The sequence below is a fragment of the Pseudomonas sp. CFII64 genome, from assembly GCF_000416235.1.
Taxonomy (GTDB): Bacteria; Pseudomonadota; Gammaproteobacteria; order Pseudomonadales; family Pseudomonadaceae; genus Aquipseudomonas.
Genome location: NZ_ATLO01000044.1, coordinates 1 through 57,671, shown reverse-complemented (window position 1 = coordinate 57,671; position 57,671 = coordinate 1). Strand labels below are relative to the sequence as shown.

50 protein-coding genes and 1 other RNA gene (1 of these 51 running past the window's edge) are annotated in these 57,671 nt (G+C 59.0%); 33 read left to right on the top strand and 18 right to left on the bottom strand.

Going from position 1 to position 57,671, the window contains the following annotated elements; genetic code table 11:
- Positions 1–341 carry the 3' portion of a cytochrome-c oxidase, cbb3-type subunit III gene (gene ccoP / locus CFII64_RS20835; protein WP_020292820.1) on the top strand. The gene continues 637 nt to the left of window position 1, outside the view, so 341 of the gene's 978 nt are visible here — the last part of the coding sequence; the start codon falls outside the window, past its left edge; the stop codon is at positions 339–341.
- Between the two features lie 79 nt (positions 342–420).
- Here the strand turns inward: ccoP and CFII64_RS20830 are convergent, their stop codons facing one another.
- Positions 421–1,425: a metallophosphoesterase gene (locus CFII64_RS20830; RefSeq protein WP_020292819.1), complete on the bottom strand. Its 1,005-nt coding sequence runs from the start codon at positions 1,423–1,425 to the stop codon at positions 421–423.
- 443 nt (positions 1,426–1,868) lie between these two features.
- On the opposite strand from CFII64_RS20830, the gene ccoG reads away from it, so the two are divergent.
- The 6 genes from ccoG to hemN all read left to right on the top strand — a co-directional run bounded on the left by ccoG (position 1,869) and on the right by hemN (position 8,849).
- Positions 1,869–3,284, top strand: coding sequence for a cytochrome c oxidase accessory protein CcoG (ccoG, locus tag CFII64_RS20825; RefSeq protein WP_020292818.1), 1,416 nt, complete (start codon positions 1,869–1,871; stop codon positions 3,282–3,284).
- Between the two features lie 37 nt (positions 3,285–3,321).
- On the top strand, positions 3,322–3,861 hold the full coding sequence (locus CFII64_RS20820; RefSeq protein ID WP_020292817.1) for a FixH family protein: 540 nt from the start codon (positions 3,322–3,324) through the stop codon (positions 3,859–3,861).
- Positions 3,862–3,894: 33 nt separating this feature from the next.
- A complete protein-coding gene (locus CFII64_RS20815; RefSeq protein ID WP_044901593.1) occupies positions 3,895–6,342 on the top strand; it encodes a heavy metal translocating P-type ATPase in 2,448 nt (815 codons plus the stop codon).
- A 25-nt stretch (positions 6,343–6,367) separates the two neighbouring features.
- The gene (ccoS, locus tag CFII64_RS20810) at positions 6,368–6,583 is read left to right on the top strand and encodes a cbb3-type cytochrome oxidase assembly protein CcoS (protein WP_020292815.1); all 216 of its coding nucleotides are present in this window, start codon (positions 6,368–6,370) and stop codon (positions 6,581–6,583) included.
- Positions 6,584–6,709: 126 nt separating this feature from the next.
- A complete protein-coding gene (locus tag CFII64_RS20805) occupies positions 6,710–7,393 on the top strand; it encodes a sulfite exporter TauE/SafE family protein (RefSeq protein ID WP_020292814.1) in 684 nt (227 codons plus the stop codon).
- A gap of 73 nt (positions 7,394–7,466) precedes the next feature.
- A complete protein-coding gene (gene hemN / locus CFII64_RS20800) occupies positions 7,467–8,849 on the top strand; it encodes an oxygen-independent coproporphyrinogen III oxidase (protein WP_020292813.1) in 1,383 nt (460 codons plus the stop codon).
- A 37-nt stretch (positions 8,850–8,886) separates the two neighbouring features.
- Here the strand turns inward: hemN and CFII64_RS20795 are convergent, their stop codons facing one another.
- On the bottom strand, positions 8,887–9,354 hold the full coding sequence (locus CFII64_RS20795) for a hypothetical protein (protein ID WP_020292812.1): 468 nt from the start codon (positions 9,352–9,354) through the stop codon (positions 8,887–8,889).
- 154 nt (positions 9,355–9,508) lie between these two features.
- Between CFII64_RS20795 and fnr the strand changes: the two genes are divergently transcribed.
- Together fnr and CFII64_RS20785 are read left to right on the top strand one after the other, a co-directional pair.
- The gene (gene fnr / locus CFII64_RS20790; RefSeq protein WP_020292811.1) at positions 9,509–10,243 is read left to right on the top strand and encodes a fumarate/nitrate reduction transcriptional regulator Fnr; all 735 of its coding nucleotides are present in this window, start codon (positions 9,509–9,511) and stop codon (positions 10,241–10,243) included.
- A 78-nt stretch (positions 10,244–10,321) separates the two neighbouring features.
- Positions 10,322–10,867, top strand: coding sequence for an adenine phosphoribosyltransferase (locus tag CFII64_RS20785; RefSeq protein ID WP_020292810.1), 546 nt, complete (start codon positions 10,322–10,324; stop codon positions 10,865–10,867).
- 80 nt (positions 10,868–10,947) lie between these two features.
- Here the strand turns inward: CFII64_RS20785 and recR are convergent, their stop codons facing one another.
- The 4 genes from recR to dnaX all read right to left on the bottom strand — a co-directional run bounded on the left by recR (position 10,948) and on the right by dnaX (position 15,311).
- Positions 10,948–11,550 carry a recombination mediator RecR gene (gene recR / locus CFII64_RS20780; RefSeq protein WP_020292809.1) on the bottom strand — a complete coding sequence of 201 codons (603 nt, stop codon included), beginning with the start codon at positions 11,548–11,550 and terminating at the stop codon, positions 10,948–10,950.
- A 63-nt stretch (positions 11,551–11,613) separates the two neighbouring features.
- Positions 11,614–12,648, bottom strand: coding sequence for an NADP-dependent oxidoreductase (locus CFII64_RS20775; RefSeq protein ID WP_020292808.1), 1,035 nt, complete (start codon positions 12,646–12,648; stop codon positions 11,614–11,616).
- Positions 12,649–12,805: 157 nt separating this feature from the next.
- On the bottom strand, positions 12,806–13,132 hold the full coding sequence (locus CFII64_RS20770) for a YbaB/EbfC family nucleoid-associated protein (RefSeq protein WP_020292807.1): 327 nt from the start codon (positions 13,130–13,132) through the stop codon (positions 12,806–12,808).
- 64 nt (positions 13,133–13,196) lie between these two features.
- Complete coding sequence (gene dnaX / locus CFII64_RS20765; RefSeq protein ID WP_020292806.1) at positions 13,197–15,311, bottom strand: DNA polymerase III subunit gamma/tau; 2,115 nt, start codon at positions 15,309–15,311, stop codon at positions 13,197–13,199.
- Between the two features lie 164 nt (positions 15,312–15,475).
- On the opposite strand from dnaX, the gene CFII64_RS20760 reads away from it, so the two are divergent.
- The 3 genes from CFII64_RS20760 (at position 15,476) to CFII64_RS20750 (ending at position 18,589) form a co-directional block, all read left to right on the top strand.
- The gene (locus CFII64_RS20760) at positions 15,476–16,246 is read left to right on the top strand and encodes an ABC transporter substrate-binding protein (protein WP_020292805.1); all 771 of its coding nucleotides are present in this window, start codon (positions 15,476–15,478) and stop codon (positions 16,244–16,246) included.
- 67 nt (positions 16,247–16,313) lie between these two features.
- Entirely contained in the window at positions 16,314–17,990 is a 1,677-nt protein-coding gene (gene acpA / locus CFII64_RS20755; protein ID WP_020292804.1) for an acid phosphatase, read from the top strand.
- Positions 17,991–18,094: 104 nt separating this feature from the next.
- A complete protein-coding gene (locus CFII64_RS20750; RefSeq protein ID WP_020292803.1) occupies positions 18,095–18,589 on the top strand; it encodes an N-acetylmuramoyl-L-alanine amidase in 495 nt (164 codons plus the stop codon).
- A 145-nt stretch (positions 18,590–18,734) separates the two neighbouring features.
- On the opposite strand, the gene CFII64_RS20745 is transcribed toward CFII64_RS20750, so the two are convergent.
- Positions 18,735–19,274, bottom strand: a complete 540-nt coding sequence (locus CFII64_RS20745; RefSeq protein ID WP_020292802.1) for a DinB family protein — start codon at positions 19,272–19,274, stop codon at positions 18,735–18,737.
- Positions 19,275–19,417: 143 nt separating this feature from the next.
- Positions 19,418–19,514: signal recognition particle sRNA small type (ffs, locus tag CFII64_RS29445), an RNA gene on the bottom strand.
- Positions 19,515–19,809: 295 nt separating this feature from the next.
- Between ffs and CFII64_RS20740 the strand changes: the two genes are divergently transcribed.
- Positions 19,810–20,295, top strand: coding sequence for a GNAT family N-acetyltransferase (locus CFII64_RS20740; RefSeq protein WP_044901596.1), 486 nt, complete (start codon positions 19,810–19,812; stop codon positions 20,293–20,295).
- Positions 20,296–20,441: 146 nt separating this feature from the next.
- Here CFII64_RS20740 and CFII64_RS20735 read toward each other — a convergent pair whose 3' ends face one another.
- The 5 genes from CFII64_RS20735 to CFII64_RS20715 all read right to left on the bottom strand — a co-directional run bounded on the left by CFII64_RS20735 (position 20,442) and on the right by CFII64_RS20715 (position 29,534).
- A complete protein-coding gene (locus CFII64_RS20735; RefSeq protein ID WP_020292800.1) occupies positions 20,442–21,608 on the bottom strand; it encodes a putative zinc-binding metallopeptidase in 1,167 nt (388 codons plus the stop codon).
- A gap of 165 nt (positions 21,609–21,773) precedes the next feature.
- Positions 21,774–24,137, bottom strand: a complete 2,364-nt coding sequence (ligA, locus tag CFII64_RS20730) for an NAD-dependent DNA ligase LigA (protein ID WP_020292799.1) — start codon at positions 24,135–24,137, stop codon at positions 21,774–21,776.
- Positions 24,138–24,290: 153 nt separating this feature from the next.
- Positions 24,291–25,130 carry a cell division protein ZipA gene (gene zipA / locus CFII64_RS20725; RefSeq protein ID WP_020292798.1) on the bottom strand — a complete coding sequence of 280 codons (840 nt, stop codon included), beginning with the start codon at positions 25,128–25,130 and terminating at the stop codon, positions 24,291–24,293.
- Positions 25,131–25,381: 251 nt separating this feature from the next.
- On the bottom strand, positions 25,382–28,870 hold the full coding sequence (gene smc / locus CFII64_RS20720) for a chromosome segregation protein SMC (RefSeq protein ID WP_020292797.1): 3,489 nt from the start codon (positions 28,868–28,870) through the stop codon (positions 25,382–25,384).
- A gap of 4 nt (positions 28,871–28,874) precedes the next feature.
- On the bottom strand, positions 28,875–29,534 hold the full coding sequence (locus tag CFII64_RS20715) for a GntR family transcriptional regulator (protein WP_020292796.1): 660 nt from the start codon (positions 29,532–29,534) through the stop codon (positions 28,875–28,877).
- Between the two features lie 274 nt (positions 29,535–29,808).
- Here CFII64_RS20715 and xdhA point away from each other — a divergent pair, with 274 nt between their 5' ends.
- The 4 genes from xdhA to guaD are packed head-to-tail and all read left to right on the top strand — an operon-like array spanning position 29,809 to position 35,878.
- Positions 29,809–31,263, top strand: a complete 1,455-nt coding sequence (gene xdhA, locus CFII64_RS20710; RefSeq protein WP_020292795.1) for a xanthine dehydrogenase small subunit — start codon at positions 29,809–29,811, stop codon at positions 31,261–31,263.
- Positions 31,256–33,727, top strand: a complete 2,472-nt coding sequence (gene xdhB, locus CFII64_RS20705) for a xanthine dehydrogenase molybdopterin binding subunit (protein ID WP_044901592.1) — start codon at positions 31,256–31,258, stop codon at positions 33,725–33,727. Before xdhA ends, xdhB begins: the two co-directional genes overlap by 8 nt.
- Positions 33,724–34,563 (top strand): xanthine dehydrogenase accessory protein XdhC, encoded by an 840-nt coding sequence (xdhC, locus tag CFII64_RS20700; RefSeq protein WP_020292793.1) that lies wholly within the window; start codon positions 33,724–33,726, stop codon positions 34,561–34,563. The genes xdhB and xdhC overlap by 4 nt, the downstream gene beginning before the upstream one ends.
- Before the next feature lie 7 nt (positions 34,564–34,570).
- Entirely contained in the window at positions 34,571–35,878 is a 1,308-nt protein-coding gene (gene guaD / locus CFII64_RS20695; protein ID WP_020292792.1) for a guanine deaminase, read from the top strand.
- 106 nt (positions 35,879–35,984) lie between these two features.
- Here guaD and CFII64_RS20690 read toward each other — a convergent pair whose 3' ends face one another.
- Positions 35,985–36,743 carry a GntR family transcriptional regulator gene (locus tag CFII64_RS20690; RefSeq protein WP_020292791.1) on the bottom strand — a complete coding sequence of 253 codons (759 nt, stop codon included), beginning with the start codon at positions 36,741–36,743 and terminating at the stop codon, positions 35,985–35,987.
- 387 nt (positions 36,744–37,130) lie between these two features.
- Between CFII64_RS20690 and CFII64_RS20685 the strand changes: the two genes are divergently transcribed.
- Together CFII64_RS20685 and CFII64_RS20680 are read left to right on the top strand one after the other, a co-directional pair.
- Complete coding sequence (locus CFII64_RS20685; protein ID WP_020292790.1) at positions 37,131–38,477, top strand: NCS2 family permease; 1,347 nt, start codon at positions 37,131–37,133, stop codon at positions 38,475–38,477.
- 27 nt (positions 38,478–38,504) lie between these two features.
- Positions 38,505–39,131, top strand: coding sequence for a LysE family translocator (locus CFII64_RS20680; protein ID WP_020292789.1), 627 nt, complete (start codon positions 38,505–38,507; stop codon positions 39,129–39,131).
- A gap of 206 nt (positions 39,132–39,337) precedes the next feature.
- On the opposite strand, the gene uraH is transcribed toward CFII64_RS20680, so the two are convergent.
- The gene (gene uraH / locus CFII64_RS20675) at positions 39,338–39,691 is read right to left on the bottom strand and encodes a hydroxyisourate hydrolase (protein ID WP_020292788.1); all 354 of its coding nucleotides are present in this window, start codon (positions 39,689–39,691) and stop codon (positions 39,338–39,340) included.
- 385 nt (positions 39,692–40,076) lie between these two features.
- Here uraH and puuE point away from each other — a divergent pair, with 385 nt between their 5' ends.
- From puuE to CFII64_RS20625, 10 genes are all read left to right on the top strand, one after another.
- A complete protein-coding gene (puuE, locus tag CFII64_RS20670) occupies positions 40,077–41,012 on the top strand; it encodes an allantoinase PuuE (RefSeq protein WP_020292787.1) in 936 nt (311 codons plus the stop codon).
- Positions 41,009–41,524, top strand: coding sequence for a 2-oxo-4-hydroxy-4-carboxy-5-ureidoimidazoline decarboxylase (gene uraD, locus CFII64_RS20665; protein WP_020292786.1), 516 nt, complete (start codon positions 41,009–41,011; stop codon positions 41,522–41,524). Before puuE ends, uraD begins: the two co-directional genes overlap by 4 nt.
- 63 nt (positions 41,525–41,587) lie before the next feature.
- Positions 41,588–42,583: an allantoicase gene (gene alc / locus CFII64_RS20660; protein ID WP_020292785.1), complete on the top strand. Its 996-nt coding sequence runs from the start codon at positions 41,588–41,590 to the stop codon at positions 42,581–42,583.
- Between the two features lie 145 nt (positions 42,584–42,728).
- Positions 42,729–43,232, top strand: a complete 504-nt coding sequence (locus tag CFII64_RS20655; RefSeq protein WP_020292784.1) for an ureidoglycolate lyase — start codon at positions 42,729–42,731, stop codon at positions 43,230–43,232.
- A gap of 49 nt (positions 43,233–43,281) precedes the next feature.
- Positions 43,282–44,571, top strand: a complete 1,290-nt coding sequence (locus tag CFII64_RS20650; RefSeq protein WP_020292783.1) for a urate hydroxylase PuuD — start codon at positions 43,282–43,284, stop codon at positions 44,569–44,571.
- Between the two features lie 74 nt (positions 44,572–44,645).
- The gene (locus CFII64_RS20645; protein ID WP_020292782.1) at positions 44,646–46,001 is read left to right on the top strand and encodes a nucleobase:cation symporter-2 family protein; all 1,356 of its coding nucleotides are present in this window, start codon (positions 44,646–44,648) and stop codon (positions 45,999–46,001) included.
- Positions 46,002–46,377: 376 nt separating this feature from the next.
- Positions 46,378–47,163 (top strand): outer membrane protein OmpK, encoded by a 786-nt coding sequence (locus CFII64_RS20640; RefSeq protein WP_020292781.1) that lies wholly within the window; start codon positions 46,378–46,380, stop codon positions 47,161–47,163.
- A gap of 232 nt (positions 47,164–47,395) precedes the next feature.
- Positions 47,396–48,091 carry a histidine phosphatase family protein gene (locus tag CFII64_RS20635; protein WP_020292780.1) on the top strand — a complete coding sequence of 232 codons (696 nt, stop codon included), beginning with the start codon at positions 47,396–47,398 and terminating at the stop codon, positions 48,089–48,091.
- Positions 48,092–48,125: 34 nt separating this feature from the next.
- The gene (locus tag CFII64_RS20630) at positions 48,126–48,962 is read left to right on the top strand and encodes a phosphatase PAP2 family protein (RefSeq protein WP_020292779.1); all 837 of its coding nucleotides are present in this window, start codon (positions 48,126–48,128) and stop codon (positions 48,960–48,962) included.
- A gap of 147 nt (positions 48,963–49,109) precedes the next feature.
- Positions 49,110–49,883 carry a hypothetical protein gene (locus tag CFII64_RS20625; RefSeq protein WP_020292778.1) on the top strand — a complete coding sequence of 258 codons (774 nt, stop codon included), beginning with the start codon at positions 49,110–49,112 and terminating at the stop codon, positions 49,881–49,883.
- 18 nt (positions 49,884–49,901) lie between these two features.
- On the opposite strand, the gene CFII64_RS20620 is transcribed toward CFII64_RS20625, so the two are convergent.
- Complete coding sequence (locus CFII64_RS20620) at positions 49,902–50,138, bottom strand: hypothetical protein (RefSeq protein WP_156883238.1); 237 nt, start codon at positions 50,136–50,138, stop codon at positions 49,902–49,904.
- Positions 50,139–50,156: 18 nt separating this feature from the next.
- Positions 50,157–51,065 carry a DUF808 domain-containing protein gene (locus CFII64_RS20615; protein WP_020292776.1) on the bottom strand — a complete coding sequence of 303 codons (909 nt, stop codon included), beginning with the start codon at positions 51,063–51,065 and terminating at the stop codon, positions 50,157–50,159.
- Between the two features lie 144 nt (positions 51,066–51,209).
- Between CFII64_RS20615 and CFII64_RS20610 the strand changes: the two genes are divergently transcribed.
- The 4 genes from CFII64_RS20610 to CFII64_RS20595 all read left to right on the top strand — a co-directional run bounded on the left by CFII64_RS20610 (position 51,210) and on the right by CFII64_RS20595 (position 55,937).
- Positions 51,210–51,815 (top strand): TetR/AcrR family transcriptional regulator, encoded by a 606-nt coding sequence (locus CFII64_RS20610; protein ID WP_020292775.1) that lies wholly within the window; start codon positions 51,210–51,212, stop codon positions 51,813–51,815.
- Positions 51,816–52,209: 394 nt separating this feature from the next.
- Entirely contained in the window at positions 52,210–53,841 is a 1,632-nt protein-coding gene (locus CFII64_RS20605) for a methyl-accepting chemotaxis protein (protein ID WP_020292773.1), read from the top strand.
- A 159-nt stretch (positions 53,842–54,000) separates the two neighbouring features.
- Entirely contained in the window at positions 54,001–54,834 is an 834-nt protein-coding gene (locus CFII64_RS20600; protein ID WP_020292772.1) for an ion transporter, read from the top strand.
- A gap of 104 nt (positions 54,835–54,938) precedes the next feature.
- Complete coding sequence (locus tag CFII64_RS20595; RefSeq protein WP_020292771.1) at positions 54,939–55,937, top strand: sulfate ABC transporter substrate-binding protein; 999 nt, start codon at positions 54,939–54,941, stop codon at positions 55,935–55,937.
- A 94-nt stretch (positions 55,938–56,031) separates the two neighbouring features.
- Here CFII64_RS20595 and CFII64_RS20590 read toward each other — a convergent pair whose 3' ends face one another.
- Positions 56,032–57,216, bottom strand: coding sequence for a delta-60 repeat domain-containing protein (locus CFII64_RS20590; protein ID WP_020292770.1), 1,185 nt, complete (start codon positions 57,214–57,216; stop codon positions 56,032–56,034).
- Positions 57,217–57,671 lie beyond the last annotated feature (455 nt).

Sequence of the window (57,671 nt, the reverse complement as noted above, 5' to 3'; positions counted from 1 at the left end):
GTGATGTTTCAGCCTATGTGCTGACGCAACTGGATGGCCGAAAATTGCCGGAAGACGCGAAAGCCGATTCGGCAGCCGGACAGAAAATTTTCGCCGCCAACTGCGTGGCTTGCCACGGCCCGGCGGGTAAAGGCACGCCGGCAATGGGCGCGCCAGACCTGACGCACCCGGGGGCATTCATCTACGGTTCGAGCTTCGCGCAACTGCAGCAGACCATCCGTTACGGTCGCCAGGGCCAGATGCCTGCTCAGGAAGCGATGCAGGGCAATGACAAGGTTCACCTGCTGGCCGCTTACGTTTACAGCCTTTCCCACGGGGAAAAAACCGAAGAAGCCAAGTAGCCTTTCACGGTCGATTCGGCGATTTGAAACAGCCCCATCAAGCAATTAGATGGGGCTGTTTCATTTCAGCCATCCTGGCCTATCGTTGAATATCGATGACCGCTTCGACCGCTCTGCTGCGCCAGTCATTGCCCGTGACCGTGCTGACGGTAAGTGACCGCAAATCAGCTGAAAACTCGGCGGTGAGGTAGGTCTGCTGCGAGGCCGAGCCACTGAGGAATACCGGAACAGTGCCGAAGGTTGCCCTGGCCAGGTGAGCGCCCAACGACTCGTGAAGGTGGCCGGCAAAAACGGCGGTCACACGGTAGCGCTCGATCAATGCCCTGAAGCGGTCACGCTCGTAAAAGTCGCCCTTCCAGTCATGGGTGTTGTGCATATTCACAATGATCACCTTGCCTTGGGCCCGCGCGGCTGCAAGATCTTTTTCCAGCCACTCAAAGGCATCATTGATTCTGAAACCCAGCCGATTGAACGTCAGCAAAGAGCCCGAGGTGAAGTCAACCGAGTAACTCGGTTCATTGTTCAGTTGCACCACATGAACATCGCCGAATGCTTTGGAATAGGCAAGGCTGCCGAAATAGGTCAGAACGCCGTCGACGTCCCGCGCCGCAAGATCCATTTCGGTTTTGGTCCAATACCGGTCTATCAACGCCTGCACACTGCCAGCGGCGCAATTGTTCAACAAACAGTCATTCACATTGTTGGCGTAGTCATGATTGCCCAGGCCAAAATCGTAAACACCTTCGAGTCTGCTTGAGATAAGTGGGAATACCACATCCCGTTCAGAGGCATGACCGTAGGCCGTCATGTCGCCGTTGATCATTACAGGCACCGCAGCCGAACCACCGTGGGCTTTTCGGTAGTCGGCCACGTTGGCGTATTGCGCTTCGATCAGCTGTCTTGAGCGAGCGTTTCTTGTTGCGCTGCTTTCGTCTTCCCCGCTGTCGCTTTTTTCGGTCCACGGGTACTGCGGGTCCGACGTAAATACCCAGTTCAGCGGCGTGGGTCCGTTAGCCTGGGCCAGCGGCACAAAGGACGCGAGCACAGCGGCCACAGCCACCCAGTTGATAATTGAGCTGTTCATTGAAATCCCTTTCTTAACGTTTGGAGGTTACGAAATCATCCATTGATTTCGTGTTTAAGCTTAATCGACAGCATCGGGAATACCATTGAGGCCAACCCGAAACGCTCTACAAATGGTGTAGGAAGTCAGATGTTAATTGGCGGACTAATGGTCAATAGCCGTAAGTTTTTTACAAACGGGTACAACCGCACTGTCGCGTCGGCAAGACCACTCCGACAATGCCGTGATCGGCACGAAGAATGGCCACAAATCGGCCAATTCCTTGATCTGAATCAACACCGATCAAAATTGCCTACACTAAGAATCGTCGCCACCCAACGCGGCCAAAGGTCGCACCCTTCCAGCGAGTCTGAAGGCGTATCATTGACGCCATAACAGCACTCTTCTGACCACAGTCGGCATGTACTGACTGAGGCATTTTTCCACTGCCGTGGGATGCACCGATGAGCAATCAGATTCCCGTACACAATGTCACGCCGCCACCGAAAAACGATAACAACACGGTGGACCTCTATGCTGCGCGCGAAAAAATCTATACCCGTGCCTTCACCGGCCTGTTCCGCAATCTGCGCATGGTCGGCGGCGGTCTGCTGTTCCTGATTTATTTCGGAACGGTGTGGCTGAACTGGGGCGGGCATCAGGCGGTGTGGTGGAACCTGCCGGAGCGCAAGTTTTACATTTTCGGCGCAACGTTCTGGCCGCAGGATTTCATCCTGCTGTCGGGCATTCTGATCATCAGCGCCTTCGGCCTGTTCTTCATTACCGTCTACGCCGGACGCGTCTGGTGCGGCTATACCTGCCCGCAAAGCGTCTGGACCTGGATTTTCATGTGGTGCGAGAAAGTCACCGAAGGTGATCGCAACCAGCGTATCAAGCTCGACAAGGCACCGATGAGTGCCAACAAATTCGCGCGCAAACTGGCCAAGCACACGCTGTGGTTGCTGATCGGTCTGGTGACCGGCCTGACCTTCGTCGGCTACTTCGCGCCGATCCGCGACCTGACCGCCGAATTGCTCACCGGCCAGGCCGATGGCTGGGCCTATTTCTGGATTGGTTTCTTCACCCTCGCCACCTACGGCAACGCCGGATGGCTGCGCGAGCAAGTGTGCATTTACATGTGCCCTTACGCGCGTTTTCAGAGCGTGATGTTCGACAAGGACACGCTGATCGTCTCCTACGACCCACGTCGCGGCGAGAAACGTGGCACGCGCAAAAAAGAAGCGGACTACAAAGCTCAGGGCCTCGGCGATTGCATTGACTGCACGATGTGCGTGCAGGTCTGCCCGACCGGGATCGACATTCGCGACGGCCTGCAGGTGGAGTGCATTGGTTGCGCGGCCTGTATCGACGCCTGCGACACCATCATGGACAAGATGAACTACCCGCGCGGCTTGATCAGCTACACCACCGAGCACAACCTGTCCGGCCAGGTCACCAACAAGCTGCGGCCCCGCCTGATTGGCTATGCGCTGGTATTGCTGGTGATGATCGGCCTGCTGGCATCAGCCTTCTTCATGCGTTCGCTGGTGGGCTTCGATGTCAGCAAGGACCGCGTGTTGTACCGGGAAAACGCTGAAGGTCGGATCGAGAACGTCTACAGCCTTAAAGTCATGAACAAGGATCAGGTCGACCACACCTACATTCTCGATGCCACCGGCCTGCCGGATCTGAAGCTGCAAGGGCGTCGTGAATTCAAGGTCGCGGCAGGTGACATCTTCACCATGCCGGTGGAATTGTCGAGCGCCCCCGAGAAGCTGCCGTCGAGCACCAACGAGGTCACCTTCATCCTTCAGGACGCCGATAACGGCGGCACCCACGCTGAAACCAAGAGCCGCTTCATTGGCCCGCAAGTACGTTAAAACCAGTTAATAGCGAAGTATCAATAGAGAGTCAGCCATGTCTGTCGCAACTGCTTCAAGCCCCTGGTACAAGCACATCTGGCCATGGATCATCATTGCGATCCTGGCGTGCTCGGTGACTTTGACCTTGTCCATGGTGACCATTGCCGTGAACAACCCGGACAATCTGGTCAACGACAACTACTACGAGGCCGGCAAAGGCATCAATCGCTCCCTCAACCGCGAGTTGCTGGCCCAGACCCTCAAGCTGCGCGCCAGCGTGCACCTGGATGAACTGACCGGCGAAGCCGAGTTGCGCCTGAGCGGCGACAGCCAGCCGCAAACCGTCGAACTGAACCTGATTTCACCGACCCAGCCGGAAAAGGATCGCAAGATCATCCTGACCCGCAGCCCTTCGGATGCCGGACGCTACATCGGCCAGTTGAGCGACAAGGTCGAAGGCCGTCGCTTCGTGGAACTGCTGGGTGTGCAGGACGGCCAGACCTGGCGCCTGTTCGAAGAGGAACAAGTCAGCCACGACAAGGACCTGGCCTTGGGCGACGAGCCGATTCAAGGCGCTGAAGATTTGAAGAATTGACTTGAGAGTGGCGAGAACCCGCTGGAGCGAGGGATGACTCAACCAACCCCCTGCTACCACTGCGCCCTGCCCGTCCCGGCCGGTAGCCGTTTTACCGCTGTCGTGCTCGGGCAATCGCGGGAGATGTGCTGTCCTGGCTGTCAGGCCGTGGCCGAAGCCATTGTCGCGGGCGGTCTGGAAAGTTATTACAGCCACCGCAGTGAAGCCTCGGCCAACCCCGAAACCTTGCCGGTGCAGCTGGTCGACGAACTGGCGCTGTATGACCGTCCCGACGTGCAGGCGCCCTTCGTTCGCCATGACGGCGAGCTGTCGGAAACCACGTTATTGATGGAAGGCATCAGCTGCGCGGCATGCGGCTGGTTGATCGAAAAACACCTGCGCAGCCTGCCGGCGGTGGCCGAGGCGCGTCTGAACCTGTCCAATCATCGCTTGCATGTGCGCTGGGCCGACAGCCAGTTGCCTTTGAGCCAGGTACTCAGTGAACTGCGGCATATCGGCTACGTCGCTCATCCGTATCAGGCTGATCGCGCGGCCGAGCAACTGGCCAGCGAGAATCGCCTGGCCTTGCGCCAACTGGGGGTCGCCGGCCTGCTGTGGTTCCAGGCGATGATGGCAACCATGGCCACCTGGCCGGAATTCAACATCGATCTCAGCCCCGAGATGCACACCATCCTGCGCTGGGTCGCGCTGTTCCTGACCACGCCGATTGTGTTCTACAGCTGTGCACCGTTTTTTCGCGGCGCCATGCGTGACCTGCGCACCCGGCATCTGACCATGGACGTCTCGGTATCGCTGGCCATTGGCAGTGCTTACATCGCCGGCATCTGGACCGCGATCACCGGCAATGGCGAATTGTATTTCGACGCGGTTGGCATGTTTGCGCTGTTCCTGCTGACGGGTCGCTATCTGGAACGCCGGGCGCGGGAACGCACCGCCGCCGCGACGGCGCAACTGGTCAACCTGCTGCCCGCCTCGTGCCTGCGTCTGACGGCTGACGGCCAAAGCGAACGCATCCTGCTCAGTGAATTGCGCTTGGGTGATCACGTGCTGGTGCATCCCGGTTCGGTGCTGCCGGCAGATGGCCGCATTGTCGAAGGACAGTCCAGCGTCGATGAGTCATTGCTGACCGGCGAATACCTGCCGCAGCCTCGGCAATCCGGCGATGCGGTCACTGCCGGCACGCTGAACGTTGAAGGTGCCTTGACCGTTGAAGTGTTGGCGCTGGGGCATGACACGCGCCTGTCAGCCATCGTCCGCCTGCTGGAACGAGCCCAGGCAGACAAACCGCGCCTGGCGGAAATCGCTGACCGCGCGGCGCAATGGTTCCTGTTGATTTCGCTGATTCTGGCGGCAGCCATCGGCTTGCTCTGGTGGCAAATCGATCCGTCCCGGGCGTTCTGGATCGTCCTCGCCATGTTGGTCGCCACGTGCCCGTGCGCCCTGTCACTGGCGACCCCGACGGCGCTGACCGCAGCCACTGGCACGCTGCATAAACTCGGTCTGTTGCTGACCCGTGGCCATGTGCTGGAAGGCTTGAATCAGATTGATACGGTCATTTTCGACAAGACCGGAACCCTCACCGAAGGCCGCCTGGTATTACGCAGCATCAAAACCCTGGCCAAGCTGGATGCGGACACATGCCTGAGCCTGGCCGCAGCCCTGGAAAATCGCTCCGAACATCCCATCGCCCGAGCATTCGGGCGCGCACCGGTCGCGGCGGAAGAGGTGCATAGCCAGCCGGGATTGGGGCTCGAAGGTGTGGTTGGCGGACAGCGGCTGCGCATTGGTCAGCCCGAATTTGTCTGCACCCTCAGCACCAGCGCAATTCCACTGATGCCCGATGATGCAGGCCAGCATTTGTTGCTGGGCGACAGTAACGGGCCGCTGGCCTGGTTCATCCTTGATGACCGCTTGCGCGACGATGCTTTCGAATTGTTGCAGGCCTGCAAGGCCCGTGGCTGGAAGACGCTGTTGTTGTCGGGGGACAGCTCGCCGATGGTCGCCAGGGTCGCAGCGGAACTGGGCATCGACGAAGCGCAGGGCGGCTTACGTCCGGACGACAAACTGGCGGTGTTGCAGCAGTTGCACAGCCAGGGCCGCAAGGTGTTGATGCTGGGCGATGGCGTCAACGACGTACCGGTGCTGGCTGCCGCCGATATCAGTGTCGCCATGGGTTCGGCCACCGATCTGGCAAAAACCAGCGCCGATGCGGTGTTGCTGTCCAATCGTTTGCAGGCGCTGGTCCACGCCTTTAGTCTGGCGCGCCGTACCCGCCGGGTAATCATCGAGAATCTGTTGTGGGCCGGGTTGTACAATGGCCTCATGTTGCCGTTCGCGGCGCTGGGCTGGATCACGCCAGTCTGGGCGGCTATCGGCATGTCGGTCAGTTCGTTGACCGTGGTGCTCAATGCCTTGCGCCTCACGCGAATGCCAGGCGTTCAGACGCCAGCGGTTGCCATTACCCGTCCGTTGCCGACATGAACCGGCGACCGGCTTCGGAGGCTTTATGCCAGCGCTCTACATCATGATCCCGGCGGCACTGCTCATCGTCGCCATCGCCATCTACATTTTCTTCTGGGCCGTGGACAGCGGCCAGTACGACGACCTCGACAGCCCGGCCCACAGCATCCTGTTCGACGACCAGGATCCGAATCATCAGGCGGCGGTGGACGAGGCGGCGCATAAGGGACAGCAGCAGGCCAAGGATCAACCGCATGTTTGATATGAGTCCTGTTGGAGCGAGGCTTGCCCGCGAAGGCGATAGTGCGACCCACGTATATGCATTGAATGAACCGGCCTCTTCGCGGGCAAGCCTCGCTCCAACGGGTTTAACCGGCTTTGCCCGCGCATGACTGACCTCGCCCCGCTCCTCGTTTCGGCGGTCATCCTCGGCCTGCTGGGCGGCGGGCATTGTCTGGGCATGTGTGGCGGCTTGATGGGCGCGCTGACCCTGGCGATTCCCAAAGAGCAACGCAGCCGACGCTTCCAGTTGCTGTTGGCCTATAACCTGGGCCGCATCCTGAGTTACGCCACTGCCGGGCTGCTGATCGGCATGGCCGGCTGGGCGGTGGCCAACAGTCCCGCTGCCATGGTGCTGCGTGTCATCGCCGCGCTGCTGTTGATTGCCATGGGTTTGTACCTCGCCGGCTGGTGGAGTGGCCTGACGCGCATTGAAAGCCTCGGTCGCGGCCTGTGGCGACACATTCAGCCGGTTGCGAGCAAACTGCTGCCCGTGTCGAGCCTGCCCAGGGCAATGTTGCTGGGCGCGCTCTGGGGCTGGTTGCCGTGCGGATTGGTCTACAGCACGTTGTTATGGTCAGCCAGCCAGGGCAATGCGCTGGACAGTGCGCTGTTGATGCTGGCATTCGGCTTGGGAACCTGGCCGGTGCTGCTGGCGACAGGCCTGGCTGCCGAACGAATGACGGCCTTGCTGCGCAAGCGCGGGGTGCGCATGGCCGGTGGTGTGTTGGTCATTCTGTTCGGTATCTGGACTTTGCCTGGCCCACACCAACATTGGCTAATGGGGCATTGACCCACATCAACACCAAAATGAGTTGCCTTCCCTAGACTGACCGGCACTGCCAGTCTATTCGGGGAACGCCCGCATGCTCGACGCAATTCAATGGGATTCTGATCTGATTCGCCGCTACGACCTGGCGGGGCCGCGCTACACGTCCTACCCCACAGCCGTGCAATTTCAAACACAAGTGGGAGCGTTCGACCTGCTCCACGCCCTGCGCGACAGCCGCAAGGCCATGCGCCCCTTGTCGCTCTACGTCCACATCCCGTTCTGCGCCAACATCTGTTATTACTGCGCCTGCAACAAAGTCATCACCAAGGATCGCGGCCGGGCTCAGGCCTACATGCAGCGCCTTGAGCACGAGATCCAGATGATCGCCTGCCACCTGGATCCGGGTCAGGTGGTGGAGCAACTGCATTTGGGTGGCGGCACGCCGACGTTCCTCAGCCATGACGAGCTGCGCCAGTTGATGGCCCAGCTGCGCAAGCATTTCAATCTGCTGGACGACGACTCGGGCGACTACGGCATCGAAATCGACCCGCGCGAGGCCGACTGGTCGACCATGGGCCTGTTGCGCGAGCTCGGCTTCAATCGGGTCAGCCTTGGCCTGCAAGACCTTGATCCGCAGGTTCAGCGCGCCGTCAATCGCATGCAAACCCTGGAAGAAACCCAGGCCATCATCGAAGCGGCGCGCACCCTGCAATTTCGTTCGGTGAATATCGACCTGATCTACGGCCTGCCCAAGCAAACCCCTGATGCCTTCGCCCACACCGTCGACGAAGTCATCGGCCTGCTGCCGGACAGGCTATCGGTATTCAACTACGCGCACCTGCCGGAACGCTTCATGCCGCAGCGCCGTATCGAAGCCGCCGACCTGCCGTCACCGGAAAACAAGTTGCGGATGCTTGAGCAAACCATCGGGCAGCTGACCAAGGCTGGTTACCGGTATATCGGCATGGACCACTTTGCCCTGCCCGATGACGAGCTCGCGGTGGCCCAGGAAGAATTGACCCTGCAACGCAACTTTCAGGGTTACACCACCCATGGCCATTGCGACTTGATTGGCCTGGGCGTATCCGCCATCAGCCAGATCGGTGATCTGTACAGCCAGAACAGCAGCGACCTCAGCGATTATCAGAACCTGTTGGCCAGCGATCAACTGGCCACCAAACGCGGGCTGATCTGCACAGAAGACGATCGCGTGCGCCGGGCGGTGATTCAGCAGTTGATCTGCCATTTCAGCCTGGACTTCGCCGATATCGAAACCGAATTCGCGATTGATTTCCGCGCTTACTTCAGCGAGCTGTGGCCCGAGTTGGCGACCATGGCCACCGACGGCTTGATCGAGCTGAACGCCGAAGGCATTCGGGTCATGCCTGCCGGGCGCCTGTTGGTGCGGTCGGTGTGCATGGTGTTTGACGCGCATCTTTCGCAGCAGAATCGCCAGCGCTTTTCACGGGTGATCTGAGCGGATGCCTGCACGATTGCCAGCGACAGGCAGGGAGCTACATCTTGGCCAGGACCAGCATGCTGGCTTTCATTTTGTCAGCCGAACCGAGCTTGAGCTTGCTCATGACCGCCGACAAATCCGACGTGGTGTTGCTGATCTGCCGCTGGTAAATCGCCGACACCGTTTGCAGGGCCGAGACTTTGGCCTGACGCATGTCCGGAGTCAGGTACTTGTCCTTCATGGCGGCCTGCAACTCTTTCTCCAGCCGGTCCATGCCTTTCTGGGATTCGCGCACGGCGGTAAGGATTTTCTGCACTGAATCCGGCAGACCGCTTTCGGCGATGTCGGGATTGGCGGAACGCGTCAGAGCCGCTCGGGCCTGACCCGCTGCGGACAAGGTGACTTGCACGCTATCGCTGGTTTTGGTCGGGGTGTCGGCAGCCGGTTCGCTGGCGCTGGTTTTCGCAGGCTTATTGGCGCTGATAAACGCGTTGCTGATGGCGGTAAGTGTTGGTGACCACATGAGTGTAAACCCCTGATCGGAATGCCAATGATCCCAGAACTATCGGCCCGATCAGCCAAAGCTTGATGCCAGGCCTTGTAATGGCGCTGGCCGGATGCGCTGCCACTGAGTTACCCTTATAACTTATGTGTGTTTTCCCACAAGGATTAAACCAATGTCCGAGCCAGTCAAGTTGCGTGCTCATACCCAGGCTCACTGCAAGGATTGTAGCCTGGCGCCCCTTTGCCTGCCACTTTCCTTGAACCTCGAAGACATGGACGCGCTTGACCAAATCGTCAAGCGTGGCCGCCCGTTGAAAAAAGGTGAGTTCCTGTTCCGTCAGGGCGACACCTTTGTCTCGGTATACGCCGTACGCTCCGGCGCGCTGAAGACGTTCAGTATCAGCGACGGCGGTGAAGAACAACTGACCGGCTTCCATCTGCCCAGCGAACTGGTGGGCATGTCGGGCATGGATTCAGAGGCTTACCCGGTATCGGCACAAGCGCTGGAAACCACATCCGTCTGTGAAATTCCGTTCGAACGCCTGGATGAACTGTCGGTGCAGTTGCCGCAGCTGCGTCGCCAGTTGATGCGGGTCATGAGCCGGGAGATTCGCGACGATCAGCAAATGATGCTGCTGTTGTCGAAGAAAACCGCCGATGAACGCATCGCGACGTTCCTCGTCAACCTGTCCGCCCGCTTCCGCGCACGGGGTTTCTCGGCCAACCAGTTCCGCCTGAGCATGTCGCGTAACGAAATCGGCAATCACCTGGGCCTGGCGGTGGAAACCGTGTCCCGGGTGTTCACGCGCTTCCAGCAGAACGAACTGATTGCGGCCGAAGGCAAGGAAATCCGGATTCTCGATCCGATCCAGCTGTGCGCGCTGGCTGGCGGCGCTATCGAAAGCTGAACAGGTTGCAAGAGTGCGATCCAGAGCGCGCGGCGATAGACTAGACGCGCTATTCACCCCTGCCCTGGATCACCTTTTATGACTGTCGACGAATTCAACTTCAAATCCCTGATCCGCCCGGTTGTGGACTTTCCCAAGCCAGGCGTCATCTTTCGGGACATTACCCCGCTGTTCCAGTCGCCCAAGGCCACGCGCCTGATCATGGACAGCTTCGTCCAGCGCTACATCGACGCCGACTTCACGCACATCGGCGCGATGGATGCCCGGGGCTTTCTGATCGGCTCGATCATCGCCTACGAGCTCAACAAACCGTTGATCCTGTTCCGCAAGCAAGGCAAGCTGCCTGCCGACGTCTTGTCCGAGGCGTACCAGACCGAATACGGCCAGGCGTACCTGGAAGTTCACGCAGACAGCCTGTGTGAAGGCGATTCAGTGGTGATGTTCGATGACCTGATCGCGACTGGCGGCACCTTGATAGCGGCAGCCAACCTGATCCGCCGCATGGGTGCCGAAATCCATGAAGCCGCAGCGATTATCGACCTGCCTGAACTGGGCGGCTCACAACGCCTGCAAGCCATGCAGATCCCGACGTTCTGCCTGACCGAGTTTGGTTTGGCCGAGTAACGAGGTCATACCATTGGAGCGAGGCTTGCCCGCGAACACGCCTTCGCGGGCAAGCCTCGCTCCAACGGATACCAGGCGAACTACAACGCTATCGGCTTACGCCCCGCAAACGAATGCGCCAACGTGCCGCCGTCCACCAGCTCCAGCTCGCCACCCAGCGGTACGCCATGGGCGATGCGGGAGGTGATCAGGCCCTTGTTGGCAAGCAGCTGCGCGATGTAATGCGCCGTGGCTTCACCTTCCACTGTGGGGTTGGTGGCCAGGATGACTTCGGTGAAGGTGCCTTGCTCGGTGATGCGCGTCAGCAATTGCGGAATGCCGATGGCTTCCGGCCCCAGGCCGTCGAGCGGCGAAAGGTGGCCCTTGAGCACGAAATAGCGTCCGCGAAAGCCCGTCTGCTCCACCGCATACACGTCCATCGGGCCTTCGACCACGCACAGCAGCGTATCGTCGCGACGCACGTCGGCGCATTGCGGGCAGAGGTCGTCTTCGGTGAGCGTACGGCACAACCGGCAATGGCCGACGCCTTCCATCGCCTGGCTCAATGCCAGCGCCAGACGCGAGCCTCCGCTGCGGTCGCGCTCAAGCAGTTGCAGCGCCATACGTTGCGCGGTCTTCTGGCCGACACCCGGCAAGGTGCGCAAGGCGTCGATCAACTGGCGAATCAGTGGGCTGAAGCTCATGAGGAAAGGTCCGACAAAAACACAAGACGCGGTTTATACCCGCGCCCTGTAGGCAGCGTCAATTCACGCGTTGGAAACCTTGATCACCAACTTGCCGAAGTTGCGCCCTTCGAGCAAACCGATGAAGGCCTCCGGAGCCTGCTCCAGACCTTCCACCACATCCTCGCGAAACTTCACCTTGCCGTCAGTCACCAGCGGCAGCATTTCGGTGATGAACTCGTCACGGCGATGGCCATAGGCTTCATAGACGATAAAGCCCTGCATCAGCGCGCGCTTGGTCAGCAGCGTGCGCATCAGCAACGGAAGCTTATTCTCACCTTCCGAAACGCCTTGCGCGTTGTACTGGGCAATCACGCCGCACAGAGGAATGCGCGCTCGCGGATTGAGCAGCGGCAATACCGCATCAAAGACTTTGCCGCCGACCAGTTCGAAGTAAATATCGATACCGTTGCCGCAGGCTTGCTTGAGTTCTTCGGCAAAATGCTCGCTCTTGTGATCGATACAGGCGTCGAAACCCAGCTCATCGACGACATAGCGGCACTTCTCGGCACCGCCTGCGACCCCCACGACCCGCAAACCCTGCAACCTGGCCACCTGCCCCACCACGGAACCCACTGCGCCGGACGCCGCTGCCACCACCAGGGTTTCCCCGGCTTTGGGCTTGCCGATGTCCATCAGCCCCATGTACGCGGTCATGCCGGGCATGCCCAGCACGCCCACCGCCATCGATTCACTGGGCAGGCCTTTGGGCACCGATTGCAGCAACGTGCCGTCACTGATGCTGTGGGTCTGCCAGCCGGTCTGACCGACCACCAGGTCGCCCGGCTTGAAGTCAGGATTACGCGACTGCTCGACCACGCTCACCGCGCCACCTTCCATGACGGCGTCGATTTCCACCGGATCGGCGTAGGACGGCGCGTCGCTCATGCGGCCGCGCATGTACGGATCCAGCGACAGATAAAGTGTGCGCAGTTGCACCTGACCGTCTTCCAGATCGGGCAGTGCTTCACGCTCAAGACGAAAGTTTTCCGGGGTTGGCGCACCGTTCGGACGCGAGGCCAGCACGATGCGCTGATTGAGGATTAATTCTTGGGTCATCGCAGGGATTCCTTGGTGATGATTTCCACGGGTATGCAGAGCAGACCGTCGTGCAGGGCCAGCGTTCGGTCGGATTAGCCTGCGCCAGCCCGTTACACGTCACGCAGAAACAAAAATGCCAGGCACTGGGCCTGGCATTTTCGACACGCGGGTTCAATCAGAACGGCAGTTTCATGCCTGGCGGCAATTGCATGCCAGCCGTCATGCCTGCGGTTTTTTCCTGGCTGGCCTGTTCGATCTTGCGCACCGCGTCGTTGACGGCGGCGGCGATCAGGTCTTCCAGTACTTCCTTGTCTTCCTGCATCAGGCTGTCATCCAGATTGATGCGCTTGACGTCATGGCGACCGGTCATCACCACGCTCACCAGGCCTGCGCCTGATTGGCCGGTCACTTCGGCGTTGGCCAATTCTTCCTGCATCTTGGCCATTTTTTCCTGCATCTGCTGTGCCTGCTTCATCAGGCCGGCCATGCCACCTTTCATCATGGGATATCTCCTCGCAAATCGATGTAGTTATCTGACGCGGCACAGTTGGGCGCCACGCTGTCTGTTAAAGAGTCTGAGCCACCGGGGCATCTACAGGTTTAATCGTATCCTCCCGGATCACCGCGCCAAACTGTTGCAGCATCTGCTGGATGAACGGATCACCGTGGATCGACGCCTCGGCCTGCCGTTGACGCTCGCCGCGCAGACGCGAAGCTGCCTGGGCCGGGGTTTCCTGCTCAGGCTTGATCAACTCGACACGCAAGTTGAGGGTCCGGCCGCTGAACTGATTCAACGCGTCGTTCAGGCGACGATGCTGAGTCGCGTTGTACAGCGCGCTGTGCGCAGGGTCCAGATGCAGCAGCCAATCGTCGCCGTCCATTGCGATCAACGTACAGTTGGCGGCGATGCTGCCCGTCATGCCCGAAATCGGCAGTTTGAGGAACATCTGCAGCCATTCCAGCGCCAGACCGGTTGCCGGATTCAATGCCGGAGCCGGTTCTGTTTCGACCTCTTCGGCGACGCTTTCGTGCGCCAGCTCGTCAAGATAACTGTAGGACGCCGGATCGATATCCACATCCGGCTCGACATAATCGTCGTCCATCGGCGGTTCGTCGTCGCGATCCATGGGCGCAGGCACGTAGGCGTGCTGCGGGATCGCTTCCATGGCCGCGATCTCTGGCGGCGCTGTTGCAACTTCAGGCGCATCAGGCACCGGTGTCGCGGGTGCCGGAGTCGGCATCGGCGTCAGCTCGGGCTGCTCGGGCTGCTCGGCCACGGTATCGAGCACCGGTTCCGGAACGGATTCCTGAACGGGAGCGGGCTCGGCTTCCGGGTCGGTCTGAATCTCTTCCGCCAGTTCTATGGCTGGCGGCGCTGCCTTGGGCTCGTTCCACGGCAGGTCAACTTCTGGCGCGGGCGCAGCTTCGATCACCGCTGCAGCTGGTTTTTCAACCACAGGCTCAAGCACGGGAACGACAGCAGAAGCCGTTATTACCGGTGCGACAATTGCCGCACCGGCCACTGTTGGTCGGGAATCAACTGTGGCCTGATTGATCCCCACTGACTTTAACGGCTGTCTCGGCGCATCCAGACTGTCCGCAGGCCGGAACGCCAGCATGCGCAGCAGGACCATTTCAAAGCCGCCGCGCGGATCAGGCGCCAGAGGCAGATCGCGACGGCCGATCAGGCCCATCTGGTAATAAAACTGTACGTCTTCGGCGGGCAACGCCTGGGCCAGCGCCAGTACGCGATCACGATCACCATGCCCGTTATCGATCGCTTCGGGCAGTGCCTGGGCGATGGCGACGCGGTGCAGCACATTGAGAATTTCCGAGAGCACGCCGTTCCAGTCCGGGCCCTGCTCGGAGAGATGGCGCACCGCTTCCAGCAAACTGCGGGCGTCGCCATCGATCAACGCGGTCAGGACGTCGAACACCTGACCATGATCCAGCGTTCCGAGCATGGCGCGCACGTCGGTGGCCATGACTTTACCTTCACCGAAGGCAATCGCTTGATCGGTCAGGCTCATGGCATCGCGCATCGAACCATCGGCGGCGCGACCCAGCAGCCACAGCGCATCGTCTTCGAATGGCACGTTTTCCACGCTGAGCACGTGAGTCAGATGCTCGACCACGCGCTCAGGGGTCATGTTCTTCAGCGAGAACTGCAGGCAGCGCGAGAGGATCGTTGCCGGCAGTTTTTGCGGATCAGTGGTCGCCAGAATGAATTTGACGTACGGCGGCGGCTCTTCGAGGGTCTTGAGCAGTGCGTTGAACGAATGACTGGACAGCATGTGCACTTCGTCGATCAGATAGACCTTGAAGCGTCCGCGACTGGGCGCGTACTGCACGTTATCCAGCAGTTCACGGGTGTCCTCGACCTTGGTGCGGCTGGCGGCGTCGATTTCGATCAGGTCGACAAAGCGGCCTTCATCGATTTCCCGGCATACCGAACACACCCCACACGGCGTCGAAGTAATGCCGGTTTCGCAGTTCAGGCATTTGGCTATGATCCGCGCTATCGTTGTTTTACCCACCCCGCGCGTGCCGGTGAACAGATAGGCATGGTGCAGCCGCTGACTGTCCAGCGCATTGATCAGGGCCTTCAACACATGAGTCTGGCCGACCATTTCGCGAAACGAGCGCGGACGCCATTTACGTGCAAGAACCTGATAACTCATCGAAAACCGTCGCAACTGGGAAGCGGAAGACCGCTAATGCTAGCGGAGCAGGGGCAAAATTGCATCTGGTGTCATTTCTTATCTTCCCTTGCCCCTCAAATGAATGTCACATCGGCCGATAAGCTGGCTATTATCAGCCTCATATTGCTCACCCTGAAGGCTGCATGCGCGAACTGGTCTTGAGCATTTTGCTGGTGGTTTCCAGTTCCAGCTTCGCCGCTGAGACGCCCCTGCGCTTCTCTATCGCCGACAGCTGGTCAATGCCGCTGGTGAATATCGTCAACAACCAGCCCAATGACGGGATTCTGTTCGACATCATGCAGAGCCTCGCGGCGCAGGTCGGGCGTACTGCCGAATATCACGTGCTGCCCCGACTGCGCGTTCAGGCGGCGCTGGAGCGCGGCGAAGTCAATGTCCGGTGCTACGCGGCGCAGGCCTGGACGGCGGGGCTTTCGGGGGATTACACCTGGAGCCTGCCGATCCTGATCCAGCGCGACGTGCTGGTCACCGTGAATCAAGACCGCAGCATCACCGGGCCCGCACAACTCCCGCCGGGCGAAGTGGTCGGTGCAGTCCTGGGTTATAGCTATCCGGTGCTGCAACCCTTCTTCAACCGCCAAGAACTGATTCGCGAAGACGCCCGTAACCAGGACCAGGTCCTGAAGAAACTGGCGGTCGGGCGCTATCAATATGCAGTGGCCAATAAAATGGCTCTGGACTGGTACAACCGCAACAATCCCGGCGACCCACCGCTGCGCGCCGTGACTCAACTTACCGAGCAACCGGCAGGCTGCATTGTGCGCAACGATCCGGATATTCCGGTGCAGCGCCTGTTGCGCGTGCTAGTGCGCATGTCGGTATCCGGCGAGTTGCAGCGCATCATCGATAAATACACCGCGCCCTTGCCCGCAGCGGGCATCTCACTGTCGCAATAACGTCATACAGCCTCGCTAGGCTCCTGCGAAACATCCTGCAACACTTTCGCAGCGAGCATCCATCAGCATGAGCGACCACCCGGACGACACCACCAAACCCGACGTCAGCAGACGGCGCTTCCTCGGCGGCGTCGCCGTGTTGGGCGCCAGCGCGACGCTTGGCAGCTACGTAAAAGCCGACGCGCTTGGGACTGCAGCGACAATGCCACCGCTCAGCGGCGCAGCGCTGGACAAGGCACTAAGCGACAACGTGAAAACCGTGGTGGTGATTTACGCCGAGAATCGCAGCTTCAACAATCTGTTCGGCAACTATCCGGGGGTGGAAAAGCCGCTCTCCGCGCTCAAGCCCGAGGATTATCAGCAGCGTGATCGTGACGGCTCGCTGCTGCAAAGCCTGCCGCCCGCCTGGGGCGGCGTGTTGCAGGTGGGACCGCAGACCGTCGATGGCGTCACCTATCCGGTTGGCGGCCAATTCCAGGAAAACCTGACCAACGCACCCTACCCGCTCAAAGGACTGGATGGCGAGGACTTGCCGTTCGGCCTGGTGACCAGGGACTTGTGGCATGTGTTCTATCAGAATCAGATGCAAATCAACGGCGGCAAAAATGACCGCTTCGTCGCCTGGGCCGATGCGGGCGGCTTGACCATGGGCCATTACGCGCAAAGCCAGTATTCGTTGCGCCTGTGGGACGTCGCCAAGGAATTCGTGCTGTGCGACAACTTCTTTCAGGGCGCCTTCGGCGGCTCTTTCCTGAACCACCAGTACCTGGTTGCAGCCACTGCGCCGTTCTATCCGAGCGCTGCAACTTCAGTGGCGAAATCGCAGATCGCCGCACTGGAAAGCGACAACCCCCGCGACACACGGCTCAAACCGCTGGAGAAATCCCCCGCCAGCGCCATGACCGGGCCACCGCAATTCGGCCCCAGCGCGCTGACGCCAGACGGCTATGGCGTCAACACGCTGGCCCCACCGTATTGGCCAACCTGGCTGCGCGACCCGGAAAAACCGGACTACTCCAAACCGGACCTGCCTAACGTGCTGGTGCCACAAAGCCATGAACACATCGGCGACAAGCTGAGCCAGAAAAATGTCGACTGGGCGTGGTACGCCGGTGCCTGGCAAGTCACCCTCGACCAATTCAAGGATTCCACCGGCATCCCGAAGATCCCCAACTTTCAGTACCACCACCAGCCATTCAACTACTTCGTCCAGCAAGGTCCGCAGAACCCGGCTGAACGCAACAAGCGCCTGCGCGATGGCGGTCTTGGCGATGAATCGCGCAGCAATAAATTCCTCGCCGACGCCGAAGCCGGGAAATTGCCGGCGGTCACGTTCTACAAACCGCAGGGCAATCTGAACATGCACGCCGGCTACGCCGATATCGCCGCTGGCGACCGGCACATCGACCGCGTCATCAAGGTGCTGCGCAACAGCCCGCAATGGCCAAACATGGTGATCGTCATCACCGTGGATGAAAACGGCGGCTGGTGGGACCATGTTGCGCCGCCCCAAGGCGACCGCTGGGGACCGGGCTCCCGCGTGCCGGCGTTGGTGGTTTCGCCGTTCGCCCGCAAAGGCACGGTGGATCACACGGTGTACGACACCGCCTCGATCCTGCGTCTGATTACACGTATTCACGGCCTGGAAAAGCTCAACGGCCTCCAGGAGCGGGACAACGCGATGATCGCGCGTGGCCAGGCGCCAATGGGCGACTTGACCAACGCGCTGCAATTTCCCACATAAGGAGCTGACAACTCTGTCGGCTGCCGAGGCAAGCAGCCGACTTGTGCCTTATGTCCCAAGCGTATTCCTTACAAGGTTCCAATAATCTTGCAAGGAATGCAGGTATGAACCTGGCAACAGCAACCCATCCGACCTCAACTCTCAAGGATCGCGACAGCACTGATCTGATCGTCGTCCACTGCTCGGCGACCAAAGCCTCAGCCGACATCGGCGTGCGCGACATCACCCAATGGCATATCCAGCGCGGCTTCGACACTGTCGGCTACCACTTCGTCATCCGCCGCAACGGCGAGCTGGAAAACGGTCGCCCGGAACACACCATGGGCGCCCATGTGCGCGGACACAACGCTAACTCCATCGGCATTTGTCTGGCAGGCGGCGTGGATGCGAACAACAAGCCCGAGAACAACTTCACCCCGGAACAATTCGCCACGCTGCAAGCCCTGCTGAGCAAACTCAAGGCACGTTATCCGCAGGCGCGGATTCTGGGCCATCGCGACCTGTCACCCGACAAGAACGGCGACGGCAAAATCACCCCGAACGAGTTCATCAAGGCGTGTCCGTCGTTTGATGTGGCGCAGTGGTTGAAGAACCTGTAGATACCGGATGACCGGCTTTAGCCGGGAGGAGGCAGGTACATTCGCAGCAATTGCATCATCAGACCTACCGCCCTCCCGGCTAAAGCCGGTCCTACAGATTCCTGCGTCCTGGCCCGCGAACATGGAATCTCCAACGCACGCTGTTTCAGGCAATGGAATTGGGCACCAGTGTCAGCAAATCCGTGGAACCGACATCGACGCCTGCTTGCGAAAGCAGCGTCGTTGCCTGCCCGCGATGGTGCGTCTGATGATTGAATAAGTGCGTCAGCAGGCCGTAGAAATTTCTGTCGGCCTTGATGCCCGCCGTGTTGCTGTACGACAAAACCGTATCTAGATCGGCTTCCGACAATTCTGCCGTCCACGCCACAAGCACTTGATCAAGCAGCTGCCGTCGGGCCAGCAGCGCTTGCAGGTCGGTGAACAGCAACTGATTGAGCGCCTGCGGGTCTTCCAGATGCTTGACCAGCTCAAGGCTTGGGTGACCGGCCGGATGTTGGGCAAAGCGCTTGAGCCAAATGGTGTCGGCGACAACCAGATGATTCAGCGTTCCGAGGATCGAACCAAAAAATGCCTTGCGGTCGGCGCGCAGTTCGTCGCAGGGAAGGCCGGCCGCAGCCTGGTAAACCTTTTCGTTCATCCAGCGGTTGTAGTCGGCCATCAGCTGCAAATGTTGGAGTCGGTTCACGGCACAATTCCCATGGCGAAGTAGCTTTATGCGAGACGCTGATGAGTCTGGACGATGCTGTGCATGGTACTGCCGGAGGCGAGATTATCTAGAGGGGTGCAGCGAAAGGATTCGGGTATTGCGAAGGGGCGTTATGGAGGCAACCCCACCAGCCACACCCCGGCACACAATGTTCCCGCTGTGGCTGCTGCCTTCCGGCTCTGACCAGGTTCACGGGTAATCGTTGCGGGGGGACCGATGGGGTCACCATAACGACGCTCGCCTGTCGGCAAGCCGCGCCATTGTACCGGTCTGACGCGAAGTTACAACCCGTTATCCGGATAAAAAACTCGATAGCGCTCAAGCACTTGTGTGACGGCTGCGCGCCGGGTTGCTCCCTGCCGATTCGCCACACGCGCCCGCGCCCGTCATCACTCAGTCAGGCGACACGTTGGCGGCGGTTGAAAAGCAGGTGTTTAACCTGAGCGGGCGTTTGCACTCATTGCCATAATGCGCACTGGCTACATTTCCTGTCAGACGGCGCCTTTGATCGATGATGAAAAACCAGGTTGTGAGTTATCAAACGCTGACTGAAACTCAGCGAAAACAGCTTGATGGGCTGGAGATTTTGCCCGAGCAAGTGCCCTTTTCGGGGGATATCTACTGCGCGTTGAATACGCTGCTGGTCCGCTCGACCGCTGATATTGAAGGATTCGTCCTGTTGGAGGATGACCAGCCGGTAGGATTCTTCATGCTCAAACGTGGGGAGTTTCTACCGGCTTGGGCGACCCAAGGCTCGGCTACGCTGCATGCTCTGCAGATTGATCGACGCATGCAAGGCAAAGGGCTGGGAAAGGTTTTTTTGCAGGGCTTGCCAGCCGCCGTTCGGGCCAAATGGCCGGATATCCAGCAAATAATGCTCTCGGTGGACGCCGATAATCTGCCCGCGCTGAATCTGTATCTCGGCCAGGGCTGGATCGATACCGGCGAAGCGTACAAAGGCCGAATCGGGTATGAGCGACGTTTGGTGCTGACTGTGTAGGAGCCAAACTGGCCCTGCCTACACGACCGGCAGGAGGGGACTTGTCCCCGAATGCGCTGGTCCTGACAACGAAAATCCGACAGGTTAACGTTGTCTGAGCCACCGCCTTTCGGGGACAAGTCCCCTCCTACAGAGATCAATAGCAATCACTGCGCCTGCAACACCTCATCCGCCTTGCCGCCAGCATCCTGAATCACCAGATGGATGAAATGCAGCTTGGTGATGACCGCCGGCGACAGCACGAACGGGTAGAAATCCGGCTGGCCCATGCTGCGTGACAGTTCGTTGAGCATGCCCGCCAGTTCGATCCAGGCGTTGACGAACGACAGGAAGGCTGGGCCGCCGGGGTGCTGCGGGTCGTACAGGGTTTCCAGCGGGAATGGCTGGTAATCCAGATCCATGTCCCGGGCACTCATGCCAAAGCCCAGCGCGGTATCGACCGCATCCATCATGTGCAGGTAATGCGCCCAGGTTTCCGCCCAGTCTTCCCACGGGTGCATGGTGGCGTAGGCGCTGACGAAGCTCTGCTGCCAGTCCGCTGGCGCACCATGCTGGTAATGGTGATCAAGGGCATCGGCATAACTGGCGCGATCATCGCCGAACAGGTTACGAAAACCATCCTGCCAATACGTGTCGGCGATCAAGCGATCCCAGTAGTAATGCCCGACCTCATGTCGGAAATGTCCCAATAAGGTCCGATAAGGTTCATGCATCTGCACCCGAACCTTCTCGCGATGATCGTCGTCCGCTTCCTTGATATCCAGCGTGATCAAGCCATTGGCATGGCCCGTAGTAGGCAGCTTGCCTTCCAGGTCCACGCCGACAAAATCGAAAGCAAGACCGCGCTCTTCGTCCCGGGTTTTCGGAATGACCTGCAAGCCCAGTGAAATCAACTGCGCCACGAGTCGGCGCTTGGCGGTTTCGACCTTGCACCAGCGCTCGCCATTTTCCGCTATCGACAGATCGGGGATGGTCCGGTTAAGGCTGCACGCGATGCAGAATTCCCCGCTGTTGTGCTCGGGAAACAGCCAATTGCAGGCCGCTGGAGTGCTGAGGTTGGCGCAACGCCGATACAGTCCGGCGCCGGGCTCGTCGCTCAAGCGCCAGGTGCTTTCTTCAGGGCCAGGCTCCAGCGTGCAGAGGCGGCCTTGCTCCGGCAAATAGCCCAGCGCTGCGGAACAGGACAGGCACTGAGTATTGGGAAAGAAGATCGACTGCCCGCAGCGGCACTGCCAAACCTTGCTGGCGCGCTTGGTTTCACTGACAAATGGCGCGGCAATACGTGAACTGAGTTGCTCGAAAAACCGGTACATGACGATCTCCTCGTGAGCGTGCAAGCACTAGATCATCGGCGTTTGCGGTCGTTCCATGATTTAACAAAGTACAGATCCCGCGAGGTCCGTAGGACCGGCTTTAGCCGGGAGAGCGCCCTCCCGGCTAAAGCCGGTCCTACGGTCTCGCCACCCGACGTAGACCACTCAATCCGCCTTGATGCCATGCTTGGCAAGAAACGCCACAAACGCCTCTTCATCCAGCACCTTCAAGCCCAGTTCATTGGCCTTGGTCAGTTTCGATCCAGCACCCGGCCCGGCGACTACGGTATGGGTCTTGGCGGAAACCGAACCAGAGACTTTGGCGCCGAGGCTTTCGAGTTTTTCCTTGGCGACGTCGCGGCTCATCAACTCCAGCGAACCGGTCAGCACCCAGGTCTGTCCGGCCAACGGCAGGCCTTCAACGACCTTTTTCTCGCTCTGCCAATGCATGCCGAAGTCTTTGAGCTGCGCTTCGATGGCCAGGCCGCGCGCGGCGCGCTCAGGGTCGTCGAAAAAGTCACGTACGGCCTTGGCTTGCTTCTCGGGCAACGCCTGGCGCATGTCCAGCCAGTCAGCCTCGATCACCGCCTGCAGCGAACCGAACTTGTCGGCCAGCTTCTGCGCCGCACCGGGGCCGACCGCCGGGATGTTCAGTTTGTCGATCAAGCCCCCCAGGGTCGCGCTGGCGGCGAATTCCGCGCCCAGCTCGCCCTGATCCTGCAATTCCAGGCCGCGCTCACCCAGCAGCGCGTCGATGACGTTACGGTTGTGCTCATCTTCAAAAAAGCTGTGGATCTCGTGGGCCACTTCCAGGCCGACATCCGGCAAATAGGTCAGGACTTCCGGCAACGCCTGCTTGACCCGTTCCAGTGACGCCAAAGAGCGCGCGAGCACCTTGGCGGTCTCCTCGCCGACATCCGGAATGCCCAGCGCGTAGATGAAGCGCGCCAGGGTCGGGCGCTTGCTGTCTTCGATGGCCTTGAGCAGCTTGTTGCTGGAGATTTCCGCGAAGCCTTCCAGATCGACGATCTGCTCGAACTTCAGGGCGTAAAGATCGGCCGGGGAACCGATGAGCTTCTCGTCCACCAATTGCTCGATGGTCTTGTCGCCCAGACCTTCAATGTCCATCGCCCGACGCGAAACGTAGTGAATGATTGCCTGTTTGAGCTGCGCGCCGCAGGCCAGACGCCCTACGCAGCGATACACCGCGCCTTCGCTGACAGTTTCCCTGCCTTTGCTGCGTTTGATCAGCTGCGTGCGCTCCACATGGGAGCCGCATACCGGACAGGTCAGGGGAATTTCTACGGCACGAGCGTTTTCCGGGCGTCGCTCAAGCACCACTTGCACGACTTGCGGGATCACGTCGCCCGCGCGGCGAATGATCACGGTGTCGCCGATCATCAATCCCAAACGCGCGACTTCGTCCATGTTGTGCAGGGTGGCGTTGGCAACGGTCACGCCGGCGACCTTGACCGGTTTCAGACGCGCAACCGGCGTGACCGCGCCGGTACGACCCACCTGAAACTCGACGTCCAGCAGTTCGGTGAGCTCTTCCATGGCCGGAAATTTATGGGCGATAGCCCAACGCGGCTCGCGGGCGCGGAACCCCAGTTCGCGCTGGGAAGCCAGATTGTTGACCTTGAATACCACGCCGTCGATTTCATAAGTGAGCGCGAGGCGACGCTCGCCGATGTCGTGGTAATACGCCAGGCATTCATCGATGCCGTTGGCCAGCTTCAGCTCGCGGCTGACCGGCATGCCCCATTTCTTCAGTTGATTCAGGTTGCCGATGTGCGTGTCGGCGAACTCCTCGGAAACCTGGCCAAGACCATAAGCGCAGAATTCCAGCGGACGATTGGCCGTAATCTTCGAATCCAGCTGACGCAGGCTGCCAGCCGCGGCGTTACGCGGATTGGCGAAGGTCTTGCCGCCCACTTCCAACTGGCTGGCGTTGAGCCGCTCGAAACCGGCCTTGGACATGAACACTTCGCCGCGCACTTCCAAAGTCTGCGGCCAGCCGCTGCCATGCAACTTGAGCGGGATATTGCGCACAGTGCGCACGTTGACGCTGATGTCTTCGCCGGTGGTGCCATCGCCTCGGGTTGCACCACGCACCAGCGCGCCATCGCGATACAACAGACTGACCGCCAGACCATCGAGCTTCGGCTCGCAGCTGTATTGCACCTTGGCGCCGTCGCTCAACAAATCCCCCACCGGCAGATCGAGGCCTTCGGTGACACGGCGGTCGAACTCGCGCATGTCGTTTTCTTCGAAGGCGTTGCCCAGGCTGAGCATCGGCACTTCATGACGCACTTGAGTAAACGCCGACAGAGCCGCGCTGCCGACCCGCTGGGTGGGCGAATCCGGGGTGACCAGATGCGGGTTCTCGACTTCCAGCGCCTTGAGCTCGTGGAGCAACCGGTCGTATTCCACGTCGGGAATGCTCGGCTCGTCGAGGACGTGGTAGCGATAGTTGTGTTGATCCAGCTCTGCACGCAGTTCCAGGATTCGGGTTTCGGCGGCTTTCATTCGGTGTTCTCTTGAAATGCAAAAGAGCAGCCTGGGCTGCTCAAATGTTTATGCGCTTGAGGTCACTGCGTAGGAGCGGCTTTAGCCGCGAGAATGCCCTCCCGGTTAAAGCCGGTCCTACGGGCCATGGTTAAAGGGCTTGAACACCCCAGATCAACGACGCTGGGTCAACGCGCGGCGTTCGAATTCCACGATGCGCTGACGGTAATGCTCGATGGTCTGCGCGGTCATGACGCTACGCTGGTCGTCTTTCAGTTCACCGTTGAGTTCATGAGCCAGCTTGCGAGCCGCAGCGACCATGAGATCAAACGCCTGCTTCGGATGACGCGGGCCCGGCAAGCCAAGGAAGAAGCTCACGGCGCGGGTGCTGAAATGGTCGATATCGTCCAGATCGAAAACGCCCGGCTTGACCGCGTTGGCCATGGAAAACAGCACTTCGCCATTGCCTGCCATGCTTTCGTGGCGATGGAAAATGTCCATCTCGCCGAAACGCAGGCCGCTTTCCAGAATGTTCTGCAGCAAGGCCGGGCCTTTGAAGCCGCTTTCGTCACGGGCAATCACACTGATTACCAGCACTTCTTCCACCGGCGGCAAATCCTTGTCTTCGGTGATGCGCTGCTTGGGCTTGTCGTCCGGGAACTCGTCGTCGCGCCCGGTAAACAGGCTCGGGCCATCCAGATCGAGGTTCAGGTCGCCCTGCTGCGGCTCGTCCTTGCGCTTGTTGCTGCGTTTGTTGTCACGCGGGCTGGCACTCATCGACGGCAGGTCATGCTCGTCGAGTTGCGGTTCCTTGTGAGTATCCAACACGCGCGGCGGACCCAGCACCTCGGCGGACGTGGTTTCATCATCGTCCGGCAGGTTGGAAAAGCTCCGGTCGAGCCTGAATTTCAATTTACCCTTGCCGCCGCGCATACGGCGCCAGCCATCGAAAAGAATACCGGCAATGACAATAATGCCGATGACGATCAGCCACTCGCGCAGACCGATTTCCATGTAATCCCGTGCCTCTAATAAAGAATGCTGAAAATAAGGGCCTAAACCCCTTTAAAACGTGGTGCCAAGTCTATGTTCTGACTGGCAATTTGCCCACGCGAAAAGAAAAAGTGGACATTAAGCTAGCACGACCAAAGGCAACTTTACACCGTCTGATACATCTGGTTTGCGCCAGAAGCGTTATCTACCGCACAGACCTCTGCATAACGCGCTATCAAAGCACCATTTTCGCGCCTCGAACGCTCCGCAAATCAGGCATCCACCAACGCCATCGCCTCCTCCACATCCACCGCCACCAGCCGCGAACAGCCCGGCTCGTGCATGGTTACACCCATCAGTTGATCCGCCATTTCCATGGCGATCTTGTTGTGGGTGATGTAAATGAACTGCACTGTCTGCGACATCTCCTTAACCAGTCTGGCATAACGTCCGACGTTCGCATCGTCCAGCGGTGCGTCCACTTCGTCGAGCATGCAGAACGGTGCCGGATTGAGTTTGAAAATGGCAAAAACCAAAGCCAACGCGGTCAAAGCCTTCTCGCCACCGGACAACAAATGAATGGTGCTGTTCTTCTTGCCTGGGGGACGCGCCATGATTGTCACCCCTGTATCGAGTAAATCTTCGCCCGTCAGTTCCAAATAAGCGGAGCCACCACCGAAAACTTTTGGGAAAAGTGCCTGAATTCCGCTATTTATCTGATCGAAGGTCTCTTTGAAGCGGTTGCGGGTTTCCTTGTCGATCTTGCGAATCACGTTTTCCAGGGTATCCAGCGCTTCCACCAGATCGGCGTTTTGTGCGTCCAGATAGCGTTTACGTTCGGACTGCTGCTGATACTCGTCAATCGCCGCGAGGTTGATCGCGCCCAAGCGCTGAATGCGCACACTGATGCGTTCCAGCTCTTCTTCAGCGTCTTTTTCATTGGCTTGTGGCGTGAGCGTCGCGAGCACGCCGTGCAAGTCATAACCGTCTTCGAGCAATTGATCCTGCAGGGTTTTGCGCCGCACCGTGAGCGACTGCCATTCCATGCGTTGCTGCTCCAGCTGCCCGCGCAGCAACTGGGATTGCTGTTCGGCCTGGGTCCGACGTTTTTCGGCGTCGCGCAATTCCCGGTCGGCGTCTTCCAGGGAGATTTTCGCGGTACGCATTTCGTCGTCGACGACCATGCGCCGTTCGAGCAGCTCTTCAAGCTTGAGCCGCAGCTCTTCCAGAGGCGCTTCGCCCTCCTCCAGATTCAAATTGAGTTGTTCGCGCTTTTCAGTCAGGCGCTCGGATTGCATTTCCAGCCGCTCCAGCGCCTGGCGCGTGGAGTCGTGCTGCGCCCGCAGCGAGCCGAGACGAACGGCCAACTGATGAGCATGATCCTTGTGCTGCCGGGCTTCCTGACGGACGCGATCCAGACGCTCGCGCAAGCTGTCGCGCTGAGCCTGGAGCAGCTCGCGCTGTTCGGTATCCAGCGCCATGGCGTCCAGTGCGTCCTGCAATTGCAGGCGCGATTCGCCAAGGCTTTCGTGTTCGATGGCGCGCTGCTCGCCCAGTTCGGCCAGCTCTTCGTCCAGACGCGTGCGGCGCAAGGTCAGCTGTTCGACCTTGGCTTTGGCCGCCGACAGCTGCGCAGTGAGTTCACTTTGCTGCCGGGTTTCTTCCTGCACACGACGACGCAGCTGTTCCCGGGTTTCTTCCTGCAACGACTGTTGTTCGCGCAAGGTCAGCAGTTGCTCTTCGAGACCGGCCAAGGTCGCTTCGCGCTCATCGCGCTCAAGGCCCAGCCGCAGCAACTCCTGGCCACGGGCCAACACGCCGCTTTGTGCCTCACTGGCACGCCGCACCCGCAGGAAATGCCGGCCGACCCAATAACCGTCGCGACTGATCAGGCTTTGCCCGGCGGCGAGCTGCGCGCGCAGGGCCAAGGCATCGTCCAGGGTTTCCACCGGTTTGACCTGGCCGAGCCAGATCGACAGGTCCATGGCGCTGTCGACCTTTTCCAGCAGGCTGCCGGGGATGCGCACGGCGTCCGCCGCTGGATTGACCAGACGCAAGTCGCCCTGCTGAAAACCGGCCAGATCCAGCCCGTCGAAGTCATCGACCAGGACCGCCTGCAAATCGGCGCCGAGTACGGTTTCCACCGCCAGTTCCCAGCCCGCCTCGACCTGTAAGCCTTCAGCCAGACGCGGACGCTCGGCCAGATCGTGCTCGCGCAGCCATTCAGCGGTGCCGGTGTCCGGGTCCAAAGCCGCCTGTTGCAAGGCTTCCAGTGACGCCAATCGCCCATTGAGACGTTGCAGTTCGCCCTGCGCCTGTTGCTGGGCCTGATTGGCCTGTTGCAGTTCGCTGCGCAATTGCTCGACGCGTTCGACGGCCTGCTCTTCGCCGATGTGCAATTCTTCGAGGGTCATTTCCCGGGTAGCGAGGTCTTCGCTGAGTTCCAGAATCACCGCATCTTCCGGCGCGGCGGCCAGCAACTGACGCTCTTCGCCCAGACGCCGCTGACGCTCGCCCAGGCGTTCCATGCTCTGTTCCAGCTGCTGGATGCGCGATTGCTGCACTTCAGCCTGACGCCGGGGTTCGGCAGAGCGCTGGTTGAACGTCTCCCATTGCTCCTGCCAGCCATGCATCACGGTTTCGGCGTCTTCCAGGGAAGCCGCGGATTCCTCGGCGGCGGCGCTGGTCATTTCCTGCTCGGGCTCGAGCATCTCCAGCTCTTCGCCCAAGGTCGCCAGCAAGGTGCGGTCGTGCCCCAGATGCGATTCGGTTTCCAGCCGCGCGCGCTCGGCTTCGCGCAGGTCGTCCTGCAATTGGCGCAAGCGCTGCTGGCCGTGCTGGATGCTCTGTTCGATCCGCGCGATGTCGCCGCCCACCGAATAGAAGCGCCCTTGCACCAGATTGAATCGCTCGGACAGGTCGTGATGCCCGTCTCGAAGGCGCTCGATGCTCGCGTCGGCGCTACGCTGGTCGGCAACCAAAGCCTCGAAACCCACTTCCTGATTGCCGATCACCGCTTCGCGCTGGCCGACCTGCTCGTTCAACGCCTGCCAGCGCAAGGCCGACAACTGGGCCTTGAGCTGGCGCTCTTCGCCTTTGTATTCCTGATACTTCTCGGCGGCCTGGGCCTGGCGATGCAAGCGTTCGAGCTGACGCTCCAGCTCTTCGCGCAGGTCGGTCAGGCGGGCGAGGTTTTCGTGGGTGCGGCGGATGCGGTTTTCTGTTTCGCGGCGGCGCTCCTTGTACTTGGAGATGCCCGCCGCTTCTTCAATGAAATTACGCAGGTCTTCGGGCTTGGCTTCGATCAGCTTGGAGATCATGCCCTGCTCGATGATCGAGTAGCTGCGCGGGCCCAGGCCGGTGCCAAGGAAGATGTCGGTGATGTCCCGACGACGGCACTTGGTGCCATTGAGGTAGTAAGTATTCTGGCTGTCGCGGGTCACTTTGCGGCGAATGGAGATTTCCGCATAGCTGGCGTACTCGCCCACCAGCGTGCCGTCGGAGTTATCGAACACCAGTTCGATACTCGCCTGGCTAACCGGTTTGCGGCTGGTGGAGCCGTTGAAGATGACATCGGTCATCGACTCGCCGCGCAGGTTCTTGGCCGAGCTTTCGCCCATGACCCAGCGCACGGCGTCGATGATATTGGATTTGCCGCAGCCGTTAGGGCCTACAACTGCCGCCATGTTGCTGGGGAAGTTCACCGTGGTGGGGTCGACGAAGGATTTGAACCCCGCCAGCTTGATGCACTTCAGACGCATGGGGTCAGCTCGCTCCCAACGCCGACAGCACCAATTGGCAACTGCGCTGACCGTAACGGGTCAGCACGACGCGAATCTGCGCGGCATCGCGGGCCACAACGGCATCCAGCAACTGCGCGAACAGCGTCAGGTATTCGTTCATGTCGGCCTTGCGTTGTTCCAGCGCCAGGAAATAGCTGCGGCTCATGGAAGGCTGCAGATTCTCGACGGTTTCCTGCAGGTAGGGATTGTCGGCGAACGGGAACGCGGCGCGCATGACATTGAAGCTGTCTTCGACGAAGGTTTTGACGTCCCCGCGCTCGAAACTGGCAATCAGGCGCTGCTGGATTTGCAGGAACGGCGCCAGATCGGCCGGTTCCTGCCAACGTTCGGCCACGGCCAGGGCGAGCAGAATGTACAACTCGCTCATCAGCGTGCAGAGGCTTTGTACGTTATGCGCGTTGAGTTCGGTGACCTGTGCGCCACGGCGCGGCAGGATCGCCACCAGATGGCGGCGTTCGAGAATCAGCAGTGCTTCGCGCACCGAACCACGACTGACGTTCAGTGCCAGCGTGACTTTTTGTTCCTGAATGCGCTCCCCGGGCTTGAGTTCACCACGGATGATGCGCTCGGCAAGATGATGAGCGATTTGCTCGGCGAGGCTGTCCGGCGCCTTGAACGTCATGACTATCCTAAATACTTGTTAAAACCAAGCCGCGAAGTGTATCGCAACCAAGGCCCATGGCGCAGGGCCATGCGTGGTGAAACTGGCACGAAATAAGCAAAACGTTGGACAGCGTCGTATCTGTTTATTGCAACCGGAGCGCACCGTTAATCGGCAAATGACCGAAAAGTGATTTTTCCTGACTCAAAGGTCAGAATATTTATTGACCGAAAAGTCAGAGCTGATAGATTCAGCGTCATGTTCGATTACAAAAAAAATGTGCAGAGGACCTTCCGTGATCCAATTTCTTTTAAACAACGAGCTGCGCACCGAGCAGACTCTGGACCCGAACATGACGGTCCTCAATTACCTGCGCGAACACCTGCATAAACCCGGCACCAAGGAAGGCTGCGCCAGCGGTGATTGCGGGGCCTGCACCGTGGTGGTCGGCGAGTTGGCCGATGATGAACAAGGCCAACAGAGCTTGCGTTATCGCAGCCTGAATTCATGCCTGACGTTCGTGGCTTCGCTGCACGGCAAACAATTGATCAGCGTCGAAGACCTCAAACATCAAGGCCAACTGCACAGCGTTCAGCAAGCCATGGTCGATTGCCACGGCTCGCAATGCGGCTTCTGCACGCCAGGCTTTGTGATGTCGTTGTTTGCCCTGCAAAAGAACAGCACCCAGGCCGACTCGCATCAGGCCCACGAAGCGCTGGCCGGCAATCTGTGCCGCTGCACCGGTTATCGACCGATCCTCGCCGCCGCCGAACAATCTTGCGCCAATCGCCAACCTGATCAATTCGATCAGCGCCAGGCTGAAACCATCACCCGCCTGCGCACCATTGCGCCCAAGGAAACCGGCGAGCTGAACAGCGGCGACAAGCGCTGTCTGGTGCCGCTGACAGTCGCCGATCTGGCGCAACTTTATGAGTCTTACCCGCAAGCGCGGCTGCTGGCGGGCGGCACCGATCTGGCGCTGGAAGTCACCCAGTTTCATCGTCCGCTGCCGGTGATGATCTACGTCGGCAACGTCGCCGACCTCAAGCGCATCGAACATTTCGACGACCGGCTGGAGATCGGTGCCGCCACGTCGCTGACCGACTGTTACGCCGCGCTGACTGCCGAGTACCCGGATTTCGGCGAATTGCTGCAGCGCTTCGCGTCGTTGCAGATCCGCAACCAAGGCACGCTGGGCGGCAATATCGGCAACGCCTCGCCGATTGGTGATTCGCCGCCGCTGCTGATCGCCCTCGGCGCACACATCGTGTTGCGCAAGGGCGACACGCGTCGCAGCCTGGCGCTGGAAGACTACTTCATCGATTACCGGGTGACCGCGCGTCAGGAAAGCGAGTTCATCGAGAAGATCATCGTGCCCAAAGCCAATGCCAAACAGGCGTTCCGCGCCTATAAGGTGTCAAAACGCCTGGACGACGATATTTCTGCGGTGTGCGCGGCGTTTCGCCTGCACATCGAAAACGGCGCCATCGCCGATGCGCGAGTGGCTTTTGGCGGCATGGCGGCGATCCCGAAACGCGCGGCGGCCTGTGAACAGGCGCTGATTGGCGCGCCCTGGACCAGCGCCACGGTCGAGCGCGCCTGCGCGGCACTCGCCGAGGACTTCACACCGCTGTCGGATTTCCGCGCCAGCAAGGAGTACCGCTTGTTGAGTGCGCAGAACCTGTTGCGCAAATACTTCATCGAGCTGCAATCGCCGCACATCGAAACGCGGGTGACTGATTATGTCTAACCATCCAGCAACAAAAACCCAGGCTGAAATGATCGCCCTGTTTCAGCAGGACCTGACCACCGGCGTCGGCCGCAGCGTCAAGCATGACAGCGCTGACAAACATGTGTCCGGCGAGGCGGTGTATATCGATGATCGCCTGGAATTCCCCAATCAGTTGCATGTGTACGCACGCCTGTCGGACCGCGCCCATGCGCGCATTGTCAGCGTCGACGTCACGCCGTGCTACGCCTTCGAAGGCGTGCGCATTGCCATCACTCATGAAGACATTCCCGGCCTGAAAGACATCGGCCCGCTGTTGCCTGGCGATCCTCTTCTGGCCATCGACAAGGTGGAGTTCGTCGGCCAGCCGGTGATTGCCGTTGCCGCGCGCAGCCTGGACATTGCCCGCGAGGCGGCGATGGCGGCGGTCATTGAATATGAAGACCTTGAACCGGTGCTGGATGTGGTCGAAGCGCTGCGCAACAAGCATTTCGTGCTCGACAGCCACACCCATCAACGAGGTGATTCGGCTGGCGCGCTGGCCGCTGCAACCCATCGTATCCAGGGCAATCTGCATATCGGCGGCCAGGAACATTTTTATCTGGAAACGCAGATTTCCTCGGTGATGCCCACCGAAGATGGCGGCATGATCGTTTACTGTTCGACGCAAAACCCCACCGAAGTGCAGAAGCTGGTCGCGGAAGTGCTTGATGTGTCGATGAACAAGATCGTCGTCGACATGCGCCGCATGGGCGGCGGTTTTGGCGGCAAGGAAACCCAGGCTGCAAGCCCGGCGTGCTTATGCGCCGTGGTCGCCCGCTTGACCGGGCAGCCGACCAAAATGCGCTTGCCCCGCGTCGAGGATATGCTGATGACCGGCAAACGCCATCCGTTCTATATCGAGTACGACGTCGGCTTCGACAACGATGGCCGCTTGCATGGCATTCAGCTGGAACTGGCTGGTAACTGTGGCTATTCGCCGGACCTGTCGGCGTCGATTGTCGATCGGGCGATGTTCCACGCCGACAATTCGTATTACCTGGGCGACGCCACCATCAATGGCCATCGCTGCAAGACCAATACTGCCTCGAACACCGCCTATCGCGGCTTCGGCGGGCCGCAAGGCATGGTCGCCATCGAAGAAGTGATGGACGCCATCGCCCGCCATCTGGGCAAAGACCCGCTTCAAGTGCGCAAGGCCAATTACTACGGCAAGACCGAGCGCAACGTTACCCACTATTACCAGACCGTCGAACACAACATGCTCGAAGAGATGACCGCCGAACTGGAAGAAAGCAGCCAGTACGCGGCGCGTCGTGAAGCGATCCGTAGCTACAACGCCAATAGCCCGATCCTCAAGAAAGGCCTGGCGCTGACGCCGGTAAAATTCGGCATTTCCTTCACCGCCAGCTTTCTCAATCAGGCCGGGGCGCTGATCCATATCTACACCGACGGCAGCATTCACCTGAACCACGGCGGCACGGAAATGGGCCAGGGCTTGAACGTCAAGGTTGCTCAGGTCGTCGCCGAGGTGTTTCAGGTCGATATCGACCGCATCCAGATCACCGCGACCAACACGGACAAAGTGCCGAATACCTCGCCGACTGCCGCGTCCAGTGGCGCTGACCTGAACGGTAAGGCGGCGCAGAACGCAGCGGAAATCCTCAAGCAGCGTCTGGTGGAGTTCGCCGCCAGGCACTTCAAGGTCGAGGAAGCGGACGTGGAGTTTCGCAATGGCCATGTTCGCGCCGGGGAGCAGATTCTGTCGTTCGAATCCCTCGCGCAACTGGCGTGGATGGGCCAGGTTTCACTGTCCAGCACTGGCTATTACAAGACGCCGAAGATTTTCTACGACCGCAGTCAGGCCCGCGGGCGGCCGTTCTATTACTTCGCGTTTGGCGCGGCCTGCACTGAAGTGATCGTCGACACCCTGACCGGCGAATACAAGATGCTGCGCACCGACATCCTGCATGACGTCGGCGCCTCGCTGAACCCGGCCATCGACATCGGCCAGGTTGAAGGTGGCTACATTCAGGGCATGGGTTGGCTGACCACCGAAGAGCTGGTCTGGAACGCCAAGGGCAAACTGATGACCAACGGCCCGGCGGGTTACAAGATTCCGGCCGTGGCGGACATGCCGCTGGACCTGCGGGTCAAGCTGGTGGAAAACCGCAAGAATCCGGAAGACACGGTGTTCCATTCCAAGGCTGTCGGCGAGCCGCCGTTCATGCTGGGCATCGCCGCGTGGTGTGCAATCAAGGACGCGGTGGCAAGCCTTGCGGATTATCGCCATCAACCAAAAATCGACGCGCCCGCCACGCCGGAGCGGGTGTTGTGGGGGTGTGAGCAGATGCGCCGCTTGACTCACCCGAAACCCGTTGGAGCGAGGCTTGTCCGCGAAGAGGCCAGTGCATCAGCAACATTTTCTGAGGCCGAAAGATTGCCTTCGCGGGCAAGCCTCGCTCCAACAGGGGATTCAGCATGAACAACTGGATCAGCGCCCTCGCCGAACTGCAAAGCCGGGGCGAAGCCTGCGTGCTGGTGACCATCATCGAAGAGCGCGGCTCTACGCCGCGCAATGCCGGTTCGAAGATGGTGGTCAGCGCCGAGCAGATTTTCGACACCATCGGCGGCGGGCATCTGGAATACAAGGCCATGGAAATCGCCCGGGAAATGCTCGCCGGTGGCAGTCAGAACACCCGACTGGAACGCTTCAGCCTGGGCGCGAGCCTCGGCCAGTGCTGCGGTGGCGTGAACGTGCTGCTGTTTGAACCCATGGGCCAGCCGCAAGCGCACATCGCGGTGTTTGGCGCCGGACATGTCGGCCGCGCCCTGGTGCCGCTGCTGGCCAGCCTGCCCTGCCGGGTGCGCTGGATCGACTCCCGCGAGCAGGAATTCCCGACGCAGATTCCCCACGGCGTGCACAAAATCGTCAGCGAAGACCCGCTGGATGAGATCGACGCATTGCCCAGCGGCAGCTATTGCATCGTCATGACCCACAACCATCAGCTGGATCTGGAGCTGACCGCCGCCATTCTCAAGCGCGGCGATTTTGCCTATTTCGGCTTGATCGGTTCGAAGACCAAACGGGTCAAATTCGAGCACCGTTTGCGTGACCGGGGTTTCGATGCGGCCTTGCTGCAACGCATGCGCTGCCCCATGGGGCTGGCCGAAGTGAAGGGCAAATTGCCCATCGAAATCGCCGTGTCCATCGCCGCCGAGGTGATCGCCACCTACAACGTCAATTTCGGCCAGCACAGTTCAAGTGCCGAACCTATCGCCAAACTGCTGCCGGTGTCGCGCCGCAGCCAGGCCCAATGAGATTGTTATGACCTCTACCCAGAAAGCCTACCGCGCCGCCATTCTTCACAGCCTTGGCGATCCTGCCGAAGTCGGGTTGGACGCTTCCTACGAATATTTCGCCGACGGCGTTCTGCTGGTCGACAACGGCAAGGTTTCCGCCATCGGCCACGCCAGGGATTTGCTCGACACCCTCGATGCGGCTGTCGAGGTAATCGAGTACACGGACGCGCTGATCACACCCGGCTTCATCGACACGCATATCCATTTGCCGCAGACCGGCATGGTCGGTTCCTACGGCGAACAACTGCTGGACTGGCTCAACACCTACACCTTCCCCTGCGAAAAGCAGTTCGCCGACCCCGCCCATGCGGCGGAAGTCGCGGACATTTTTCTCAAGGAACTGCTGCGCAACGGCACCACCACCGCGTTGGTATTCGGCAGCGTGCACAAGGTGTCGGTGGAGGCGTTTTTCCAGGCCGCAGAAAAGCTCGACCTGCGCATGATCGCCGGCAAGGTGATGATGGATCGCAATGCGCCGGATTATCTGACCGACACGCCGGAATCAGGCTACGCCGACAGCAAGGCCCTGATTGAACGCTGGCACGGCAAGGGCCGCCTGCACTACGCGGTGACGCCGCGTTTCGCGCCCACCAGCACCCCCGAACAACTGACGCTGGCCGGTCAATTGCTCACCGAGTACCCGGATCTGTATATGCAGACCCACATCAGCGAGAACCTGCAGGAAATCGAGTGGGTCAAGGCGCTGTTCCCCGAGCGCAGTGGCTATCTGGACGTGTACGACCATTTCCAGCTTCTGGGCCAGCGCTCGGTGTTCGCCCACGGCGTGCATCTGTGCGACGCCGAATGTGCGCGACTGGCGGATACCGGCTCGGCTATCTCGTTCTGTCCGACGTCGAACCTGTTTCTGGGCAGCGGCTTGTTCAACCTGCCGATGGCCGAGAAGCACAAGGTCAACGTTGGGTTGGGCACCGATGTGGGTGGCGGCACCAGTTTTTCGATCCTGCAGACCCTGAACGAAGCTTATAAAGTCATGCAGTTGCAGGGCGCGAAACTCAGCCCGTTCAAATCGCTGTATCTGGCAACCTTGGGCGGCGCTCGGGCACTGCGCCTGGACGACAAGATCGGCAGCCTGCAACCGGGTAACGAAGCGGACTTCCTGGTGCTGGATTACCACGCGACGCCGCTGCTGTCCTATCGCCTCCAGCAGGCGAAAAACATCGAGGAAACGTTGTTTGTGCTGATGACGCTGGGGGATGACCGCACCGTGCAGGAGACCTATTCGGCCGGAAAATTGGTGCACAGCAGACGATGAAAGTCATCCCGTAGGACCGGCTTCAGCCGGGAGGGCAATCGTTTAAATGAAATGGCCCGCTCCCGGCTAAAGCCGGTCCTACGGGGTCCGTTGCGGTCCAGTCAAGTTACACCACCCGCCCCGGCTTTTTCTTGCTCAGCATCAGGTGCGAAAACACGGCGTGCAGGTCGTCGGAGGCGTTGTCTTCGTCGAGGTTCAGTTTGCTGTCGATGTGGTCCATGTGGTGCATCATCAGTTGCACCGCGCGTTTGGCGTCCCGCGCTTCGATGGCGTCGATCAGTTGGGTGTGCTCGTCGTAGGAACAGTGCGAGCGGTTGCCGCTTTCGTACTGGGCGATGATCAATGAGGTCTGCGAGACCAGGCTGCGCTGAAAGCTGATCAGCGGCGCGTTTTTTGCCGCTACCGCCAACTGCAAGTGGAACTCCCCGGACAGGCGAATACCTGCGCCGCGATCACCCTTGGAAAAACTGTCCCGCTCGTCGCTGACCATCTGCCGCAACTCGGCAAGCTGCTCCGGCGTAGCGTGTTCCACGGCCAGTTCGGTGATGGCTTTTTCCACCAGACGGCGGGCGAAGAACACCTGTCGGGCTTCCTCCACGCTGGGACTGGCGACCACCGCGCCGCGATTGGGCCGCAGCAGGACCACGCCTTCATGGGCCAGACGCGACAAGGCGCGACGAATGATCGTGCGGCTCACGCCAAAAATCTCACCCAGCGCTTCCTCGCTCAGCTTGGTCCCCGGCGCCAGACGCTGCTCAAGGATCGCCTCGAAAATATGCGCGTAGACGATGTCGTCCTGGGTACCGGTGCGACCGGTTTTTAGCGCACGCGGCTGTTTTTTCAGGGGTTGCAGCGGTTCGTTCATGGGCGCTCGTGGGCAGTAAGTCGGGGTGAAAAGGATGGGCGCATTGTACACAGGTATAGGTCACAACAACGCCTTGTGGGAGCGAGCTTGCTCGCGAAAACGGAGTCAAGCCATCACAGTTCTGAAACTGATAAACCGCTTCGCGAGCAAGCTCGCTCCCACATGGGTCAACCGTTTTGTGGGCTTGCGGCCTTATGCACACAATCCCGATAATTTCCGACACAACACTAAAAACATTATTTGCTTTATTTGTATACAAACGCATAATCCGTCTCGTGCGAGTTTCTGACCTTATGGTCAACAAATAGCGAAACCCGCCACGCTTCACCTCACGGCGCCGCCTGATGCCGCCGGTTAAAACAACAAAAAATCTTGAGGGGTACCGCTGTGGAAAGCCGCAAATCCGAAGCAACGCCGCTGGATCTCACGCCGCCACGAAGCGGTCTTCTGGAACGCATTTTCAAACTGAGCCTGCACGGCACCACCGTCAAAACCGAACTGGTTGCGGGCATGACCACGTTCATCACCATGGCCTACATCATCTTCGTCAACCCGAACATCATGGCCGACGCAGGGATCGACCACGGCGCGGCATTCGTCGCCACCTGCATCGCGGCAGCGCTGGGCTGCCTGTTGATGGGGCTGTACGCCAACTGGCCGGTGGGCCTGGCGCCGGGCATGGGCCTGAACGCCTTCTTCACCTACACCGTGGTCGGCACCATGGGTTACAGCTGGGAGACGGCGCTGGGCGCGGTGTTTATTTCCGGGGTGATCTTTATGTTCCTGACCCTGTCACGGGTCCGCGAATGGCTGCTCAACAGCATTCCGGTCAGCCTGCGTTATGCCATGGGCGCTGGAGTCGGCCTGTTTCTCGGTCTGATCGGCTTGAAGACCGCGGGCATTGTGGTCGACAGCCCGGCGACGCTGATCAAGCTCGGCTCACTGCGCGAGCCGGGGCCTTTGCTGGCGGCGATCTGTTTTCTGATGATCGCGGTGCTCAGCTATCACCGGGTGTTCGGCGCCATCCTGATCAGCATCATTGCCGTGACGCTGGCCGGCTGGGGCCTTGGCCTGGTGCATTATCAAGGCATCCTGTCGACGCCGCCGAGCCTTGCCCCCACCTGGCTGGCGATGGATATCAAAGGTGTGTTCAACGTCAGCATGATCAGCGTGGTGCTGGCCTTTCTGTTCGTGCACATGTTCGATACCGCCGGGACATTGATGGGTGTCGCCCAGCGCGCCGGGCTGGTCAAGGCGGACGGCAAGATCGAGAACCTTTCCAGGGCCTTGAAAGCCGACAGCGCCTCCAGTGTATTCGGCGCCATGGTTGGCGTGCCGCCGGTGACCAGTTATGTGGAAAGTGCGGCGGGTGTCGCAGCGGGCGGACGCACCGGGCTGACGGCCGTGACCGTGGGCGTGTTATTTATCGCGGCGATGTTTTTTGCGCCGCTGGCTGGCATGATTCCCGCTTACGCCACGGCGGGCGCGCTGATTTATGTCGCGATGCTGATGATGGGCGGCATGGCCCATATCAACTGGGACGAAGCCACCGACAGCATTCCGGCGATTGTCACGGCGATCATGATGCCGCTGACCTTTTCCGTGGCCGATGGCATTGCATTGGGCTTCATCACTTATGTGGTGCTCAAGGCCGGCACCGGCAAGCACAAGGAGATCTCGGTCAGCCTGTGGGTGCTGTGCGCGATCTTCATTGCCAAGTTTATTTTTCTGTAGTTCCAGACATTTGAAGGAGCACCCCGCATGACCCTGGAAACCTGGCTGCTGTTCAGTGGCGCCGCTTTGGTGGTGATCCTGATACCGGGACCGCTGTCCCTGCTGATGATCAGCAACAGCCTGAACTACGGCCTGCTGCGCTCGTATCCAGCGTTTCTCGGCGGTGTTGTCGCTTCGGTGTGCTTGCTCAGCGCTTCGGCGCTGGGCCTGGGCGCATTGCTGCTGGCGTCGGAACAATTGTTCAGCGCGCTGAAAATCGTCGGCGCTCTGTATCTGTTTTATCTGGCCTGGCAAAGCTGGCGGCAATCGCGTCAACCGGCAACGGCGGCGCAGGTTCCGGACGCGCAGAGCAATCCGCGCTTCGGTTCGTTGTTCTGGCGAGCCTTCGTGCTGGGGGCCAGCAATCCGAAGGACATTCTGTTCTTCGCGGCTTTCCTGCCGCAATTCCTCAATGCCGAGCAGCCGTTTCTCAGCCAGTTGCTGATCATGATCGCGACCTGGACCGTGCTGGATCTGTCCTGCAAGCTGGCCTACGGCCTGAGCGCCCACGGTGCGGCGCGTTATCTGCGCAGCGGCAAGGGCCAGACCTGGTTCAACCGGATCAGCGCCGGGTTATTCGGGACGGCGGGCGCGGCGTCGTTGTTGAGTCGCTGATCCACAACCCGCCCCCAATATCTAATAACCGGCAGGAGGGGACTTGTCCCCGAATGCGATTTACCTGGCAACGATAATCCGGAAGGTGAACGCTGCCTGAGCTGCCGCCTTTCGGGGACAAGTCCCCTCCTACAAGGCACAATACCGGCCAAAAAAAAGCCCGCAGTGTGGGCGGGCGAGGTAATCGTTGAAGCTGTCGTGGCGAGCTAGCTGCCGCGATAGGTCGAATAGCTGTAGGGCGAGATCAGCAGCGGCACGTGATAGTGCTCCTGACCCGCGTCAATGCCGAAGCGCAACACCACCACATCCAGAAAAGCCGGATCCGGCAGTGCTGTGCCGCGCGCGCGGTAGTAATCGCCAGCATGAAATTGCAGCTGATACACACCCGAACGGTAATCATCGCCCTGTAACAACGGCCCGTCGCAACGGCCATCGCTGTTGGTCACGGTGCTGGCAATCCGCTCAAGGCGTTCGCCTTCAACCCGATACAGTTCAACCTTGATAGCGCTGCCGGGGCAGCCGTGTGCAGCGTCCAGCACGTGCGTCGTCAATCTTCCCATTGCTCGTCTGCGCCTCCTAAAAGTAATCAAATGTTGGGGCTCGCCTCAAAACAGTGCTGTGCAGCGCTGTAGAAAAGCGGGCGATACACGATTAAGACACTTTTAGGAAAAGTTGTACACAATTAAAAGCACCTTCTGGCGTAGGAAATTCAGATGCGACAGTACCTCGCCGGTTTATCGGGAATTGAGGATATTGTTGAGGTTTTTCCACGAAACCTGACCAGTCAGGCAAGTTTCTTGCAGCGTTACTTTTCATCAGAATGGTAAAAAAACAGGGTTACAAAGTGAAAACAAAGTTGTATACAATCTCCACGTCGCAGTGAAAGCAGGCAAAAGTATTGCCACCCCCTGCGAGACACGACACACAGACACGAGGAAGACTGCAGTGAGCGCTGACTACCCACGCGACCTTATCGGCTATGGCAGCAACCCGCCGCATCCACACTGGCCGGGCAACGCACGCATTGCCTTGTCGTTCGTGCTCAATTACGAGGAAGGCGGCGAGCGCAATATCCTGCATGGCGACAAGGAGTCCGAAGCCTTTCTGTCGGAAATGGTTTCCGCGCAACCACTGCAGGGCGAGCGCAACATGAGCATGGAATCGCTCTACGAATACGGCAGTCGCGCCGGTGTGTGGCGCATTCTCAAGTTGTTCAAGGAATTTGATATTCCGCTGACGATTTTTGCCGTGGCCATGGCTGCGCAACGGCACCCGGATGTGATCCGCGCCATGGTCGCCGCCGGCCATGAAATCTGCAGCCATGGTTATCGCTGGATCGACTACCAGTACATGGACGAGGCTCAGGAACGCGAGCACATGCTCGAAGCGATCCGCATCCTCACCGAAATCAGCGGCGAACGTCCGCTGGGCTGGTACACCGGCCGCACGGGTCCGAATACCCGGCGACTGGTCATGGAGGAAGGCGGCTTTCTCTACGACTGCGACACCTACGACGACGACCTGCCGTATTGGGAGCCGAACAACCCCACCGGCAAGGCGCACCTGGTGATTCCGTACACCCTGGACACCAATGACATGCGCTTCACACAGGTGCAGGGCTTCAACAATGGCGAGCAGTTTTTCCAGTACCTGAAGGACGCGTTCGACGTGTTGTACGCCGAAGGCGCCGAAGCGCCGAAGATGCTTTCCATCGGCTTGCATTGCCGCCTGATTGGCCGCCCTGCCCGCCTCGCGGCGCTCAAGCGCTTTATCGAATACGCAAAAGGTCACGAGCAGGTCTGGTTTACCCGGCGCGTTGACATCGCCCGCCACTGGCATGCGCAACACCCGTTCAACCCACAGGCGGAGGCTGCGCTGTGAGCCATTTCAAGACCCTGAAACCCTCGACCCTGAGCCGCGAAGACTTCGTCAGCACCTTCGCCGACATCTACGAGCACTCGCCGTGGGTTGCCGAGCAGGCCCATGACCAAGGCCAGGGCACGGAACTCGACGTTATCGAGACGCTGCATGCGCGCATGAGCGACATCCTGTTGAGCGCTGATCACGCTGCACAGCTGGCACTGATCAACGCTCACCCGGACCTTGCCGGCAAAGCCGCCGTGCAGGGCCAACTGACCGAAGCCAGCACGAACGAACAAGCGGGCGCCGGTATCCACCAATGCACGGCTGAAGAGTTCCAGCGCTTCACCGAGCTGAACGACGCTTATAAAGCGAAGTTTGCGTTCCCCTTCATCATGGCGGTCAAAGGCAGCAACCGGCATCAGATCCTCGCGGCATTCGAAACGCGCATTCACCATTCGGCGGAAACCGAATTCACCTGCGCCCTGGCAGAGATCAACAAGATTGCGCTGTTTCGTTTGCAGGCAATGTGACGCATACGACCCTTGCGACCGACTATTCCCACGCCACCGACTGAAAAAAGGCAGACAAAAAGAATGAAAGCTTACGCCGTACCCTTCGAAAAATTCGTCAACCTGGCCGATGCGCGCCTGGGCACCAAAATCATTTCCGTCACTGACGACTGGTTCGCCGACGCCAACCGTTTGTTCCAGCCCACGCCTGCCGTGTTCAAGGAAGGCGTGTTCGACGACAACGGCAAGTGGATGGACGGCTGGGAATCGCGCCGCAAACGTTTCGAAGGTTACGACAGCGCGGTGATCCGCCTGGGTGTCGCCGGTTCGATCAAAGGCGTGGACATCGACACTTCGTTCTTCACTGGCAACTATCCGCCTTCGGCGTCGCTGGAAGCCTGTTTCCTGGCCTCCGGCGAACCGGATGACGGCACCCAATGGACAGAAATCCTTTCGGCGGTGGAACTGAACGGCGACAGCCATCACTTCCATGAAATCAGCAACGACCAGGCCTTCAGCCACTTGCGTTTCAATATCTACCCGGACGGCGGCGTCGCGCGGTTGCGGGTGTATGGCATCCCGTTCCGCGACTGGTCGGCAGTGGCTGACAACGAGCAGGTCGACCTGGCTTCGGCGCTCAACGGCGGTCGGGCCCTGGCCTGTTCCGATGAGCACTTCGGGCGCATGAGCAACATCCTCAATCCGGGCCGTGGCGTGAACATGGGCGATGGCTGGGAAACCGCACGCCGTCGCACGCCGGGCAATGACTGGGTGATCGTCGCTTTGGGTCATGCCGGGGAAGTCGAGAAAGTCATCGTCGACACGTTGCACTTCAAGGGCAATTACCCGGAAAGTTGCTCGATCCAGGGCGCGTTCGTCAAGGGCGGCACCGATAATCAGATCGAAACCCAGAGCCTGTTCTGGCGCGAATTGCTGCCCAGCCAGAAACTGCAAATGCACGCCGAGCACGAGTTCGCCGAGCAGATCAAGGCGCTGGGGCCGATCACCCACATCCGCCTGAATGTATTCCCGGATGGTGGGGTGAGTCGTCTTCGAGTGCTGGGTAAAGTGTCGAAGTAACCGATTGCCCGTAGGACCGGCTTTAGCCGGGAGCAAGCATTTCTGACGCAACAACTGCATCGAATGTATGGACCCCCTCCCGGCTAAAGCTGGTCCTACGGGTCTTCAGTCTGGAATCAATTGAATTAAGAACAGAAGACCCACCATGCGCACATTGACCATCGAGCCGTTGACCAAAGAAGCCTTCGCCCCTTTCGGTGATGTCATCGAAACCGACGGCAGCGATCACTTCATGATCAACAACGGCTCGACCATGCGTTTTCATCGTCTGGCCGAAGTGGAAACCGCAACGCCGGATGACAAAGCGATCATCAGTATCTTCCGCGCCGAGGCGCTGGAAATGCCGCTGACGGTGTGCATGCTGGAGCGCCATCCGCTGGGCAGCCAGGCCTTCGTGCCGCTGCTCGGCAACCCCTTTCTGATCGTGGTCGCGCCACTTGGCGATGTACCTGAATCAGAGTTGGCCCGCGCCTTCATTTCCAATGGCAGGCAGGGCGTTAATTACCATCGCGGCGTCTGGCACCACCCGGTGCTGACGATCGAAAAGCGGGATGACTTCCTGGTGGTTGATCGCAGTGGAACTGGCAATAACTGCGATGAGCATTTCTTCACTGAGAGCCAGAGGCTGGTTCTCGACCCCCACCGATAAGAGAAGGGTCTGAACGTCCGCTAGTGACGACAGGCAAAAGGTAAAAACCGTGGAAGCACATTTGATGGAATGGCTGAATCTGGCCGTGCGCTGGATTCACATGATTGTCGGGATCGCCTGGATCGGCGCGTCCTTCTATTTCGTCTGGCTGGAGAACAACCTCAACCGGGTCAATCCGCGTGACGGCCTGTCCGGGGACTTGTGGGCCATTCATGGTGGCGGCATCTATCACCTGGAGAAGTACAAGCTTGCCCCGCCGACCATGCCCGACAACCTGCACTGGTTCAAATGGGAAGCGTATTTCACCTGGATGTCCGGCGTCGCGCTGTTGTGCGTGGTGTTCTACGCCAATCCGACTTTGTATCTGCTGGCTCCGGGCAGCAGCCTGTCGGGCCTTGAAGGCGTTGCATTGGGCCTGGGCTCGTTGTTCGTCGGCTGGTTCGTGTACAGCTTTCTCTGCGACTCGGCACTGGGCAAACGCCCCGCCCTGCTCGGTTTTATCCTGTTCGTCCTGCTGATCGCTGCGGCCTACGGTTTCAGCAAAGTATTCAGCGGGCGCGGCGCTTATCTGCATGTCGGCGCGATCATCGGTACGATCATGGTCGGCAACGTGTTCCGCATCATCATGCCTGCCCAGCGCGCACTGGTGGCGGCCATCGCCGAGAACCGCACGCCGGACCCGTCGCTGCCCGCCAAGGGCCTGTTGCGTTCGCGGCACAACAACTACTTCACCTTGCCGGTGCTGTTCATCATGATCAGCAACCACTTCCCGAGCACCTACGGCAGCCAGTACAACTGGTTGATCCTGGCCGGGATCGCGGTTTTGGCGGTGTTGGTTCGGCATTATTTCAACACCCGACACAACAGCCATAAATACGCCTGGACCCTGCCCGTCGCGGCCCTCGGCATGTTGTGCCTGGCTTATGTGACCGGTCCTGCGCAAATGCCGAGAGCACCGGAAGGGGCGAAGATCGACTATCAGCCGCTGCCGGGTACGGCCATTGGCGGCTATCGCCATGACGAACCCAGGCCCGAACCTGCGCCCGCGCCGGTTGAGGTTGCCAAGGCCAGCCCGGGTGTCGATTTCGGCAAAGTGCACAGCGTGATTCAGGAACGCTGCGCGGTGTGTCATTCGGCCAAACCCACCAGCCCGTTGTTCAGCACCGCGCCGGCCGGAATCATGTTCGACACGCCGCAGCAAATCCAGCAACTGGCGCCGCGCATCCAGGCCCAGGCCGTGGTTTCGCAGATCATGCCCTTGGGCAACATCACCCAGATGACCCAACAGGAACGTGAGTTGCTGGGGCAATGGATTGATAAAGGGGCGCAAACGAATTGAAGCAGCCTCTAGCCTCAAGCTTTTAGCTGCTCCCGACCACCAACAACCCCAAAATAAAAACAATGAGGTGTTGCATGTCCGAGTCCACACACGCGCGCATCCCCGCCGCGCCGCCAAGACAGCCCCTGCCACTGCTGCAATTGTTTCTGGTGGGCCTGCAACACGTCCTTTTGATGTATGGCGGCGCCATCGCCGTGCCGCTGATCATCGGTCAAGCCGCTGGTTTGTCCCGTGAAGAAATCGCTTTTTTGATCAACGCCGATCTGCTGGTGGCGGGCATTGCCACTGTTGTGCAATCGCTGGGCATCGGCCCGCTGGGGATTCGCATGCCGGTGATGATGGGCGCCAGTTTTGCCGCAGTCGGCAGCATGGTGGTGATGGCCGGAACGCCGGGGATCGGCATGCCGGGCATCTTCGGTGCGACCATCGCAGCCGGTTTCTTCGGCCTGCTGATCGCGCCGTTCATGTCGAAGATCGTGCGCTTCTTCCCGCCGCTGGTGACCGGCACAGTGATCACTTCGATCGGGCTTTCATTATTCCCGGTCGCCGTGAACTGGGCGGGCGGCGGCAGCAAGGCGACGACCTTCGGCGACCCGATTTATCTGCTGGTCGCCGCATTGGTCTTGCTCACCATCCTGCTCATCAACCGTTTCATGCGCGGCTTCTGGGTGAACATTTCAGTGTTGATCGGCATGGCGCTGGGTTACCTGCTGGCGGGGTTGATTGGCATGGTCGACTTGAATGGTCTGGCGCAAGCGGACTGGATCAAGGTCGTCACGCCGCTGCACTTCGGCATGCCGCAATTCCACCTCGCGCCGATCCTGTCCATGTGCCTGGTGGTGGTGATCATCTTCGTTGAATCCACCGGCATGTTCCTTGCGCTGGGCAAGATCACCGACCGCGAAGTCACCCCTGGCATGTTGCGCCGCGGCCTGCTTTGCGATGCGGCGGCTTCTTTTCTTGCGGGCTTCCTGAATACCTTCACCCACTCCTCGTTCGCGCAAAACATCGGTCTGGTGCAGATGACCGGCGTGCGTTGCCGGTCCGTTACAGTGGTGGCCGGCGCGTTTCTGATCACCTTGAGCCTGCTGCCCAAGGCGGCGTTTCTGGTGGCATCAATCCCGCCGGCGGTCCTGGGCGGCGCGGCCATCGCCATGTTCGGCATGGTGGCCGCGACCGGGATCAAGATTCTCCAGGAAGCGGACATCGGCGACCGGCGCAATCAATTACTGGTGGCGGTGAGCATCGGCATGGGCCTGATTCCAGTGGTGCGTCCGGAATTCTTCGCGCATCTGCCGCAATGGATGGGGCCGATCACTCACAGCGGCATCGCCATGGCGACCCTCAGCGCGGTGCTGTTGAACCTGCTGTTCAACATTCTCGGTGGCGTGGATCGCCAGTCATCAAGCGAAGCCCTGCATCCACATTGATCGAACGCGGCGGCACGAACGATCACGGGCAGACGTGCCCCAGTATCGTCATCCGTGCCCCGTCGCAGCGCACTTGAGCCTGATGGCGAGAGCCAGTATTCTCCGCCGCCGCGCCAAAACCGCACATCTTTGGATCCTGACCGACCGGACAGCTAGCTGACCGAGCGGTCAACTGCACGAGTTTCGGGAAAAACGCCTCGAATCGACAGCCCAGACCGCTTTCGATTGCACTTTTGCGCTTTTTTTATGGCATTGGCCCAGCTCTTGCTATGTATCAAAAGCAACTCAAAGCTGACCGAACCGACATGTTTTAACCGGCAATAAAAGGCGTCAAGACAGAGCGCCAAAAACATACCTATCAACAGGGGAGCACCGCATGAACCGTACTATTTCCAGCCTGGTATATGCCGGCAGTTTGTTGGCCGCCGGGCAGACGCTGGCCGGCGACCTTCTACAATGGCAGAGCAACAGCCTGACGTATCTGAACGGTCGCGACTTCGCAGTCAACCCGTCAAATCAACAGACCTTCACCTTCGAACATGCTGACGGCTGGAAATACGGCGACAACTTCCTGTTTATCGACAAGATCTTTTATAACGGCAAAGGCGACGCCACTTCGGGCGATAACACGTATTACGGCGAGATCTCCCCACGCCTGTCCATGGGCAAGATCTTTGGTCAGAAATTCGAGTTCGGCCCGATCTCCGACGTACTGCTCGCCGCAACTTATGAGTTTGGCGAAGGCGACAACGAGTCGTACCTGATCGGTCCGGGCTTCGACCTGAACATCCCCGGCTTCGACTACTTCCAGCTGAACTTCTACAAGCGCTACACCGATGGCCATCGCCAAGGCTACGGCGCCTGGCAGGTGACTCCGGTGTGGTCCTACACCATTCCCGTGGGCAAGTCCGATATCCTGATCGACGGTTTCATGGACTGGGTTGTGGATAACAAGTCCGATCACAACGGCGAATACAAATCCAACGTGCACTTCAACCCACAGATCAAATACGACCTGGGCAAAGCATTGAACCTGCCGGATCGTCAGCTGTATGTCGGTATCGAGTACGATTACTGGTCTGACAAATACGGCATCGAAGACACCAGGTACTTCGATACCAATCAAAATACCGCCAGTTTGTTGGTGAAAGTGTTCTTCTGATCGAACGCTGGCGAGGGCCATCAGCGCCCTCGCCCTGTTTGCGGATTGCACAGGCATGTGAATTGTTTTTTCACATCCCTTTGACCCGTCATTGACTCCCGCCTCCCTAAGATCCGCAGCATGCAGTCACTCATTCCTTGAGTGCCGGCAACGTTACGGTCTTCAGCCCACCTGCGCTTTGTGACGCTGTCGATTTTGATTAACCGATCCAGACAGTAGATAACGCCGCATCATGGAATCACTGTTCAGCCGAATCGTCGCTCATGGCCGCGCGAACCATAAACCAGGCACCTTTATTCAGGCTCGATATAAGACGCTGCTGGTGATGCTGTCGTTTGTCATCCTGGCGGTATTGATCGGCCTGTGGTTCCTGCGCGCAGCAGCGCCAGTGGACCTGGCTCAAGGCCGCAACATGCGCACTGCCGATGTGTATGCGCGCTGGACCAAAGGCGAGCTGGTGGTGCTGGTGCGGCATGCCGAGCGCTGTGATCACTCCACCAATCCCTGCCTTGATGTCGCCGACGGTATTACTCGCAAGGGTCGGAGTGCGGCCGTTGAGCTGGGCAATTCCTTTCGCACGCTGGGCCTGGCCAATGCCGATATCTTCAGCAGCCCGCTGGCCCGAACCCGCCAGACCTCGACCTTCGCCTTCAATCAGGCGAGTGCGGGTGAAGACTGGTTGATCAACTGTCGGCGCAGCATGCTGGAGGATGTGCTGCGCCACAAAGCCGAGCACCGCAATCTGATCCTGGTCACGCACAGCGAATGCATCGACCAACTGGAGCGCTCTCTGCAAGTGTCGTCGCGCTCAATGCTTGATTACGGCAGCTCGCTATTTGTCGCCGTGGATCCAGAAGACCATACCGCCCACGTCCTGGGTTTTCTCGACGCGCCGGACTGGAAGTCCGTACTTGCCAGACGCCCGTAACCATCATCATTAATATCGAGTCGGGACATGCCGCGTGAATAATCCAAAACATCAGTTCTATCTAATCAATATTGGCCTGCCGTTGTTCCTGGCACTTTCGATATTTGTTGTGTTCGACTTGACGCAACTGGACGTGGCAATCAGCAGCCTCCTGTATAACGCCGACAGCCACACGTTCTGGCTGGAACATGACAAACTGTTCGAGGACATTACCCACCGCTGGGCACGGATCATTCCGAACTGGACCGGTGAAGCTGCGATTGTCGGCGCGCTGCTGTCTTTTCTGTGGCCCCGCTTCAATGCTGAAAAACATCGGAGGATGATTGCCTTTCTGGAGAGAACTCACGTCGCAAGGCTGTTGAAGTTCTGCACACGGCACCGGCGCGACTTTCTATTCCTGGTCGTCTCCTTCGCGATAACCACCGGTGTTATCCACTATTTCAAAAGCCACACCAGCATTTACTGCCCTATCGAAACAACGCTGTATGGCGGCGCCATGGAAAAAAAAGAGTGGTTCGAAAACTTCAGCCTGCTGCGTGAAGCCGGCAAAGGTCGCTGCTGGCCCGGCGGCCATGCCTCCGGAGGCTTTACCATGCTCGCCTTGTACTTCGTCGCCCGTCGTTATCGCTGGCGGCATGCCAAGGCGCTGCTTTACTGGACGCTATTGCTCGGCATGGTTTATGGGACCACCCGGGTATTACAAGGCTGGCACTTTATGTCCCACACGTTCTGGGCGGGGATTCTGGTCTGGTTCTCGGCATTGCTTACCGCGCTGGCATTTTATGGCCGACGCGTGCTGGAATTACCGTTGCGTGAAAGCACTGTTCCGCTAGTTCCTGCGGCACAAGCGGAGTTGGTCGCAGACAACTAATAACCGCATGGAGAAATTTTTCATGCACAGCTGACTCATTTTTTACTTTTGACTTGGCATTATTCATTCAGGGTCGGACGCAATGTCCGCCCCTCGCGTATTGACCGAACAACAATAACTTCGCTGGCCCACTTTTGAGTTTCAAACATGAATAAACTACCGCAGATAACGCTCGCGTTCTGGATCATGAAAATCTGTGCAACCACATTAGGCGAGACAGCCGGTGATTTGCTGTCCATGACGCTGGATGTGGGTTATGCGATGAGTTCGTTGATATTAATCAGCGTCTTCGTTGCCACACTTTTCACTCAACTGGCATCCAGGCGTTACCACCCCGCTCTTTACTGGCTCGTGATTCTTTCGACCAGCACGGCTGGCACCACCATGTCGGACTTCATGGATCGCACCCTCGGCCTTGGCTACGCCACCGGTTCGGCCATATTGATCGCGATCCTGCTGGCAATATTCGCCGCCTGGTATTTCAGTGAAAAATCCCTGTCAGTGGACCGTATTACCACCGTCAAGGGCGAGCTGTTCTACTGGTTCGCAATCCTGTTCTCGAACACGCTGGGCACCGCGTTGGGCGACTTCCTGGCAGACGATTCAGGCTTGGGTTTCGCCGGTGGGGCGTTGTTGATCGGCGGCGCCATTGCAGTAGTCGTCGCGCTCAAGTTCTTCACCAGGATTTCGACGGTGCTGCTGTTTTGGGTTGCGTTCGTCCTGACCCGGCCTTTCGGTGCGACGTTGGGCGACTTCCTGACCAAGCCCTTTGACAAGGGCGGCCTGGATTTTGGCACGGTCGGTTCGTCGCTGGTGTTGTTGGCTGTGCTGGTCGCGCTGGTGGTGTTGGCGACGATCTACAACAGCCAGAAGAAGCCAAGAGAAAACCAGCCGCAACTGGCTTCTCTCGGGGATAGCTGAAGTTGTCGCCTGAGCAAATTACGAATCCCGCGGCAAATCCCACGGCAACGGCTTACCCGCCCGAATGTTCGAATTGATCGAGCGCAGCAGCTCCAGCGGGTCGCGGTCGGTGCGGGCGTGGCTCTGTTCGTCGACCCAGTTGGTGACCTGTTTGCGTTCAAGACTCGGGCGCAAATGAAGAATCTCTACCAGCTGGCGCTCGCACTGTTGTGCATAGGCGACCACGCTGGAAAACAAAGGACTATTACCACTCATTGAGTCGAACCTCGCCATTCAGGCCCTGATACGTTTCCAGATGTTCCCGGCAACGGTCACCAGCAATACCAGCAGTGCGCCCGCTACCAGCCCGGCGACGGCGTCGATGACCGTCGGGACAACCATTGAAAAACCACCCACCGACTCAGCAGCACGCTGGGTCAGGTTTTCGCTCCAGTGATGGGCGAACGGCAGGCCGTGGGTGAGGATACCGCCGCCGACCATGAACATGGCAGCGGTGCCGACGATGGACAACACTTTCATCAACACCGGTGCCAGCCAGAGCAACGCGCCGCCGATTGCCTGCAAGGCCGAACTGGCGCCCTTCTTCAGATACAGCCCAAGATCGTCAAGTTTGACGATGCCCGCTACCAGGCCATAGACGCCGACCGTAATCAGCACCGCCACGATCACCAGCACGCCGACCTGATCCATGAATGGCCGGGTGGAAACCACGCCCAAGGCGAGCACGATGATTTCAGCGGACAAAATGAAGTCAGTGCGAATCGCGCCTTTGATACGGTCTTTTTCGAAAGCGACCATGTCGACATTCTGGTCGGCGGTGGCCTGGGTGCGTTGCTTGCGCTCAGCTTCCGTTTCGGGGTGCAGCCATTTGTGCGCGAGCTTTTCGAAACCCTCGAAGCACAGGAATGCACCGCCAATCATCAGCAGCGGCAAAATCCCCCACGGCGCGAAGGCACTGATCAGCAACGCGGCGGGCACCAGAATCGCCTTGTTGAGCAGCGACCCCTTGGCCACCGCCCAAACCACCGGCAGTTCACGGTCAGCGCTGACGCCAGTCACCTGCTGCGCGTTGAGCGCGAGATCGTCACCCAGCACGCCGGCGGTTTTCTTTGCAGCGAGCGAGACATCGTCAAGCAGCGTTGCGATGTCATCCAGAAGGGTCAGCAAGCTTCCAGCAGCCACAGGCAATATCCTTAAAACAATCAATGGAAATCAAACTCGCGCTATTGAACCATAGCCGTGCCGACGTGTGCCGCGATCTTGAGGCTCGCGTGAGGGCGGTGCTACCATGCGCCTCCGCTGAACGGGCAAGGAAACCTCTGGTTTATGAGCAGTATTCGCGAGCGCAATAAAGAGCTGATCCTGCGTGCAGCCAGTGAAGAGTTCGCCGACCGGGGATTTGCGGCCACCAAGACCAGCGACATCGCCGCCAAGGCGGGTCTGCCCAAACCCAACGTCTATTACTACTTCAAGTCCAAGGAAAACCTTTATCGCGAGGTGCTCGAAAGCATTATCGAGCCCATCCTGCGTGCCTCCACGCCCTTCAATCGTGAGGGTGTTCCGGCGCAAGTGCTCAGCGCCTACATACGCTCCAAGATCCGCATTTCCCGCGAGCTGCCGTTTGCCTCGAAAGTATTCGCCAGCGAGATCATGCACGGCGCGCCGCATCTGACACCGGAGCAGGTCGAACAGCTCAACGGCCAGGCGCGGCACAATATCGAATGCATCCAGGCCTGGATCGACAGCGGGCAGATCGCCGGGGTCGATCCCCATCACCTGATGTTCACCATCTGGGCTGCGACCCAGACCTACGCCGATTTCGACTGGCAGATCTCCACGGTCACCGGCAAGGAAAAGCTCGACGACTCGGATTATGAGGCCGCCGCGCAGACCATCATTCGGCTGGTGCTCAAGGGTTGTGAGCCGGATTAGATCGTTGGACCAAATCCTGAACGACAAAAAACCCGCCGAAGCGGGTTTTTTGTATGACCATTCCGACATCCTGTCAGTAGCCGTCCTGGCAATGGTCGATCATCCCTGACCCCGTAGCGCTTCCCTCGCTGCGGTTGTTGGATCCAATGTTAGGCCTGTGCGGTGGACAGCAATAGAGCGAACTTCCCGACTTCGTGTAAGCCTTTGGCTATACGTGGATTCTCCCTACAAAAAGTTACGAACCGTCTCTCACGTTTGGCGGTCGTGGGCCGACAGTATGGAGAGGACTTTCGGAATGGATGCTCTCATTACCCGGGTCTGAAATAGCCCTCGACGCACTCGCTTGGTTTAGGCGCAGACTGCGACAACAATAAAAAAATACGGAGTAATCGTCATGACTATGCGCAACTTATCGATTAGCCGACGTCTCTGGCTGATTCTCATAGTGTCCGTATTGATGCTGTGCACGCTGACAGCCGCGATGCTCAGACAGGTTCATGTCGATCTGTACGACGCCAAAGCCCAGAAAACCATGCACGTGGTGCAAACCGCCAGCGGCATTCTCGAGTACTACCACGGCCTGGAAACGGCCGGCACGCTCACCAGGGACCTGGCTCAGGAGCAGGCGCTCAACGCCATTCGCAGCCTGCGCTATAACCAGAACGACTATTTCTGGATCAACGACCTGCGCCCGGTGATGATCATGCATCCGGTCAGCGTCAAGCTGGTCGGCCAGGACTTGTCGGCAATCAAAGACCCGGACGGTTTCGCGCTTTTTAATGAAATGGTTGCAGTAGCCAAGTCCAAAGGCGCCGGGATGATCCAGTACCGTTGGCCGAAGCCCGGTGCCAGCGAGCCGGTCAGAAAAATCTCCTATGTGCAACTCTTCGCCCCTTGGGGCTGGATTCTGGGTTCCGGGGTTTATGTCGACGACGTCTCGGCCGAGTTCCAGCAGCAAGTCTGGCGCGCCGTGTTGTTCAGCCTGGCGATTGTGTTGGTCATGGCATTGCTGGTCATCCTGATCGGTCGCAGTATCGTACGGCCATTGCGCGAGTCGGTGCAGGCGATGGCTGACATTGCCAGTGGTGAAAGCGATCTGACCCGCACGCTGCAAACCCACGGCAACGACGAAATCACCCAACTGGCGAGGCATTTCAACGCTTTCACCGCCAAGCTGCGCGGCGTGGTGAGCCAGTTGCAAACCTCTGCCAACGGCCTTGAACAGGCTTCCACCGATCTGGGCCATAACGCCGAACAGGCCCAGGCGCGCAGCCAGCAGCAATCGCAACAAATGGAGCTGGTGGCCACTGCCGTCAATGAAGTCACCTACGGCGTGCAGGACGTGGCGAAGAATGCCGAGCACGCGGCCAATGAAATGCGCGATGCTGAAGCCCAGGCACATCAGGGCCAGGTCAATATCGACAGCAGCCTGCGCCAGATCGACCACCTGTCCGGCACGATCAATCAGGCCGTGGAAGTGATCCGCACCCTGGCGGCAGAAAGCACGCAGATCGGCAGCGTCCTGGAGGTCATCAGCTCCATCGCCGAGCAGACCAACCTGCTGGCCCTTAACGCCGCCATCGAAGCCGCCCGGGCCGGCGAACAGGGTCGGGGGTTTGCCGTGGTTGCCGATGAGGTGCGTTTGTTGGCACAGCGCACGCAGAAATCCACCGCTGAAATTCAGGCGATGATCGAGCGCCTGCAAACCCACTCCAACGCAGCGGTCAAAGTCATTGCCGACAGCAGCCGCTCGTCCCAGCTGACCATCGAGCAGGCCAATCAGGCCGGACAGAGCCTGACGTCCATCAGCCAGGCGCTGCGCAACCTCAACAGCCTGAACGCCTCGATTGCCAGCGCGACGCTGCAACAATCCCATGTTGTCGAGGACATCAATCAGAACGTCACCCAGGCCGCGCAACTGTCGCAAACCACGGCCATCGCCGCCGAGCAATCGAGTGGCGCCAGCCTGCACTTGCGCACCCTGAGCGAGCAACTCAACAGCCTGCTCAAGCAATTCCGCGTCTGAAACGGGCAAGGCCGGGAAAGCGATTTCCCGGCCTTGCCATCGCTTTACGCCGTGCTGCCAAATCCTCAGTCGAACAACCCCGCCTGACGGAGCCAACTAAGCTTGCGTTGCCTGACGTATTCCTCATAGGCTCACGCGACTTTTTACTCGGTAGACACCATGGACAGCGACATCAGTCGGCGCGAACAGCTACGCATCATCATTTTCCAGACCGACACTCCCGCAGGGCGACGCTTCGACAAGACCCTGCTGGCGGTGATCCTGTGCAGCCTGATCGTTGTGATCCTCGACAGTATCCCGACGATCCACGCCCACTACGCGGACCTGCTGGCGTATATCGAGTGGGGTTTCACGGCGGTATTTCTGGCCGAGTACATCCTGCGCCTGTACTGCTCGCCGCGACCGCTGCAGTACGCATTCAGCTTCTATGGGCTGGTGGACCTGCTGGCCATCGTGCCCGGGATCCTCGCGATTTATTACAGCGATGCGCAATACCTGTTGATCATCCGGATCGTGCGGATGCTGCGTATTTTTCGAGTGCTCAAGCTCAGCCCCTATCTGAAGCAGGCCAACTATCTGCTGGCGGCGCTGCGTGGCAGCAAACAGAAAATCATCGTGTTTCTGGTCAGCGTTTCGACGCTGGTCATTGTCTTCGGCACCCTGATGTATGTGATTGAGGGACCGGAACACGGTTTCACCAGTATCCCCACCGGAATTTATTGGGCCATCGTGACCCTGACCACCGTCGGCTTCGGCGACATCGTGCCCAAGACGCCGCTGGGACAGATACTGTCTTCGCTGGTGATGATTACCGGTTATTCGATCATTGCCGTACCCACCGGGATCTTCACCGCCGAGCTGGCCAACGCCATGCGCGGCGAACAGTTGCAGCACGATTGCCCGGTATGCGCCAAGAAAACCCATGAGCACGGGGCGGCGTTCTGTTCGCGTTGCGGCAATCAACTGTTTCCGCGTGTCAGCGAAAAGGCATAACCCAATAATTTTTTAATCTATAAAGGCCTAAGGCTGTCCAGTTATAGTCGCGGGCAATAAGCCATCAACTCTATAAGAAACATCATCTACAAAAGGAATGTGCAGTGAACAAACTTTTCGCCGCCTCGTTACTGGCAGCAGGCCTGGCTCTGAGCAGCGCCGCTCAGGCCGCCCCGACGCTGTTGAACGTGTCGTATGACGTGATGCGTGACTTCTACAAGGATTACAACGCCGCGTTCCAGAAGCACTGGAAAGCCGATCATCAGGAAGATATCGCGGTACAGATGTCGTTCGGTGGTTCGAGCAAGCAAGCGCGCTCGGTAATCGACGGCCTGCCCGCCGACGTGATCACCATGAACATGGCCACCGACATCAATGCCCTGGCCGACAATGGCAAGCTGGTGCCGGACAACTGGGTTAGCCGCCTGCCGAACAACAGCGCGCCGTTCACCTCCGCGACCGTGTTCATCGTGCGCAAGGGCAACCCCAAAGCCCTGAAAGACTGGCCTGACCTGATCAAAAGCGGCGTTGAAGTGATCGTGCCCAACCCGAAAACCTCGGGTAATGGCCGCTACACCTACCTGTCGGCCTGGGGTTACACCCTGAAGAATGGCGGCGACGAAGCAGCAGCGAAGAAATTCGTCGGCGAGCTGTTCGGCCATGTGCCGGTGCTGGATACCGGCGGTCGCGGCGCGACCACGACCTTCATGACCAACCAGATCGGCGACGTGCTGATCACTTTTGAAAACGAAGCGGAAATGATTGCCCGCGAGTTTGGTCGCGACCAGTTCGAGGTGATTTACCCAAGCGTCTCCGCAGAAGCCGAGCCGCCAGTGAGCGTGGTCGACAAAGTCGTCGACAAGAAAGGCACCCGCGCCGCTGCCGAGGAATACCTGAAGTACCTGTGGTCGCCTGAAGGCCAGGAAATCGCCGCCGCCAACTACCTGCGTCCACGTGACCCGGCTGTACTGGCCAAATACACCGATCGCTTCCCGAAAGTCGACTTCCTGTCGGTTGAGAAAACCTTCGGCGACTGGCGCACCGTGCAGAAGACTCACTTCAATGATGGCGGGGTTTTCGATCAGATTTACCCGGCTAAGTAGGGGGGGACAGACCTGATTAAAAACGGCGACCGCACGGTCGCCGTTTTTGTATGCATCGGGCGATCTAGCTATGCTAGTGAATCAGTCGCTATGGTTACGTCCTAAAACTCACTATTACGGGAATTTCAAGCCCGTCGTGAGTACCCGCGATTACGATAAGATTATTATCCAGCATCATCGATCTAAGATAATTGATGCCCGACTTATAGGCTTTAGTGGTCCAACCTCGCCCCGCAAAAGAAAGATCCCTAGTACCATCAGAATTAAATCTCGCAACTAGAAACTCAACCTGATCTGGAGAAACATCCAAAATTTCTGCATATCCAGCCGCCACGATTTTGTTGTCTGCCTGCTGCGCAACACAAGTAAAGTTGTCACCATGTCCCGATACACTAAACTCGACCGGCTTCCCATCATTGAAAGAGGGCATGTGAGCACCGGCCTTATCAAGATGAACAATAACTCCATAGTCAGAATATTCAGAACTGTAAACAAGGGTATGGCCTACACATATGATGGACGAGTCAGCCCCCTCTGCGATGCCCTCGAATAGCAAACTAACATTTACTCCCGGAGCGGCCTGTGGCGGATCAATAAATACGAATCCTTTATCACCAAATGATTCATCGGGCTGCCCCGATTTCAAATATCTGGCGATCAGTCCCCTACTCCGTCCCGCAGCATCGATTACATTGCCACACATGGCAATTGCACTGTCGGATAACACAGTTAGAGAACGCAGTATTACGGCAAGTTCTGCAGGGTCTGACGGCGCGACAAGTGCAAGGCCACCTTCACCGAAATCTTTATCCCAGATGCCGTTGGGCAGAAACCTCGCGACAACCCCTGGTCCCGGGCTGCCAAGAAGTGATCTTGTCTCAAACAAGTAAAGCCAGGACGACGAAGAGACAACTTGACTACGGCTCTCCATCATTCGATTACGCCACTCATTACCGGCAACATCTGGAGATCTGACAGGCTGCTCAATCAGCTTGCTGCGAATTAAATAATGTACGAGTACTCCGTTCTTCCCAAATGTTTCATCCAGCTTGCCATCAGCTGTAAATCGCGCTAATCCAGCAACCAGAGGATCACCAGCAATTTTGTCCCGAGCAATGACAACAACACCTCCGTCCTCCTTTAGCACCATGGATATACCCCAAACGCCCATGGCCAGTATTGCATCGTGATGCAAAGCTGACCTCGCATATCCCGTCAACACCAAACGTGGGATCCGGCAGGTTGTCGGCCCCCAGACGGGCGACTGCAATAAAATCATCTTCACTCCCAGCCTTACCTCGACTGCCAGTCAAAGCGATATACATTGTCCCATTCGAATGGCGAGCCACTCCGAAAACCTCGTGCACAAGACCCTCTATAGGTATAGTAAATTCCGCTTCAACCTCACCAGATCTGTTCATGATAAAACTCCCTTTTTGAGTGGCGCGCCTTGGCTTCCAGATTAAGCGTATTAAAAAGCCTAGATTAAACACACTCGCCACACAATCAATGCATGAACTCCCTCAAGAATGATTTGCGATCAACGGCCTCTACATTATCGCAAACATAAATATCAGTCCCACATCGAACCCAGGCTTTACTTAAATATAAAATAAACAACGCCTTGATCACTTTTATTCAGAATGGAACGTTCAGTTGGTAGGCCCCGACTTGTCCGGGAAGGCGTCGGGTTTGCCACAGACATCTTCAGCGCTTGCACCGGCGTCTTCGGGG

Bases quoted from the DNA above. Each gene is read 5' to 3' on its own strand.
- CFII64_RS20760 (WP_020292805.1), top strand. From the start codon at position 15,476: ATGCGCGAACTGGTCTTGAGCATTTTGCTGGTGGTTTCCAGTTCCAGC.
- CFII64_RS20690 (WP_020292791.1), bottom strand. From the start codon at position 36,743: ATGAACGAACCGCTGCAACCCCTGAAAAAACAGCCGCGTGCGCTAAAA.
- CFII64_RS20655 (WP_020292784.1), top strand. From the start codon at position 42,729: ATGCGCACATTGACCATCGAGCCGTTGACCAAAGAAGCCTTCGCCCCT.
- CFII64_RS20775 (WP_020292808.1), bottom strand. From the start codon at position 12,648: ATGACCCAAGAATTAATCCTCAATCAGCGCATCGTGCTGGCCTCGCGT.
- uraH (WP_020292788.1), bottom strand. From the start codon at position 39,691: ATGGGAAGATTGACGACGCACGTGCTGGACGCTGCACACGGCTGCCCC.
- CFII64_RS20600 (WP_020292772.1), top strand. From the start codon at position 54,001: ATGGACAGCGACATCAGTCGGCGCGAACAGCTACGCATCATCATTTTC.
- fnr (WP_020292811.1), top strand. From the start codon at position 9,509: ATGTCCGAGCCAGTCAAGTTGCGTGCTCATACCCAGGCTCACTGCAAG.
- CFII64_RS20815 (WP_044901593.1), top strand. From the start codon at position 3,895: ATGACTCAACCAACCCCCTGCTACCACTGCGCCCTGCCCGTCCCGGCC.
- CFII64_RS20640 (WP_020292781.1), top strand. From the start codon at position 46,378: ATGAACCGTACTATTTCCAGCCTGGTATATGCCGGCAGTTTGTTGGCC.
- zipA (WP_020292798.1), bottom strand. From the start codon at position 25,130: ATGGAAATCGGTCTGCGCGAGTGGCTGATCGTCATCGGCATTATTGTC.
- dnaX (WP_020292806.1), bottom strand. From the start codon at position 15,311: ATGAGTTATCAGGTTCTTGCACGTAAATGGCGTCCGCGCTCGTTTCGC.
- CFII64_RS20820 (WP_020292817.1), top strand. From the start codon at position 3,322: ATGTCTGTCGCAACTGCTTCAAGCCCCTGGTACAAGCACATCTGGCCA.
- CFII64_RS20715 (WP_020292796.1), bottom strand. From the start codon at position 29,534: ATGACGTTCAAGGCGCCGGACAGCCTCGCCGAGCAAATCGCTCATCAT.
- guaD (WP_020292792.1), top strand. From the start codon at position 34,571: ATGACCTCTACCCAGAAAGCCTACCGCGCCGCCATTCTTCACAGCCTT.
- alc (WP_020292785.1), top strand. From the start codon at position 41,588: ATGAAAGCTTACGCCGTACCCTTCGAAAAATTCGTCAACCTGGCCGAT.
- CFII64_RS20625 (WP_020292778.1), top strand. From the start codon at position 49,110: ATGAATAAACTACCGCAGATAACGCTCGCGTTCTGGATCATGAAAATC.
- recR (WP_020292809.1), bottom strand. From the start codon at position 11,550: ATGAGCTTCAGCCCACTGATTCGCCAGTTGATCGACGCCTTGCGCACC.
- ccoG (WP_020292818.1), top strand. From the start codon at position 1,869: ATGAGCAATCAGATTCCCGTACACAATGTCACGCCGCCACCGAAAAAC.
- acpA (WP_020292804.1), top strand. From the start codon at position 16,314: ATGAGCGACCACCCGGACGACACCACCAAACCCGACGTCAGCAGACGG.
- CFII64_RS20590 (WP_020292770.1), bottom strand. From the start codon at position 57,216: ATGATTTTATTGCAGTCGCCCGTCTGGGGGCCGACAACCTGCCGGATC.
- CFII64_RS20680 (WP_020292789.1), top strand. From the start codon at position 38,505: ATGACCCTGGAAACCTGGCTGCTGTTCAGTGGCGCCGCTTTGGTGGTG.
- ligA (WP_020292799.1), bottom strand. From the start codon at position 24,137: ATGAAAGCCGCCGAAACCCGAATCCTGGAACTGCGTGCAGAGCTGGAT.
- smc (WP_020292797.1), bottom strand. From the start codon at position 28,870: ATGCGTCTGAAGTGCATCAAGCTGGCGGGGTTCAAATCCTTCGTCGAC.
- hemN (WP_020292813.1), top strand. From the start codon at position 7,467: ATGCTCGACGCAATTCAATGGGATTCTGATCTGATTCGCCGCTACGAC.
- CFII64_RS20740 (WP_044901596.1), top strand. From the start codon at position 19,810: ATGAAAAACCAGGTTGTGAGTTATCAAACGCTGACTGAAACTCAGCGA.
- CFII64_RS20735 (WP_020292800.1), bottom strand. From the start codon at position 21,608: ATGTACCGGTTTTTCGAGCAACTCAGTTCACGTATTGCCGCGCCATTT.
- ccoS (WP_020292815.1), top strand. From the start codon at position 6,368: ATGCCAGCGCTCTACATCATGATCCCGGCGGCACTGCTCATCGTCGCC.
- CFII64_RS20635 (WP_020292780.1), top strand. From the start codon at position 47,396: ATGGAATCACTGTTCAGCCGAATCGTCGCTCATGGCCGCGCGAACCAT.
- CFII64_RS20795 (WP_020292812.1), bottom strand. From the start codon at position 9,354: ATGTGGTCACCAACACTTACCGCCATCAGCAACGCGTTTATCAGCGCC.
- CFII64_RS20805 (WP_020292814.1), top strand. From the start codon at position 6,710: ATGACTGACCTCGCCCCGCTCCTCGTTTCGGCGGTCATCCTCGGCCTG.
- CFII64_RS20770 (WP_020292807.1), bottom strand. From the start codon at position 13,132: ATGATGAAAGGTGGCATGGCCGGCCTGATGAAGCAGGCACAGCAGATG.
- CFII64_RS20605 (WP_020292773.1), top strand. From the start codon at position 52,210: ATGACTATGCGCAACTTATCGATTAGCCGACGTCTCTGGCTGATTCTC.
- CFII64_RS20785 (WP_020292810.1), top strand. From the start codon at position 10,322: ATGACTGTCGACGAATTCAACTTCAAATCCCTGATCCGCCCGGTTGTG.
- CFII64_RS20750 (WP_020292803.1), top strand. From the start codon at position 18,095: ATGAACCTGGCAACAGCAACCCATCCGACCTCAACTCTCAAGGATCGC.
- CFII64_RS20645 (WP_020292782.1), top strand. From the start codon at position 44,646: ATGTCCGAGTCCACACACGCGCGCATCCCCGCCGCGCCGCCAAGACAG.
- CFII64_RS20610 (WP_020292775.1), top strand. From the start codon at position 51,210: ATGAGCAGTATTCGCGAGCGCAATAAAGAGCTGATCCTGCGTGCAGCC.
- CFII64_RS20830 (WP_020292819.1), bottom strand. From the start codon at position 1,425: ATGAACAGCTCAATTATCAACTGGGTGGCTGTGGCCGCTGTGCTCGCG.
- CFII64_RS20620 (WP_156883238.1), bottom strand. From the start codon at position 50,138: ATGAGTGGTAATAGTCCTTTGTTTTCCAGCGTGGTCGCCTATGCACAA.
- xdhC (WP_020292793.1), top strand. From the start codon at position 33,724: ATGAACAACTGGATCAGCGCCCTCGCCGAACTGCAAAGCCGGGGCGAA.
- xdhB (WP_044901592.1), top strand. From the start codon at position 31,256: ATGTCTAACCATCCAGCAACAAAAACCCAGGCTGAAATGATCGCCCTG.